Origin of the sequence: Peribacillus sp. NPDC096447, from assembly GCF_044762725.1 — a bacterium.
In the GTDB taxonomy this organism is placed as follows: Bacteria; Bacillota; Bacilli; order Bacillales; family DSM-1321; genus Peribacillus.
In genome coordinates, this window is record NZ_JBIWEV010000006.1 from 1 (window position 1) to 57671 (window position 57671).

Below are 57671 nucleotides of genomic sequence, written 5' to 3' on the forward strand. Positions count from 1 at the left end.
CCTGAAAGATGATCAGGTTGATAGGTCAGAGGTGGAAGCATGGTGACATGTGGAGCTGACTGATACTAATAGATCGAGGACTTAACCAACGCTTTTAAAAAAATGAAATACCTTCTTATTATCTAGTTTTGAAGGAACAACGTTCCTTATATGTTTGGTGGCGATAGCGAAGAGGTCACACCCGTTCCCATTCCGAACACGGCAGTTAAGCTCTTCAGCGCCGATGGTAGTTGGGGGTTTCCCCCTGTGAGAGTAGGACGCCGCCAAGCCATTTAAAAAGATCCGCCATCCGGCTGGTCTTTTTTGTATTGCAATCCTTTCGGCTTTCAGGGATGAGTGACGTAAATTAACATCTAATCGACCTGCAGCCTAACTTTTTCGACCTAAAATGAAATAAATCGACCTTCGTTAAATCCTCTCAAATTACAACAGCTGACTTATAAAATCGGTCATACTTGAATTGAAATAATTCGCGAGAGCAAGATACGAATATGGAGCAGGTTAATTTCATGAATAAGGCTATAGTAATTCAGAGAAGGGTAGGATATGGAAGAGGATGTATAATTTATGGGTATAGGTGCTTTTACGGAAGACAGGGATATCATAATCTTAGGCATTATGGAATTTCCATTATAATGTAATCATTTGTTTTGAAATGTATTCTTGTCTTTACTTGTTCTTTTCATTATACTAGAAAGAATTTATTAATGAGAATAATGCAAGTTAAATGCTAAGGAAGAAGACAGACAAAATAGAATTATGGAAGGAATAGGTATTGTGGGTAAAAAGAGTAAGGAAAAGTTTGAAGTTATCGAGGGAGAGACAATCGATGCATGTTTAGATCGAATTAAAGAGGCAGGGTATTTTCCTGTAAGGAGAACGGAAGAGCCTATATTTGCCGAGAGAATCGAGAATGGCAAGGTCCATTATGTGCCAGTTGATCGAAAAATTGTATTCGAAGCAAAATTAATTGAGTAAAACACGAACGATTAATTAATATCATGTAAAAATATTCGATTTTAACTTGACATTAAAATGGCCGGAAGGTAAGATGAAGTTACATTAATACATCTCATATAATCATGGGGATATGGCCCAAAAGTTTCTACCTGATGACCGTAAATCATCGGACTATGAGAAAAGCATCTGACTATTTCGGAAACTAGCCAAGTCTTTTTGTTTTTTCAAAAGGGCTTTCTTCTCCGGACAGGTTGCTTTCTCGATGAGGAAGCAACCTGTCCGGTTTTTTTATTTACATGTTATAGATAAATGATAAGCGTCCGTCTGCATACCCGGGACGCCATAATATGAGTGTTGGAGGGAAAGATGATATGAAACCGCAAGTTGGGGTTATTATGGGAAGTGTCTCGGATTGGGAAACGATGAAATACGCTTGTGAATCATTGGAACAGCTTGAGATTCCCTATGAAAAAAGAGTCGTTTCCGCCCACCGGACGCCGGATTTACTATTTGAATATGCAGAGAGTGCAAAAGATAGAGATATTAAAGTGATTATTGCCGGAGCAGGCGGGGCTGCACATCTTCCAGGTATGACCGCCGCTAAAACGATTGTCCCTGTGATAGGCGTGCCAATACAGTCGAAGGCATTAAATGGGATGGATTCGTTATTATCGATTGTTCAAATGCCTGGTGGCGTACCGGTTGCAACGGTTGCGATCGGAAAAGCGGGCGCAGTCAATGCCGGTTTGTTTGCGGCTCAAATATTAGCAGCTTTTGATTCTGACATTGCTGATAGGTTAGAGGCTTTACGAGACGAAACGAGAGAAAAGGTGTTACAGAGCAGTGAACAACTTAAATAATACAATCATTTTACCGGGACAGACCATTGGAATAATCGGCGGTGGACAATTGGGCAGGATGATGGCCTTATCGGCTAAGGCATCGGGCTTTAAGATAGCGGTCCTTGAGCCGACAGCAGAAGGTCCATGTGCTCAAGTGGCGGATATTGAAATCACTGGTGCTTATGATGATATCGAAGCATTGAAAAGGTTGGCTGAGGTCAGTGACGTCATAACATACGAGTTTGAAAATATCAGTTCAGAAGCACTGGATTGGTTAAAGCAACATGCATTTCTTCCACAGGGCTCAGAATTATTAAAACTGACACAGGATAGGCTTACGGAAAAAAAAGCCATATCCGATGCAGGAGCTTCCGTTGCTCCATATCAGGAAATACAGGATATTTCAGAAATTTACCTTCATATAGAGAAATTAGGGTACCCTAGTGTGTTAAAAACGACGCGGGGCGGTTATGATGGAAAAGGGCAGTTGGTCATTAAGGAAGAAGCCGACATCAAAAAGGCTGAATCCCTGCTCAAAACAGGTATATGTGTGCTGGAAGCCTGGATTCCTTTCGTAAAAGAAATATCCATTATCGTGACGCGCAAGGCAGATGGCGAGACAAGTCATTTTCCGATTGCAGAAAACATTCATGTTGAAAACATTCTTCATAAAAGCATTGTTCCCGCCCGTATTAGTCAACAAGCTGAACGGAAAGCTATTAATGAAGCTTTGCAGCTTGCAGAGAAACTTGATTTGGTGGGGACATTGGCGGTCGAGATGTTTTTAACCGCTCAGGATGATATCATCATTAATGAATTAGCTCCAAGACCTCATAACTCAGGCCATTATACAATGGAAGCATGTGAGACTTCACAGTTCGAACAGCATATAAGGGCTGTCTGCAATTGGCCGCTCGGAAATACGGAGTTATTGAAGCCTGTGGTAATGATAAACATCCTAGGTGAGCATGTTAGGCCCTTAATGGATGAAATTCCGACGCTTTCAAATTGGAAGGTTCACCTTTACGGTAAGAAAGAAGCCAAGCTTAAGCGGAAAATGGGTCATGTGAATATTTTACGTCCAACGATTGAGGAAGCTCTTTTGGAAAGTGATCGAAGCAAAATATGGAATCAACAGGTTGAAACGGAGGAAGTAAAATGATTGAACGTTATACCCGCCCAGAGATGGGAAACATTTGGACAGAAAAGAATCGCTTTAATGCGTGGTTGGAAGTTGAAATCTTAGCTTGTGAAGCATGGTCTGAGCTAGGTGTCATTCCTAAAGAAGATGTGAAGCTTCTTCGTGAAAATGCTACATTCGATGTAGACCGTATCAATGAAATCGAAAAAGATACACGTCACGATGTTGTTGCTTTTACACGTGCGGTTTCTGAAACGTTGGGTGAAGAACGGAAATGGGTCCATTACGGACTGACTTCAACTGATGTGGTGGATACAGCTCTTTCATATGTGATAAAGCAAGCGAATGAGATACTTGCCAAGGATTTAAATAACTTCGTGGAGATCCTGAAAAATAAAGCGAAAGAACATAAATACACGGTTCAAATGGGACGTACACATGGAGTTCATGCTGAACCGACCACTTTTGGGTTGAAACTGGCTCTTTGGTATCAAGAAATGAAACGCAATGTCGAACGTTTTGAAGAAGCTAGAAAGAACATAGAGGTTGGGAAAATCTCTGGAGCTGTCGGAACTTACGCAAACATCGACCCGTTCGTTGAAAAATTCGTTTGTGAAAAGCTTGGCCTTGAAGCAGCGCCGATTTCAACACAAACATTGCAGCGCGATCGCCACGCACATTATATGAGCACATTGGCTTTAATTGCGACATCAATTGAAAAATTCGCAGTGGAAATTCGCGGCTTGCAAAAAAGTGAAACACGCGAAGTGGAAGAATTCTTTGCAAAAGGACAAAAAGGATCTTCGGCAATGCCTCATAAACGGAATCCAATCGGTTCTGAAAATATGACGGGTATGGCTCGTGTAATCCGCGGTTACATGATGACAGCATATGAGAATGTGCCATTATGGCATGAACGTGACATTTCGCATTCTTCTGCTGAGCGCATCATCTTGCCGGATGCAACGATCGCATTAAACTACATGCTGAACCGTTTCAGCAACATAGTGAAGAACTTGACCGTTTATCCAGAAAATATGAAACGCAATATGGACCGTACGCTTGGATTGATTTTCTCACAACGTGTGCTGCTTTCCCTTATCGATAAAGGACTTGTCCGTGAAGAAGCTTATGATACGGTTCAGCCGAAAGCGATGGAAGCATGGGAGCTTCAGGTTCCATTCAGAAGCCTGATCGAAAAGGATGATAAAATCACAAGCTTGCTTACGAAAGAAGAACTTGATGATTGTTTCGATCCTACTCATCACCTGAAAAATGTTGATGTAATCTTTGATCGTTTAGGTTTATAAAAGTGAAGGCGGCAAACATGGCACCTCTAAACGGTGATATGTTTGCCAAGCCTGATCAATGGCAGGAAGATTCATAATATTCACAATGTGGGGGTCTGGACAGATGGAAAAACGAGAATTGTTGTATGAAGGAAAAGCGAAACAGATTTTTGCAACGGATAACAGTGAAATAGTTTGGGTGGAATACAAGGATTCGGCAACAGCGTTTAATGGTGAAAAGAAGTCAGAGATTGCCGGAAAAGGTAAGTTGAATAATCAAATTACTAGCTTACTATTTTCAAAGCTTGCCCAAGAGAATATCCCGTCCCATTTTATTGAAATGCTTTCCGACCGGGAGCAGCTAGTCAAGAGGGTATCCATCATTCCGCTTGAAGTCGTTGTCAGAAATACGGCTGCCGGCAGTTTTTCTAAAAGAACTGGCATTGAAGAAGGCCAGCCGCTCAAGAAAACGCTGATTGAGTTTTACTATAAAGATGACGAACTCGGCGATCCCCTGTTAACGGAAGACCATATTGAAGAATTGGAACTTGCAAGCAAGGAAGATGTAGCGATTTTAAAAGAAAAGGCACAAGAAATCAGTATCGTCTTAACTTCCTTCTTTAAAGAGTTAGACATTAAATTGATTGATTTTAAATTAGAGTTTGGTAAAACCTCGAATGGAGACATCCTGCTGGCAGATGAAATTTCACCTGATACCTGCCGGTTATGGGATATTAATACGAACGAAAAGTTAGACAAAGATGTATTCCGCCGCGATTTAGGAAGTTTAACAGATGCTTACGAAAAAATACTAACAAAGTTGGAGGGCACTCAACATGTATAAGGTTAAGGTATATATCACACTACGCGAAAGTGTACTAGATCCACAGGGAGCAGCAGTGCAACAATCACTTCATAGTTTGACTTATAACGAAGTTAGTGATGTTCGAGTGGGGAAATACATTGAACTTACAATTAAGGATACGGATCGTGATTTAGATCAACTTGTGAAGGAAATGTGTGAAAAGCTATTGGCCAATACGGTAATTGAAGCTTACCGTTATGATGTTGAGGAGGTTATCACCCAATGAAATTTGCTGTCATAGTTTTCCCTGGTTCCAATTGTGATGTCGATATGTACCATGCGATAAAGGATGCACTGGGGGAAGAAGTGGAGTATGTTTGGCACTCTACAGACAATCTAGATCAGTATGATGGGATTCTTCTTCCTGGAGGTTTCTCTTATGGAGACTATTTACGCTCTGGAGCAATTGCAAGATTTTCGAATGTAATGGCCGAAGTCGTAAAAGCGGCACAAGCAGGAAAGCCTGTATTGGGTGTCTGCAATGGTTTTCAGATTTTACTTGAAGCAGGACTCTTACCTGGTGCGATGCGCCGTAATGAAGGCTTGAAATTCATTTGCCGCAATGTAGGGCTGAAGGTTGAAAATAATCAATCGATGTTCACGACAGGATATGAATTAAATGAAACGATTACGATCCCTGTTGCCCATGGTGAAGGGAATTACTACTGCGATAATGAGACATTGGCTGAATTAAAACAAAATAACCGCATCTTGTTCACGTATGATGGTGAAAATCCAAACGGAAGCTTGGAGCAAATAGCGGGAATTACAAATGAACAAGGAAATGTCCTCGGAATGATGCCTCATCCCGAACGTGCTGTTGATTCGCTGCTTGGCAGTAAAGACGGCTTAAAGATTTTTCAATCCATCGTAAAAAACTGGAGGGAATCACATGTTATTACAGCTTGAACCAAGTCCGGAAAAAATTAAATCGGATCGATTGTACGCAACTATGGGACTATCCGATGATGAATTTGCAATGGTGGAGAAAATCTTAGGCAGACTGCCGAATTATACGGAAACTGGATTGTTTTCGGTTATGTGGTCAGAGCATTGTTCCTACAAAAATTCAAAACCCATCTTAAGGAAATTCCCGATTACAGGGGAGAAAGTGCTACAAGGTCCTGGTGAAGGAGCAGGTATCGTTGATATCGGTGACGATCAGGCTGTCGTTTTTAAAATTGAAAGTCATAACCACCCTTCGGCAATAGAGCCTTATCAAGGTGCCGCTACTGGTGTTGGCGGAATTATCCGTGATGTTTTCTCCATGGGTGCCCGTCCGATTGCGATGTTGAACTCGCTTCGCTTCGGTGAGCTAGACAATGATCGCGTGAAATATTTATTTAAAGAAGTGGTCGCAGGGATTGCAGGATACGGGAATTGTATCGGAATTCCAACTGTCGGCGGAGAAATTCAATTTGATCCATCGTATGAAGGAAATCCTCTGGTCAATGCAATGTGTGTCGGTTTGATCGATCATAAGGACATTAAAAAAGGCCAAGCGCATGGAGTGGGCAACACAGTGATGTATGTGGGTGCCAAAACTGGACGTGATGGTATTCATGGAGCAACATTTGCATCTGAAGAGCTATCAGAGTCTTCAGAAGAAAAACGGCCTGCCGTACAAGTAGGCGATCCATTCATGGAGAAACTGCTCTTGGAAGCATGCCTTGAATTGATTCAAAATGATGCACTTGTTGGCATTCAGGATATGGGAGCAGCAGGTCTTACAAGCTCATCTGCCGAGATGGCGAGTAAAGCTGGCTCAGGAATAAAAATGAACCTGGATTTGGTACCGCAGCGTGAAACGGGTATGACAGCATATGAAATGATGCTTTCTGAATCACAAGAGCGGATGCTGATCGTTGTCACTAAAGGACGCGAACAGGAAATCGTCGACTTGTTTACGAAATACGACCTAGAAGCGGTTGCTGTTGGTGAAGTAACGGATGATAAAAATCTAACACTTTCCCATCAAGGTGAAATCGTTGCTGAGGTTCCGGTTGATGCATTGGCTGAAGAAGCTCCGATTTATCATAAGCCATCTGCAGAGCCGCAATATTTCCGTGACTTCCAAAGCATGACGGCAGAAGTGCCAGTCATTGAAGATTATAAAGAAACATTGGTATCACTATTGAAGCAACCGACAATTTCGAGTAAAGAATGGGTCTACGACCAATATGACTACATGGTCCGCACGAATACAGTCGTTTCACCTGGATCGGATGCGGCGGTAGTGCGTGTACGTGGTACGAATAAAGCCCTTGCCATGACGACGGATTGCAACTCACGCTTTATTTATTTAGACCCTGAAACAGGCGGCAAAATCGCAGTGGCTGAAGCAGCCCGTAACATCATTTGCTCGGGTGCGGAACCTTTAGCGATTACGGATTGCTTGAATTTTGGGAATCCAGAAAAACCAGAAATATTTTGGCAACTGGAAAAAGCGGCAGACGGTATGAGTGAAGCTTGCAGAAGCTTAAGTACTCCTGTAATCGGCGGAAATGTTTCCCTTTATAATGAAACGAATGGTGAAGCGATTTATCCGACACCTGTAGTTGGTATGGTTGGTCTAGTCAGTGACCTTAAGCACATCACAACACAAACATTTAAAAATGAATCCGATTTGATTTATGTGGTCGGCGAAGCAAAAGTTGAATTTGGTGGCAGTGAATTACAGAAAATGCTCGAGGGTAAAATCTTTGGACGCGCTCCAGAACTTGATTTGGCCGTTGAACAAAAACGTCAGCAGCAAATTCTGACGGCAATCCAAAAAGGACTTGTTGCATCAGCCCATGACCTTTCGGAAGGCGGTTTGGCAGTGGCTTTAGCTGAATCTTTATTCGGGGCTAGCAAACTTGGGGCAAAAGTGGATATATCCGGCGAACCTGTATCCGAATTATTCAGTGAAACGCAATCACGATTCTTACTGTCCATCAATCCTGAAAACCAAGCGTCATTTGAAGCTCTTGTTGAAGATGCGATTTGCATAGGCTCAGTAACGGCTGATAATAAATTAGTCGTGGCAACAAGTGATAGCAAAGTATTGGAAGCGGACGTTGAAGATTTACAAACAGCTTGGAAGGGAGCCATACCATGCTTGCTGAAATAAGAAGCCTAAACGAAGAGTGTGGTGTTGTTGGAGTCTGGGGACATCCCGATGCTGCACAGCTTGCTTACTACGGTTTGCATAGCTTGCAACATCGTGGTCAAGAAGGAGCGGGCATCGTCGTGACGGATGGTGAGCAGATGTCCATCTCTAAGGGCGAAGGACTTGTCACAGAGATATTCACTGCGGAAAAAATGCAGGCACTTTCCGGTAGTGGTAAAGCGGCAATCGGCCATGTCCGTTATACAACGGCAGGCGGCGGCGGGTATCAAAATGTTCAGCCTTTCCTGTTCAATTCGCATACAGGAGGGCTGGCCCTTGCTCATAATGGGAATATCGTCAATGCCCATCAATTAAAAGCACAGCTTGAAGGACAAGGAAGCATTTTTCAAACGACATCTGATACGGAAGTTCTGGCACATCTTATTAAACGCTCCGGCTACTCGGATGTAAGAGATTCCGTGAAGAACAGTTTAAGCATGCTGAAGGGAGCCTATGCCTTTGTCATCATGACCGAAAACCAAATGATCATGGCAAGAGATCCGCATGGCTTCCGTCCACTTTCCTTGGGGAAAATAGGCGATGCATATTTCGCTGCATCCGAAACATGTGCACTTGATATTGTAGGTGCAGAATTCATCCGCGATATTGAGCCGGGTGAACTCGTTGTCATTAATGATGAGGGAATCACATCCGAATACTTTTCGCTTTCCAGCCAACAGGCAATGTGCACGATGGAGTACGTGTATTTTTCCCGTCCGGACAGCAACATTGATGGTATCAATGTCCATACGGCGCGAAAAAACCTTGGCAAACAAATGGCACTGGAAGCCAGAATTGAAGCAGATGTAGTAACAGGTGTACCTGATTCCAGCATTTCGGCAGCGATAGGATATGCTGAAGCTGCAGGCATTCCCTATGAAATGGGTTTAATAAAAAACCGGTATGTTGGACGGACTTTCATTCAGCCATCACAAAGTCTGCGTGAACAAGGCGTAAAGATGAAACTATCACCTGTAAGAGGGGTAGTGGAAGGCAAGCGGGTCATAATGGTTGATGATTCAATCGTCCGTGGGACAACGAGCAGAAGGATTGTCCGCATGTTAAAAGATGCCGGAGCGAAAGAAGTGCATGTAGTAATCAGCTCACCACCGATCAAGAATCCATGTTTTTATGGCATAGACACGTCTAAAAAGGAAGAACTGATTGCGAGCTCTAAATCGGTGGAGGAAATAAGGGAAATCATCGGTGCTGATTCCTTAACATTTTTAAGTGTCGAAGGTATGGTCGAAGCAATTGGACGACCGTTTCCTGGAGAAACGCGCGGTTCATGCCTAGCTTGTTTCACCGGAAATTATCCGACTGAAATTTTTGAATACGAACGAGAAAAAACAAAATGTTAATCAAGTCGGCAATGATGATTGATTTTCGGAGGAGGATTTCAAATGGCTAATGCATATAAACAGGCTGGTGTGGATATTGAGGCTGGTTATGAAGCGGTAAATCGAATGAAAAAACATGTAAAGCGCACATTTCGTCCAGAAGTAATGAATGGTCTGGGCGGTTTCGGCGGCATGTTTGATTTATCTTCCTTGAACCTTAAAGAACCTGTGCTCATTTCTGGTACGGATGGAGTGGGTACAAAACTTTTGTTGGCGTTCATGATGGATAAACACGATACAATTGGAGTGGATTGTGTAGCTATGTGCGTCAATGATGTTGTCGTTCAAGGTGCTGCACCTTTATACTTTTTAGATTATATTGCCTGCGGTAAAGCAGATCCTGAACGAATTGAAATGATCGTCAAAGGAATTGCAGATGGCTGTGAGCAGGCGGGCTGTGCTTTAATCGGCGGAGAAACGGCTGAAATGCCAGGCATGTATGAGACGGAAGAATACGATGTGGCAGGTTTTACTGTAGGTGCCGTTGAAAAATCACGTCTGATTACTGGTGAAGCAATCTCGGCGGGTGATGTCGTTATTGGACTCGCTTCAAGCGGCATCCACAGTAATGGGTATTCCCTTGTTCGTAAGATCCTTCTTGAAGACTCAGGTATGGGGCTTCATGACTTCGTACCGGAACTGGATTGCATGTTGGGAGAGGAATTATTAAAACCGACAAAAATCTATGTGAAGTCCGTTTTATCGACGTTGGAAAAATTTGAGGTTAATGGTCTTGCCCATATCACCGGCGGAGGATTCATCGAGAATATTCCGCGTATCCTTCCTGAAGGATGCGGTGTTGAAATCGAGCTTGGAAGCTGGGAAATTCCAACTATATTCTCATTCCTTGAAGAAAAAGGGAACCTTGTAAAAGAGGAAATGTTCAATATCTTCAATATGGGTATTGGGATGACGGCTGTCGTCAAAAAAGAAGTGGCATCGGATGTGCTAGCCCACCTAAAGTCTTGCGGTGAAGAAGCCTCAATTATTGGAACGATCGTGGATGGAAATGGAGTGTCGTTCAAATAATGAAACGCCTTGCTGTCTTTGCATCAGGTAACGGTAGTAATTTTCAATCAATTGCTGAAGCAATAAAAAGTGGAAAGTTGGAGGCGGAAATCTGTCTTGTCGTTTGCGATCGTGAAGACGCATATGTGCTTGAGAGAGCAAAGCTTGAGAATATTGACTCTTTCTCCTTTTCAGCAAAGAATTACTCAAACAAGACTGAATATGAATCGGAAATCCTGGAAAAACTTCGCCAGTATGAGATAGAATTCATCATTCTTGCTGGTTATATGCGTTTGATCGGTCCGACATTATTACAAAAGTATTCACAGAGGATTGTGAACATCCACCCTTCACTTCTGCCTAGTTTTCCAGGCAAGGATGCAATTGGCCAGGCTTTTGATGCCGGAGTGAAGGAAACGGGGGTAACCGTTCATTATGTTGATGATGGAATGGACACAGGACCGGTCATTGCCCAAAAAACAGTGCCAATTCTTGAAGGGGATACGAAAGACATCCTTCAGAAAAGGATTCAGGAAATGGAGCATGACTTGTATCCAGCAGTCTTGCAGGAGCTATGCCACAAGAAACTTACTTAATGGAGGGACCAACATAACATGAAGAAACGCGCATTAATTAGTGTATCGGATAAAACAGGTATCGTAGAATTTGCTCAAGGTTTAATTGAAGCAGGTTTTGAAATCATTTCTACAGGCGGTACTAAAAAAACGCTTCAGGAAAATGGTATTGAGGTTATTGGAATCAGTGACGTCACCGGTTTCCCGGAAATATTGGATGGACGTGTTAAAACGCTTCACCCGAATGTCCATGGAGCAGTGTTGGCAAAACATGATGACAAAAGTCACGTAGCACAGCTTGCTGAGCATAATATTGAACCCATACAACTTGTCTGTGTAAACCTATATCCATTCCAAGCGACTATTTCCAAACCGGAAGTCACTGTGGAAGATGCTATTGAAAACATCGATATCGGTGGACCGACAATGCTTCGTTCTTCTGCTAAAAACCACGAATATGTGACTGTTATCGTTGATTCCAATGATTATCCTACCGTATTGGCTGAGCTGAAACAAAACGGCGGGGTAGCAAAAACCACGAATCGCCGCCTGGCTGCAAAAGTTTTCCGTCATACGGCAGCATATGATGCAGTTATTTCAGAGTATATGACAGAGCTTGCCGATGAAGAAAATCCTGAATCATTGACTGTTACCTATGAATTGAAACAGTCGCTTCGTTATGGGGAAAATCCACATCAAAAAGCCGCATTCTATAAAAAGCCGCTTGGTTCCGTTTTCTCAATTGCAGAAGCGAAGCAATTACATGGAAAAGAACTATCATACAACAACATCAATGATGCTGATGCAGCACTTCAAATCGTTAAAGAATTCGATGAGCCTGCTGCAGTTGCAGTCAAACATATGAATCCTTGCGGCGTCGGTGTCGGTGCGACCATTTTGGAAGCATATGAAAAAGCTTATGAGGCAGATGCCACCTCCATTTTCGGTGGGATCATCGCTTTGAACCGTGAAGTCGATAAGGCGACTGCGGAAAAGCTTCATGAAATTTTCCTTGAAATCATCATTGCCCCTGGGTTTACACAAGAGGCAGCGGAAGTATTGACAAGCAAGAAAAACCTCCGTTTATTAACAATCGATTTCGACGCGGTTAAAAAGCCTGAACGTAAATTGACATCCATTGAAGGCGGATTACTTATTCAAGATCGGGATGCACATAGCTTAAAGGATGCAGAGGTAAAAGTGGCAACGAAACGTGAGCCTACCCCTGAAGAGTGGAAAGCCATGGAACTTGGCTGGAAAATCGTGAAACATGTCAAGTCGAATGCAATAGTGGTTTGTAACGATCAAATGACATTAGGTGTTGGCGCAGGTCAAATGAACCGTGTAGGAGCTGCAAAAATTGCTCTGGAACAAGCTGGGGAAAGAGCGACAGGAAGTGCATTGGCATCAGATGCTTTCTTCCCAATGGATGATACTGTAGAAGCGGCAGCAAAAGCGGGAGTCACGGCAATCATTCAGCCTGGTGGATCTGTTAAAGATGAGGATTCAATCAAGAAAGCTGATGAATATGGGATTACAATGGTGTTTACAGGAATTCGTCACTTTAAACATTAATCAAAAACGAGGTGCCATAATGAATGTACTAGTAATTGGCCGGGGCGGCAGGGAGCATGCCATAGCCCGCAAACTATTTGAAAGTAAACGGGTTGGGACTGTTTTTGCAGCACCGGGAAATCCAGGGATGACCGATGTGGCGACTCTTGTTCCAATTGATGAAAACAATCACGGGGAATTGGTTGCCTTTGCCAAAAAGAATGCAGTTTCATTAACGGTGATCGGGCCCGAAACACCCTTGTTGAATGGACTTGCCGATGATTTTGCGGAGGCAGGATTACAGGTATTTGGCCCTAATGGCCGTGCTGCAGTCATCGAGGGAAGTAAATCCTTTGCTAAAGATTTAATGAAGAACTACAGCATTCCGACAGCGGAATATGAAACATTCTCTGATTATGATTCAGCAAAGGCATATATCGAAAAAATGGGTGCACCCATCGTCATAAAAGCGGATGGTTTGGCTGCTGGAAAAGGTGTCGTAGTTGCTATGACGATGGAAGAGGCGTTAGACGCCATCCATGATATGCTTGTCGGGGCAAAGTTCGGGGAAGCATCTGCCAAAGTCGTTATTGAGGAATTCCTTGATGGCGAGGAATTTTCATTGATGGCATTCGTTAATGGGGAAAAAGTGTATCCGATGGTCATTGCTCAGGATCATAAGCGGGTTTTTGATGGAGATCAAGGTCCGAACACAGGTGGAATGGGTGCATACTCACCGGTGCCGCAAATTTCCGATGAAATGATTCAGACTGCAGTCGAAACGATTCTTAAGCCCACGGTAAATGCGATGATTTCTGAGAATCGGAGTTTTACAGGAATATTATATGCCGGGTTGATCGCTACTGAAAAAGGCACAAAAGTCATTGAGTTCAATGCACGTTTTGGCGATCCGGAAACGCAAGTTGTTTTACCGCGCCTAAAAACAGATTTCGTGGATACGCTTGAAGCGGTTCTTTCTGGAGAGGATTTGCAACTTGAATGGCATGAAGAAGCCGTGCTTGGAGTGGTCGTCGCAGCTGATGGATATCCAGGGGAATATAAAAAGGGATCTATCATTAAAGGCTTGGAAAAGATTGATGAGAAAGCCCATGTTTATCATGCTGGAACGGCTCTCAATAATGAAGGGAACTTCATCTCGAATGGCGGACGTGTACTTCTGGTTGCTGCAAAAGGGAAAGATTTGGCCTCTGCCCAAGCTGAAGTATATAAAGAGTTAGGGCATATTGAGAAAGCCGGCTTATTTTGGCGAACGGATATTGGCTACCGAGCAATAAAATACAATTTTTCATCATAATATAAAGAAGCTGACTCTAAGCGGAGTCAGCTTCTTCTTTAGAAAAAACTTAAAATGAATCAGATTGATTAGATTCATTTTCCTGTTTTGATTCACTTTTCATCAAGTTCTGCCCGTTTTCCATCGCATCGACGACAGGACAATAGCGGAGTATGCCTTCGCCTATTTTCATGGCAGAAAGCATCACCACGATTATGTAAGATTGGTTTTTCCATGGTTTTTTCACCATTTTAGCCATGGCCCATGTTAAAAATGTAAAACCACAGGTAATTCGCATTAATGCATTTATTATACTGATATTTTGTTTAAACTTCATTTAAAGTCCATCCCTTCACAAAAATTTAACAATATTCTGGATAACATTACTGTTCTAATGGGGCAAGTATGTTACTATGAAATAAAATTGGATTGAAAATGGTTTTTTCATACATCTGTTTCTAATAACTTATGGGGGAATGTTTATGCTTGAACAGCGCTATAGATGGAAAAATAAACATCTAAGAGAACATATAGATGTGCTGGATGGCAATAGGGCACCACACATTCTGCTTAAAAATACGACTTATTTAAATCAGGCATTACGAAAATGGGTAAAGGCAAATATATGGATATATGAGGATCGCATCATATATGTTGGCGATAAGCTTCCTGATAATATAGACCGCTGTGAAATGGTAGACTGTACAAACCAGTACTTGGTCCCGGGTTATATTGAGCCGCATTCACATCCTTCTCAATTATATAATCCCCTTTCTTTTTCACGTTATGCATCTCATTTTGGCACAACGACATTGATCAATGATAACTTGCCGTTTCTATTGCAGTTAGATAAAAAGAAAGCGTTTTCTCTTTTGAAAGAATTACGTAACATTCCTGTAACAATGTATTGGTGGAGCCGTTTTGACGGACAAACGGAATTGATCGATGAAGATACGGTCTTTTCCCATGGGGCCGTTAAATCATGGCTGGAGCATGATGCAGTATTACAGGGGGGGGAATTGACTGGATGGCCGAAGCTTCTCGATGGGGATGACATGATGCTGCACTGGATTCAGGAAGCCAAGCGAATGAGGAAGAAAATTGAAGGACACTTTCCAGGAGCTTCAGAGAAGACTTTAGCAAAAATGACCTTGTTCGGCGCCGATTGTGATCATGAGGCAATGACAGGCGATGAGGTCATGTCGCGCTTGCTGCAGGGCTATTATGTATCGTTAAGACATTCTTCGATCCGTCCGGATTTACCAAAGCTGATACGGGAAATCCATGAACTGGGCATCGATCATTATGACAAATTCTTTTATACGACAGATGGATCGCCGCCGTCCTTTTATGAAGGTGGTTTCATAGACTGCTTGATCAAAATAGCGATAGAGCATGGTGTTCCGGTCATCGATGCATACAATATGGCAACTATCAACATCGCACGGTATTATAACATTGAATACCTTCATGGCAATATTGCCACTGGAAGGGTAGCGAACATCAACTTCCTGACCGATGTAAAGGAACCCGCACCGGTTTCGGTAATGGCAAAAGGGAAATGGGTTAAAAGGGATGGTGAAATCATTCCGGATAAGCAGGAAATCGAATGGAGTGATTTCGATTTTAAACCGCTCGATCTTGATTGGGATCTTAGTTTAAAGGAAGATTTTGAATTTTCCATGCCGTTTGGGATTGAATTGGTCAATAATGTAATTACGAAACCGTACTCGCTTGCCAATGATGTTGGCCATGAAGAACTGAACTTTGAGGATGATGAATGCTTTTTCATGCTTATCGATCGGGAAGGGAAATGGCGCATCAATACGATATTAAAAGGGTTTGCGGACAAATTATGCGGCTTCGCAGGCTCTTATACAAATACAGGTGATATCATACTGATCGGTAAAAGGAAAAAGGATATGCATTTGGCATTTAACCGGCTGAAGGAAATCGGCGGCGGAATCATTTTAACGGAACAAGGCAAGGTGATCCATGAACTTCCTCTGAAATTAAAGGGAGTCATGTCCACCAAGGAGGTTCCTGAACTGATAGAAGAAGAAAATGAATTGAAACATTTGCTGCGTGAGAGAGGTTATCGCTTCGCCGATCCTGTGTACACCCTTTCATTCTTTTCGACAACCCATCTGCCATATATAAGGCTAACCCAGCGAGGAGTATATGATGTAATGAATAAAACTATACTCTTTCCTACTATAATGCGTTAAAATATAAGAGAAGAAATGGCTAATAAATCAGAGGAGTGGAAAGATGAACCTTAAGAGAGTTCTTTTCATCGTTATTGCTATTTTACTGCTGGCAGGATGTTCTACGAAAGAAGATTCTGCATCGGATGACAATAAGCCGAAAGACCAAGCTGTCATCAAAAATACAGATGTGAAAAATGAACCTTCCAATGAGTTTCCACTAACAGGTATAGCCACCGATGCAGGCAGTGAGCGCAGGGCTGCAGCAGTGATGATTAATAATCATCCGGAAGCACGCCCACAATCGGGCCTCTCAGAAGCCGATATCGTCTTTGAAATGCTCGCAGAAGGTGACATAACCAGATTTTTAGCTATCTTCCAAAGTGAAATGCCAAGCCAAATCGGTCCAATCCGGAGTGCAAGGGACTATTATATCGAATTGGCTAAAGGCCTTGATTGCATCTATGTCTGTCATGGGAACAGCCCCGAGGCAAAAACCATGCTGGACAAAGGGTATATTGATAACTTGAACGGATTATATTATGATGGTACTTTGTTTCAACGTTCGGCAGATCGAAAAGCACCGCATAATTCCTACACCTCCTTTGAGGATATCCAAAAAGGTGCGAAGGAAAAGGGATATGAGTTGAATGGTGCACCGGAGCCTTATGCTTTCCTTACCAAGGAAGAGGCAGCTGGACTTCAAGGGGAACCGGCATTGAAAACCGAGGTGTCCTACGGATCAGACGAGTATGATGTACAGTATGAATACGAAGCCACGGAAGAGAAATATAAACGTTATTCGAATGGAAAGCAAACAGTCGAGCATAAATCGAATAAACCTATTTTACTGGATAATATATTGATCATTGAGGCTGCTCATCAAGTGATCGACGATAAAGGGCGTCGTAAAATCGACTTGAAAAGTGGCGGAAATGGTTATTTACTTCAAAAAGGAAAAGCGAATGAAGTAGAATGGGTTAATAAGGATGGTCGGATTATACCAGTGAAAAACGATAAAGAAGTAGGGTTGATTCCAGGGAAAACTTGGATCAATATTATTCCTGATGAACCTGGTTTAGTAGGAGACGTCACATTTTGATACCCATGAAATTGAGGGGGAGTAACATGCAAATTGATAAGTTAAGAGGAAAAGAAACGGATCAGCTGTTTAAGTCGATCCTTTCCTTGCGTGATTTGGACGAATGCTATCGATTTTTTGATGATTTATGCACAGTTAATGAAATTTCATCACTGGCACAGCGTCTTGAAGTAGCCCGCATGCTCGAAGAAGGAAAAACCTATCATAAAATCGAAACGGAAACGGGTGCAAGCACGGCTACGATTTCCAGGGTCAAACGCTGCTTGAATTACGGAAATGATGCTTATTCCATGGCACTTAACCGTATTAAGGATAACGTTGAGGAAACAACAGAATCCTAATTCTTTTCGATCAAAATAAAAAGCCGGGGAATTCATTTCCCGGCTTTTTATTTTGAGTTCAGGACTCTCTTTGCCGGCTGTCTTTCAACCGTATCCGTGTTATATTGGATTTTAGATTCAGAGGTTCCATTTGGTAATAACATTTTATCGATACTTCTCTTTTTTAATGAAAAATCTTAATGCTATAATGGTGTAATGGGAAGTGTGAATGGAGGATTATAATGTACGATTTTCGCGAGTGGAAACATGTTTTCAAACTCGATCCAAATAAAGAAATAAGTGATGAGGCCCTAGAGAAAGTCTGTGAATCCGGTACTGATGCAATCATGGTCGGGGGAACGGATGGTATCACGCTAGAGAATGTGCTTCATTTAATGGCACGTGTCAGACGATATACCGTCCCATGTGTGATGGAAATTTCTTCTGTTGAAACGGTGACGCCAGGGTTTGATTTATATTTCATTCCGAGTGTCCTGAATAGCACTAACCCGGATTGGATGATGAAACTGCATCAGCAAGCAGTCAAGGAATACGGATACCTTTTGAATTGGGATGAAATTTTCGTTGAAGGGTACTGTATCCTGAATCCTGAGTGCAAGGCGGCCCAGTTGACGAAAGCCAATACCGATTTGGATATGGATGATGTGGGTGCATACGCGATGATGGCAGAAAAGATGTTCAACCTGCCAATTTTTTATTTGGAATACAGCGGTGATTATGGCGATGTCCAGATGGTGGAAGCGGCCAAAGAGAGTTTGGAGGATACCCTACTATTCTATGGCGGTGGGATAAAATCGGTTGAACAGGCCAAAGAGATGTCCAAGATTGCGGATGTCATCGTTGTCGGCAATGTGATTTATGAAGATTTGAAAGTGGCACTTGCAACAGTTTCGGCAGTTAAATGAAAACATGTAATAAATATAGTATACTAAAACAGAAACGAATGTTCGTATAGGTGGTGTGATAATGCAATATTTAGCGGAAAAATTACTAATAGGTTTGAATGAACAGCAACAAAAAGCAGTGAAAGCAACTGATGGCCCACTTTTAATCATGGCTGGGGCAGGAAGTGGAAAGACGCGTGTGCTGACTCACCGAATAGCTTACTTGATGGTCGAGAAGGAAATAGCGCCTTGGAACATCCTTGCAATCACGTTTACCAACAAAGCGGCACGTGAGATGAAGGAGAGGATCCGTGCCATACTTGGCGGTGCGTCCGAAGATATCTGGATTTCGACTTTCCACTCGATGTGTGTCCGTATTTTACGAAGAGATATCGACCGTATCGGATTTAATAGGAACTTCTCGATATTGGATACGACGGATCAGCAATCGGTCATAAAACAAATCATGAAAGACCGTAATATGGATACAAAGAAATATGATTATCGTGCCATTTTAGGTAGCATCAGTTCAGCGAAAAATGAATTGGTCGGGCCGGAAGAGTACGTGAAGACGGCGTCTGATTACTTCACTAAAGTAACTGCCGATGTATATACGGAATACCAAAAACGGCTGCGTAAAAATTCAGCGCTCGATTTCGATGATTTGATCATGATGACGATTCAATTGTTCCAGCTCGTACCTGAGGTGCTTGAATATTATCAGCGTAAATTTCAATACATTCATGTTGATGAGTATCAAGATACGAACAGGGCTCAATACATGCTAGTTAAACTGCTGGCTTCACGCTTCCGTAATCTCTGTGTTGTCGGGGATTCCGATCAATCGATCTATCGTTGGCGCGGTGCGGATATTGCGAATATCCTTTCATTTGAAAAGGATTATCCGAATGCCAACATGATTTTCCTTGAACAGAATTACCGCTCGACGAAAAAGATTCTTGCAGCGGCGAATAAGGTCATCGATAACAATCAAAACCGGAAGCCGAAAAATCTTTGGACCGAGAATGCAGATGGCAATAAGATATTCTATTACCGTGCAGACAATGAACAAGGGGAAGCGCAATTCGTAGCCGGAAAGATAAATGAGTTAGTCCAGGATGGCAGCCGGAAATATTCAGATATAGCAATACTTTACAGAACAAATGCACAATCACGTGTCATGGAGGAAGTTCTGCTTAAATCCAATATAAATTATGCAATAGTCGGGGGCACCAAGTTCTATGACCGTAAAGAGATTAAGGATTTACTTGCCTATCTTCGCCTTATTGCGAATCCTGATGATGACATCAGTCTTCGACGTGTAATCAATGTACCAAAACGCGGAATTGGTGCAACTTCAATGGACAAAGTGGCAGATTATGCAGATCAATATGATGTTTCAATTTATAAAGCACTGGAATCTGTGGAAATGGTAGGGATAAGCGGGAAGGCTACCAAAGCGGCAAGGGAATTCCATACGCTGATCACTAACTATACAAATCAGCAGGAGTACTTATCCGTGACGGAACTTGTGGAGGAAGTCATTAAGAAAACCGGTTACCGTGAGATGCTGCAGGCAGAAAAAACGATTGAATCACAAAGCCGCCTTGAAAATATAGATGAGTTTTTATCTGTTACGAAAGCATTCGAAGATAACAGCGAGGACAAATCATTGGTGGGCTTTTTGACTGACCTTGCGTTGGTTGCCGATATAGACCAACTTGACGAGAATACTGAAGAAGCTACAAATATGGTAACGTTGATGACGCTGCATTCAGCGAAGGGACTTGAATATCCGGTGGTCTTTCTATTGGGCCTTGAAGAAGGGGTATTCCCTCACAGCCGCTCGCTTATGGATGAAGAGGAGATGGAAGAAGAACGCCGTCTGGCTTATGTGGGAATTACAAGGGCTGAAAATGAACTATTCATAAGCAATGCCCAAATGCGGACATTGTATGGACGGACGAGCATGAATCCCGTTTCCCGTTTCATTAGTGAAATACCAGAGGAACTGCTTGAAGATCTAAAACCGAAACCGGCTCCTAGAGCTAGGCAAACACCTTTCAGTTCTTCGAGAACCGGATCTCCTTCAACTGCTTCAACAAGAAAAGTGCCTGCCTTCGGAAGAGCTGTTTCTGCGCCATCCGCAACGGGCGGTGAAGAGATCGGCTGGGCTGTCGGTGACCGTGCCTCCCATAAAAAATGGGGTATAGGAACCGTGGTGAGCGTAAAAGGGGAAGGCGAAGGGAAGGAATTGGATATAGCCTTTCCAAGTCCAATCGGCATCAAGCGCCTATTGGCGAAATTTGCACCAGTTGAAAAAGCTTAAGATTAATATGCCTCCACTGGTAAAGAATAGGGATATCTGACTTTAGACACCGCTCTTCTATAAGAAGTGCGGTGGAGTCTTCTTTAGAAAGGATTGAACGTATGGACTTACAAGCTGCAGAGAAGAAAGTTCTAGAACTGCAAACGTTGTTGAACCAATACAGCTATGAATATTATGTGATGGACCAGCCATCAGTACCTGATGCTGAATATGATCGTCTGCTCCGTGAACTTATTGAGTATGAGGAGAAATTTCCGGAACTGCAAACGGCGGACTCACCGACACAACGGGTCGGTGGCGCCATTTTGGATATGTTTGAAAAAGTGGAGCATACCACACCAATGCTTAGTTTAGGCAATGCCTTCAATGAAAGTGACTTACGGGATTTTGACAGAAAGGTCAGACAATCTGTAGGTGACGATTTTTCCTATGTATGTGAATTGAAAATTGATGGACTTGCCGTCACTCTTCAATATGAGAATGGATATTTCGTAAGAGGGGCAACCCGTGGAGATGGAACGATTGGTGAAGATATTACCGCTAATTTAAAAACGATCAAGTCGATTCCATTGAAGCTGCGGGAGCCGGTTGCCATAGAAGTGCGCGGTGAGGCCTTCATGCCAAAAAAATCATTCGAATCATTAAACAAGGTTAAGGAAGAACGCGGTGAGGAACCATTTGCAAACCCAAGAAATGCAGCTGCCGGCTCGTTAAGGCAGCTTGACCCAAAACTTGCTGCGAAACGGAACTTGGATATTTTCCTTTATGCGATTGCCGATTTGGGCGAGACAGGGGTCCGTTCCCACAGTGAGGGTCTGGATTTATTGGATCGACTCGGGTTTAAGACGAATCGGGAAAGAAAAAGATGCTCGAATATAGAGGAAGTGCTGGCCTATATAGTAGAATGGACGGAACAACGTCCAAACTTAGCCTATGATATTGATGGAATTGTCGTAAAGGTGGATTCCCTTGAACAGCAGGATGAATTAGGTTTTACTGCAAAAAGTCCGCGATGGGCGATTGCTTATAAATTCCCAGCTGAAGAAGTCATTACAACCCTAAGGGATATCGAGCTGAATGTTGGCCGTACGGGTGTATTGACCCCGACCGCCGTATTGGATCCCGTTCGGGTAGCAGGTACCACTGTACAGCGAGCTTCACTTCACAACGAAGACTTAATCCGTGAAAAGGACATCAGAATCGGAGATCAAGTGGTCGTGAAAAAAGCGGGTGATATCATTCCAGAGGTAGTCAATGTACTGGCAGAGCGCCGTACAGGGGAAGAAGTCGAGTTCCAGATGCCGACAGAGTGCCCGGAATGCAGCAGTGAACTTGTCCGGCTGGACGGGGAGGTTGCTTTACGCTGCATCAACCCGAAGTGTCCTGCACAAATACGGGAAGGCTTGATTCACTTTGTTTCCCGTACAGCAATGAATATAGACAGTCTTGGTGAAAAAGTGATTAGCTTGTTATTTAAAGAAGAACTCATACAAGATGTGGCTGATATTTATAAGCTTACATACGATCAACTGATTGCTTTGGAAAGGATGGGGGATAAATCCGTCAATAAACTTCTTCAAGCAATCGAAGCTTCGAAAACCAACTCGTTGGAAAAATTACTATTCGGGCTGGGCATTCGCCATGTTGGTTCAAAAGCTGCCAAGACGCTTGCGAGGGAATTCGGGACGATGGAAGCCTTAAGCAAGGCGAGCCGTGAAGAACTAACGGCCATTAATGAAATAGGCGATAAGATGGCTGATTCCATCGTAGCTTATTTTGAATTGGAAGAAGTCCATGCATTATTGAATGAGTTGGATGCAGCCGGTGTGAATCTTACTTTCAAAGGGCAAAGAGCTGTTGCTATAGAAGATAACGACTCCATTTTTGCCGGTAAAACAGTCGTTTTAACGGGGAAACTGCATCAGTTAACACGTAACGAAGCAAAAGAGAAATTAGAGGCGCTAGGAGCTAACGTTGCTGGAAGTGTCAGCAAGAAAACCGATTTGGTCGTAGCTGGCGAAGATGCCGGTTCCAAACTGGCAAAAGCGGAAAGCCTAGGCGTCATGGTATGGGATGAAGAGAGACTGATTGAGGAACTAAATAAATAAGAGGTGTAGCTATGAGGAAACACTCTATTTTGGGGATGATTCTTATACTGCTTCTTGCTGGATGTGCGCCTAGTTTTGAGGATAAGCAAGAGGTAGTTCAAGACTCCAAAGACAAAAAAGAAACGGCAATTATTCCGAAGTATAAAATTTCGGAAGAATATTATCAAACAATCCTACCGTTTGAACCATCAAAAGCACGCGGTTTGGTCGTATCCAATCTAAATACCCGATATGACATTGAAGAATTCGAAAATGGTTTGATGCGGTTGGCGCAAACCCAATTCGACCCGGAAGATTACCTGTTTCAAGAGGGGCAAGTACTGGATAGTTCCACGATATCTTCCTGGCTGAACAGAAAATATACCGATAGTCAGTTGAAAGAAAAGAAGAAGAAAGCCTCAGAGAACCTTGGCTTGAATCCGGTTGATCCAGGTAAAGGTGACATTGATAAGCGGAATGAAGAAAATCCGATCTATCTTGCCCATATTTTAGAACATAATTACTTGGTAAAAACAAAAGATAATTCAGTGAGCCTTGGCGGAGTTGTAATAGGTCTTGCGTTGAATTCAGTGCATTACTATCAAAAGGAGGAATTCGGTGCCACCTATGAAAATAAAATCGATAGTAAAAAGCTAAAGCAAGAAGGGGAGAAAATTGCTGCAGAAGTCTTAAAAAGGCTGCGTAAAATGGACAAGCTGAAAAATGTTCCGATTACGATTGCCTTATTCGAGCAAAATGAAAAATCTTCAGTAGTCCCTGGGAATTTCATTTCCTATACGAATATCGATAAAAACTCTGACAACATTGGAAAATGGACGAACTTGAACGAAGAGTATTTCCTATTTCCTTCTGCTGGTGCTGAAAAAAAATACCGTGATGACGTCAATACTTTCACGAACTTTAAAGAAGATGTCGAAGAATATTTCCCTAACTTTAACGGAGTCATCGGCAGGGCGTTCTATATGGATGATCAATTGCAAAGTCTGAACATCGATATCCCCATTCAATTTTATGGGAACTCCGAAGCGATCGGCTTTACCCAATATGTTGCTGGACTTGTAATGGAACGTTTTCCGAACTATATTGCCGTACAGGTATCCATCACCTCTGTAAATGGACCTGAAGCACTCATAGTCCGTGAAGCGAATCAGGACGAACCAACCGTTCATATATATGAATGAAAAAAGATGAAGCTTAGCGGCTTCATCTTTTTTGTGTCCCGCTTTTAAATGGGAATCTATCCAAAATAACCTTTAACCAGGGAGTGAACCCTTCCATTTCAGGGAGAAACTGATTTAAAAGGGTAATATTTGTCGAATTTTAAAGGACTTATTGTCATTTCCCCGGAAATTCCGGCAACTTCCCCATATTTCCCGGAAAATATCTCTTTTTCCTTATGAAATAATTGAATTTCGACATTGTAACTCTTGTTGCTTTACTGTGTAATAGTTTGATATGATTTAAACGATGATTATATGGAGAAAAGCGACGAAATTCAGTCGATTTGGATATTTTTTCGGAGGTGAAGAGAATGTCACGTATTTCTATGGAACAAGTTAAACACGTTGCCCATTTGGCTCGTTTGGCCATTACGGAAGAAGAAGCACAACAGTTTCAGCATCAGCTTGACCAAATGATTTCATTCGCGGAGCAGTTGAATGAGCTTGATACGGATCAAGTAAACCCGACTTCTCACGTTTTGGATATGAAGAATGTTATGCGCGAAGATGTCGCAAAACCGGGATTGCCAGTAGAAGAAGTAGTTAAAAATGCACCGGATAGCAAAGATGGATATATCCGTGTACCATCTATAATTGAATAAGGAGGGACAATGATGTCGTTGTTCGAACAAAAGGTTTCTGAGCTTCATGAACGCTTACATAAGAAAGAGATAAGTGTCACTGATCTTGTTAACGAATCGTATAAGCGAATCGGACAGGTAGAGGACAAGGTGAAGGCATTTTTGACACTTGATGAAGAAAACGCCCGCAATCAAGCAAAACGATTGGATGATCAATTGGTAAAAGGCGAGAACGAAGGCGCTTTATTTGGTATGCCGATCGGAGTGAAGGATAATATTGTCACTAAAAATTTGCGTACGACTTGTGCGAGCAAAATTTTGGAGAACTTTGATCCAATCTATGATGCAACCGTTGTTCAAAAGCTACAGAATGCAGAAACGGTTACGATCGGGAAATTGAATATGGATGAGTTTGCGATGGGTTCTTCCAATGAGAACTCCGCGTTTCAGGCAACACGCAACCCTTGGAACACGGAATATGTGCCAGGCGGTTCTTCAGGTGGTTCAGCTGCATCTGTCGCTTCCGGTGAAGTCCTATTCTCTTTAGGTTCCGATACGGGTGGATCGATCCGCCAACCAGCGGCATATTGTGGAGTTGTCGGCTTAAAACCTACTTATGGACGGGTTTCCCGATTCGGACTTGTAGCATTTGCATCTTCACTGGACCAAATCGGTCCGGTTACAAGAACTGTTGAAGACAACGCTTATTTGCTTGAAGCGATTTCAGGTGTGGATCCAATGGATTCGACCTCTGCTAATGTTGACGTGCCGAATTTTGTGAATTCATTAACAGGCGATGTTAGAGGATTGAAAATAGCTGTGCCTAAAGAATATCTTGGCGAAGGCGTTGGGGAAGAAGCACGTAATTCCGTACTTGAAGCGTTAAAAGTATTAGAGGGGCTTGGAGCTGAATGGGAAGAGGTATCCTTGCCGCATTCCAAATATGCTTTAGCTGCCTATTATCTGCTATCTTCATCGGAAGCTTCGGCTAACCTTTCACGTTTTGACGGTGTGCGGTACGGACACCGTACAGATAATGCAGAAACACTTATAGAAATGTATAAGCAAACCCGCGCAGAAGGATTCGGTGACGAAGTGAAACGCCGTATCATGCTTGGAACTTTCTCCTTAAGTTCAGGTTATTATGATGCTTATTATAAAAAGGCTCAAAAAGTACGTACGTTAATCAAAAAAGACTTTGAAGATGTCTTTGAAAAATACGATGTCATCGTTGGGCCGACTACACCTACGCCTGCATTTAAAATTGGTGAAAAAGTCGACGATCCATTAACGATGTATGCGAATGATATCTTGACGATTCCAGTCAATCTTGCTGGTGTACCGGGTATATCCGTGCCATGTGGATTCGCAGCGAATGGGCTTCCGCTTGGACTGCAAATGATTGGGAAGCATTTTGATGAAAGCACTATTTACCGCGCGGCTCACGCATTTGAGCAAGCAACAGATTTTCATAAACAATTTCCTAAGCTGTAAGGGGTGAAAAAAATGGACTTTGAAACGGTGATCGGTCTAGAAGTACACGTAGAATTAAAAACGGATTCTAAAATTTTCTCAGCGAGCCCAAATCATTTTGGTGCCGCTCCAAATAGTAACACGACTGTAATCGACCTAGGCTACCCAGGTGTATTGCCTGTCGTCAATAAAAAGGCTGTTGATTTTGCAATGAAGGCTGCAATTGCCCTGAATTGCGAAGTGGCGGAAATTACGAAATTCGACCGGAAAAACTATTTTTACCCGGACAATCCGAAAGCATACCAAATTTCACAGTTCGATCAGCCGATCGGTGAGCATGGTTGGATTGAGATTGAAGTGGGCGGCAAGAAAAAGAAAATTGGCATTACCCGCATTCATATGGAAGAGGATGCTGGAAAGCTGACACATAAAGGGAACTATTCACTTTGTGATTATAACCGCCAAGGTACGCCTCTAGTTGAAATCGTATCCGAGCCGGATATCACTTCCCCAGAAGAAGCTTATGCATATCTGGAAAAATTGAAATCCATCATTCAATACACCGGCGTTTCCGATTGTAAAATGGAAGAAGGCTCACTTCGCTGTGATGCCAACATTTCCTTGAAACCTGTCGGCCAAAAAGAATTCGGTACGAAAACCGAATTGAAAAACTTGAACTCATTCAACTTCGTCCGCAAAGGGTTGGAGCATGAAGAAATCCGCCAAGCGGAAATCTTGAATGAAGGCGGCATAATCGAACAGGAAACACGCCGGTTCGATGAAGCTACAGGCAGAACGGTACTAATGCGAATTAAGGAAGGCTCCGATGATTATCGTTACTTCCCGGAACCGGACTTATTGACAATCCATATCGATGAAGAATGGAAAGCGCGTATCGCTGCCGAGATTCCGGAACTTCCGGATGCCCGGAAAAAACGCTATGTCGAAGAATTTGGCTTACCGGAATATGATGCAGCCGTTTTAACGGTAACGAAAGAAAGTGCTGATTTCTTTGAAGCGACAGTCGCTTCAGGCGCGGATGCAAAACTGGCATCTAACTGGATCATGGGCGAGGTTTCCGCTTTCTTGAATGCAGAAGGTAAAGAGCTGCATGATGTCAAATTGACTGCTGAATCGTTGGCTGGAATGATCAAGCTGATTGAAGATGGCACGATTTCTTCTAAAATCGCTAAAAAAGTTTTCAAAGAATTGATTGAAAACGGCGGGGATGCTGAAACGATCGTCAAGGAGAAGGGACTAGTCCAAATTTCCGATGAAGGCGCATTGCGTACAGCCGTTGAAGAAGCATTGAATAATAACCCTCAATCAATTGAAGATTTTAAGGCCGGTAAACAAAAAGCAATCGGCTTCCTTGTCGGACAGATCATGAAAGCGACAAAAGGACAAGCCAATCCACAGCTTGTTAATAAAATTTTGGTGGAAGAAATCAATAAACGATAATATTGACCGTATCACTTTTTAAAGTGGTACGGTTTTCTCTTGATTAAGAAAAAAGTTTATTGTGAAAAAGCGGAAAAATATTTTTGATTTTTTTTGAGTTATCTGTAGGGGTAACTCCTTTTTGTGCGTCTATTACATGAATGATTAAAAGGAAAGGAGGAAGAGAAGTGACGGATGAGTTAGTTGAGAAGGTAAGGGCTGGGAATGATCATGCATTCCGAATGTTGATTGAAACATATAAACAGACGATTTATAGGACCGTCTATTCCGTCTTGCGGAATCAAAAGGATGCAGAAGATGTTACCCAGGAAGTCTTTATCAAAATCTACACCTCTCTTCCTCAATATAAGAACCAAGGTTTCAAAACCTGGATTACCCGAATTGCGGTCAATCATGCAATCGATCTAAAGAGAAAGAGGGAACGCCAAAAGGAAGAATTGCAGGACGAACGTTCATCGGAAGCTAATTTGAGCTTAACGGATGATGTCGAGGCCGTATTCTTTCGGAATGAAAGGCGAAAGCAAGTATTACGGAAGCTGAATGACCTTCCAGAGGGATATCGGGATGTTGTATATGGCTATTACATAAAGGAAAAGACATTCAAGCAAATTGCAGAGGAACAGCATATTCAAGTGAAATCTGTCGAGGTAAAGCTATATCGGGCAAGAAATTGGATGAGAAAACATTGGAAAGAGGAGGATTTTTCATGAATCATGTTCCTGAAGCAGAATGGGTTGCATATTTGGCAGATGAAATACCAGAGGCTCTAAAAATTGAATATGAAAATCATCTATACTCCTGTGACAAGTGTTTGTCGGCCTATATGGAAGCGATGGAAAAAGAAGAAACCAGTCTGGACATCGAAGGATTTGATATTGCAGGTCCGGTCATGGACTCGATTAGCCGATTGAAAGAAGGTTCTGGTGAAGAGGCTAAGCAACACCGAAAAGAAAAATCACTTCGGACGATTACAAGACATTACCTGATTGCGGCCGGGTTTACGATTTTATTGATGGCAGGCGGAGTATTTCAATCATTGACGGAATACGTGGATTCCGTGGAATCAAGCAGCGGAAAGGAAACGCAGTCCTTAACCGATGGACTTATTGATAAAACATTTAATTGGATGGACACAATCGAAAAGAAAAATAAGGAGGGGTTTAGAAATGAATAAAAGTCCGGTATTAGCTTTTTTATTATCGTTTCTGCCAGGTTTCGGACATTTTTACCTAGGAAGGAAATATAAAGGGTTATTTTATTTTCTTGCCACGGCTGGATTGGGGCTTGGAGGTCTATTTCTTTCGTTGATCAGTCAATCGGATGCGTTTCTGGCTTTTTCCGTTATTGGAATGGTGTTTTATTTCATCAGTATATTTGATTTGGTGGTCACCTCACTGAGGAATCCTAAAAGTGAAGAGAATGTAGGGGCCGATCAGCCGGAGGCGGAAAGATTTTATGTAATCATCCTTTCATTCGTTCCAGGATTAGGGCATTTTCAGCTGGGTCTCATGAATCGGGGACTCATTTTTCTCATCGGCTTTTTAGGCCTTGGCATCATGGTGGTATTCATCAGTGTGATGACTCAAATGGAAGGTCTGTTAATATTCATGGCATTATTGCCTGTTATCTGGATTTACAGCTTTTTTGATTCTGTTCAACAGCTGAATAAAAAGCAAAGAGGTGAGGAGCTTATCGATCGGACCGTTTTGGAAGATTTCGAGGAGAGAAGGGAATCCGGGAAGAAGAGTAAATCGGTCGCGACTTTACTCGCCATTTTTCCTGGTGCAGGTCACTTATATTTGGGGCTGCAAAAACGTGGGATTCAATTGATGGCAGGCTTTTTATTCGCCATTTACATACTGGATTTACTCCGGTTAGGTTTCTTCTTTTTCCTTATTCCGATTATCTGGTTTTATAGTTTTTTTGATGGATTGCAAAAAGCCTCGAAAATGGAAGAGGGTCCAGTAGAAGATACGCCCATCATTTCGGGTATGGTCAATCACCAAAAATGGCTAGGAGTGGGGTTGGTGGTAATTGGAATCTACTTCTTGGCCAGTAATATAATCGTCCCGGCCATTGCCCCTCATTTAGATGAATGGATTGGAAGCAACTTGGAGTATTGGTTTAGAGATTATTTTCAAAAAGGACTTGTATGCATCCTTCTCATAGGCGGGGGAATCAAATTGCTGACGGGAAGTAAAAAAGGGAGAGTCGAGGAGGAGACGAAATGAGAACATGGAGGGTCGGAACGATTTCAATGGGGATATCCCTGGTTGGTTTGGGTTTGGTTTTACTCGTTTCTCAAATTGCGGATATGAATTTGACGACGATTCTGCTATCGTGGTGGCCGTTGCTGTTCATTATCTTGGGTGCAGAGATTCTCTTTTATATTCATTTTTCAAGAAAAGAAAGTTCTTTTGTAAAGTATGATATTCTTAGCATTCTTTTCGTTGGATTGCTTGGAACGACGGGAATAGTTTTAATTCTGCTTACATCCAGCGGATTGATGGATCAAGTTAGGGCTGCCGTGAATAGTGAAGAGAAAACGGTCAATTTGCCTGGTTTCAATCAAAAGGCAGGGAAGGGCATACAGAGAGTTGTCCTGGACACTGGCTCATACCCATTGACAATTGAAAGTGGTAAGGACGAGGAAGTTTCCGTTTTTGGAACATATGGTGAGCGGGTACTGGAAGATGCTGATTCGTTGTTGAAAAAGGCGGAAGATTATTTACTTGTTGAGAGAAATGGGGATACTCTTTATATAAGCTTCAAGGATTTGCCGATTCAAAATGGATTTTTGGACAATGGTACAAGAAATCTTAAGGCAACTCTTATAATCCCTGCTGAGTTGGCAGTGGAGATAGACGGACAAAGTACCGATCTTGTCTTGAAGCCTAGAAAGCTCTTGAATGACTGGAGTGTGAAGGACAGCGGAAGTCTAAGTGTATTCCTTGAGGATAATAGTGATATCAAGATAGATGCTAGAGGGGTCGAGGAACTTGAAGGCCCTGAGAGTGGCTGGAAAATGACTGAAGTGAAAGAAGGAACAAGTGAAGAAGGCATTGTAAAAAAGAACGGGATATTCAATACTGGTGAAGGGAAACATACTTTAACGGTTACCGATACATTTAACGTGAACGTTCAATATCCATGATTGAAATCATTTACTAGAATAAAATTGTAAAAAGCATTATAATTTCCCTGATACGATTTCTAGTAAAATGCATATAAAGATATGGACCGAAATACGGTCCTCTTTTTTTCGAATATTGCTTTTCATGTAACGAAGGATTAAGATGTAAATTATGGAATCAATATGTATAAGGATGATGGGAAAATGAAAAGAGCAAGGTTGATTTACAACCCGACTTCGGGCCGGGAAGCCATTAAGAAGAGCCTGCCAGGTGTGCTAGCAAAACTTGAAGAAGCTGGTTATGAAGCTTCTGCACATGCGACGACCGGTGCCGGGGATGCGACGAAAGCGGCTAAGATAGCGATTGAACGCGGCTATGATGTAGTTATTGCAGCAGGGGGCGACGGTACGATTTATGAGGTTGTTAATGGACTGGCCACTGCAGAGAAACGTCCGAAACTAGGAATCATTCCGACGGGAACGACCAATGATTTCGCCCGGGCGCTGCATTTACCGAAGTCGATCGAAGGGGCGGCCGAAATTATTGCCGGTGGGCATACGATGCCGGTCGATATCGGGAAAATGAACGATAAGTATTTCATCAATATTGCTGGCGGGGGCAGATTGACCGAATTGACCTACGACGTGCCGATCAAGCTGAAAACCATGCTTGGTCAGCTAGCGTACTATATTAAAGGAATTGAAATGCTTCCTTCAATTAAGCCGACGGAAGTTTCTATTGAATATGATGGAAAGCTTTTTGAAGGAGAGATCATGCTTTTCTTGGTGGCTAACACGAATTCAGTCGGCGGCTTCGAGAAACTGGCCCCTGACGCCTCTTTGAATGATGGGATGTTCACGTTGCTTATTTTGAAAAAGGCAAACCTTGCTGATATTGTCCGTGTCGCAACATTGGCAATGCGCGGTGAACATATCCATGATAAAAACGTCATTTATGAAAAAGCCAATCGAATTAAAGTACATGCCAAAAAGGACATGATGCTTAACTTGGATGGGGAATTTGGCGGGATGGCCCCAGCTGAATTCGTAAATCAGTACCGCCATTTTGATGTATTCATCCCGCAAGGAATACTGCCGGACGATCCGGCAAATAAATAGGTTGAAGAGGCCACTGAATCTGGTGGCCTTTTCAGTTTAATGAAGCAAGGAGAATTACAAACATGTATATCAGGAAAGCGACACCGGAGGATGCGGAAAAGGCAGCCGTATTGACCCGGTTAGCGATTAAGGAAATTGCAGAGGTTTTGACAGGTGAAACGGAAGAAGAAAGGATACTTTCCGTTCTTGCCGATTTGTTCAGGAAAAGTGGGAATCGGGTCAGCTATGAAAATACGCTTGTCAGTGAACATGATGGACAAATATCTGGATTGATCATTGCTTACCATGGCAAGGATGCCGAAAGCTTGGATGAACCGATAGTGAAACAATTAAGGATGAAGATGAAAGACCCAAGCGTTACGCTCGATAAGGAAGCGGAAATGAGAGACTTTTATTTGGATACAGTATCCGTCGACCCGGATTTTCAAGGGAAAGGTATTGGCAGTGCACTGATTCAATATGTTGAGGGATACGCTAAACATAAGGGATATCCAAGGGTTTCTTTAGTCGTTGAAAAGGAAAATGAAGCGGCGAATCGTCTCTATAGCAGATTAGGGTATATGGAAATTAAAACCATTCCGATTAGCGGCCATGAATTTTGCTATATGGTAAAGGAAATAGAAGAACCTCCTGTTTAACAGGGGGTCCTTTTTTCTCATTTGAAATTTGGCACTGTATGCGATTACATTTGCTGTCCATTCATGGCGGCCCAATCAGCGTAAGCGCCGGTGCCATTACAGCCGGGACAGTCGTGTATATCGGAAAAATGATATTCCGTAGGTACGAAGGAGCTGTATCCACGTCCGTAACAATCCGGACAGAGGCCTTTTTCCTCCATACTTGCACGATGTTTTTCTAACCTTGTAGCATTCCAGGCCGATATAGAGTTAAATAAACCCATTTCCTCACCTCATCTGTTTTTCCTTATTTTTCTTTTTTTAGTGAACTTTTATTCATGGAACTATGAAAAATCCGTAATTCCTTCCACTATATTTTTATGAAAACCAAGGTAAATTGGTGAGTGGTTTTGTGACAAGGCCTCTATTGTGGTAAAATACAGGCTAGCATAAAAAAGAAAAGAGAAGATGATATGAAAAAAACAGCACCAGTTGCTAAAAATGATATTATAGAGGTTTTATTTGAAGATTTAACACATGAAGGGGCTGGCGTCGCTAAAGTCGATGGCTACCCGATCTTTGTTCAGAGCGCCCTTCCAGGTGAAAAAGCAAAAATTAAAGTGATGAAAGCTAATAAGGGTTATGGCTTCGGCCGCTTGATGGAGATTATCGAAAACAGTCCATACCGTGTTGAGGTCACGACCGAAGATTACACTAAATACGGTGGTTGTCAGCTGCAGCATATGAGCTATGAAGGACAGTTGGAGTTCAAGGAAAAGCAAGTGCGTGAAGTGATGACACGCATAGGGAAACTTGAGGATGTGAAGGTTCACCCAATTATCGGGATGGAGAATCCAACCCATTATCGCAATAAAGCGCAAGTGCCTGTTGGTGAAAAGGATGGCAAGCTAATAGCAGGGTTCTTCAAACCGCGGACACATGAAATTGTTGAAACGAAAGAAAGCATTATCCAAAATGAAGTGATCAATGAAGCCGTTCAAGTTGTTAAAGAGATTTTCAGTAAACTAGGTATCCCTGCTTATAATGAAGAGGCACATAAAGGTGTTTTGCGGCACATCATGGCCCGTTATGGCAAGCAAACAGGCGAATTAATGATTGTTCTTGTTACAAGAACGAAAAGTATCCCTTTCATCGAAACCATCGTGAAGGAAATCGTTGAACGTCTTCCACAAGTGAAATCCATTGTACAAAACGTGAATTCCAAGAAAACGAATGTTATCTTGGGCGATAAAATGACTGTACTATGGGGCGACGAAGTGATCCATGATATGATCGGTGATGTGAAATTTGCAATTTCGGCTAAGTCCTTCTACCAAATCAATCCAGACCAAACGAAAGTCCTATATGATAAAGCTCTTGAATATGCAGGGCTGACGGGTGAAGAAACGGTGATAGATGCTTATTGCGGCATTGGAACCATCTCTTTATTTTTAGCTAAAAAAGCGAAAAAAGTAATCGGTGTCGAAGTGGTCGAAGATGCGATAGAAGACGCACGCCGCAACGCTGAATTGAATGAAATCTCAAATGCAGAATTCATGGTCGGCGACGCAGGTAACGTTATTGCTGAATGGTATCAAAAGGGCAACACTGCGGATGTCATCGTTGTGGATCCTCCTCGCAAAGGTTGTGAAGAATCCCTTCTGAATACGATCATCGAGATGAAACCTAACAAAGTCGTATACGTATCATGCAACCCAGGCACTTTAGCGCGTGATCTTCATATATTGGAAGAAGGCGGATATAAAGCAGTTGATATCCAGCCTGTCGATATGTTTCCAATGACGACACATGTTGAAAATGTAGTGTTATTAGAGTTGAAATGATTGAGTGTGGGCCCGGTCTAATTGACTGGGCCTACAGTTTTTTTATGGCTTGTACAATTTGGACGTTGATTTCCGTTCAAGGCACTCGCTTTCCGCGGGTCTCCCTAGACGCGCTTTTCCCCTTTTGTTTACAAACTGTGGTCCCGGTCTAAATGACCGGGACCTTTTTGCCGTAATTAGTTTGAAGGGAAGGGAGGGAGATTTTTTTTTTGCATGTTTATTCTTGACGCTTTGACTTGGACATATAGTAAGAAATATATGAATTGGGAGGCAAGGTGATTTTATTAATTTTCAAAAAGCGGTGGCTGTAATCGTTGGTAGCTTTTTGGTGGGCATCGGAATCAATGGTTTTTTAGTTCCCCATCATTTAATAGATGGCGGCGTTATTGGGATTGCACTTATCCTTCATTATTTCTTTGGTTTTCAAACGGGGCTATCCATGTTGATCCTTAGTATTCCTATATTTTTATATGCCTGGTACTATGAACGGCCTTTTTTCTATAGCAGCGTTCACGGATTGCTTTTGACATCCCTTTTTATGGATTGGCTTAATCCATTGAAAAAGGTCTTTTCCATTTCGATTCTAACAAGCTCTTTGATCGGCGGTGCCATCATAGGGATGGGCATAGGACTCATGCTTCGATATGAGACAAGCAGCGGGGGAACGGATATGTTAGCTAAAATCATCTCAAAATCTACCTCCATGGATATTGCTTTGGCGATTATCGTCATAGATACACTAATCATTTCAGCTGCAGCATTCACCTTAGGTATCGAAATATTTCTTTTTTCATGTGTGACGATCGTCATCATTGGACTGATCACATCGCTTATGAAAGTGAGGAAATGAAAAATATAATCAGTTCCTTAAGATATGGGCTACGTCATCTATTGCCCTTTGCAGCTTTTCGCTATTTTTGCTAAACATCTCTTTAGCTTCCTTTGATTCAGTTCCAAGGGCAAACAACTCTAAGTCCGCTTGGCATTTTTTCAAGGTCGCGAGCAAAAGAGGTTTTTCTTGAGGGGAAGGAACTTTAAGCTTATCATCATAAAGGTCCACAGTTAATTCTCCGTTAGAATTAGCTTGACCAAGAAACACATTTTCAAGGAGAACACCCAACTTATCCAGTTCAGTATGAAGCCAATTTCGGTTCAGACCAATCGTGGAAAGCGGTTCATCAAGTATGCTGCCGTCCATAATGATGGTTTGTGGCTCCTTTACTGCAGCTACAGACAAGTTAAGGTCCTTAGCTGTTACAGGTTGATTTTGCTTCTTTAACATTACGGAAAAATCCCCGTTGGCTTCCAATAAGGCAAACTCAACTTCAGAAATATCGAAGACATCCTTCTTCCGGAGCAATCCTAACAATTCATCGATGGTATATTTCTCTTTTTTTAAATTATCTTCCATGACTTTCCCATCTTTGATGAATACCGTTGCTTTTCCTTCAATAAGGTCACGAAAAGTTTTACTTTTTAAGGATATTAATCCTGCAATGAAGGGTGCTATGGCAAAAACGAGAATGGACAGTACGCCATGTATAATATTGCCCTCCACTTTTGTAGCTAATTCTGCCCCAACATTACCAATGGTTATGCCCGTTACATATTCAAAAAAGGAGAGCTGGGACAATTGTTTTTTTCCTAACACTTTAGTGATCAAAAAAAGAACAATTAAAAAGAATAATGAACGTAAAACAATTTCTATCCAATCCGACATTACCAAACACCCCCTGCTTGATCATGGTTATTAAAAACCTTTATATTGCGGTTCTTCCCTTTCTAACTCGCCTACGCGCTTCTGTACATCCTTCATAACTTCATTCACCACCAGCATCGTTTCATGCAAGATGCGTTTAGATTCATCATCTTGAGTCCGGAGTGCTAAGCTGGATAAACCTGCTTCAACTCCTTTTAGGCTAGAGACACATTGTTTGACATTGGAAGCTATCGTCATGCAGCATCCTCCTAATCTTTAGGTCTATGGGTCGAACACTCCAGGCTGTTATCCAGGTACTGGTTACTTCAAACATGCGAGCGACAACAACCGAACAATCCATTCTTTTCCGCATCCGTAACGCTTCCGAAACAATCTCCGCACACAAGAATGTTCATCCAGTATGAGCAGGCGTGTGTTTGAATACTTCAAACCTTAAGTAAAGCATGGTAGTGGATTCACTCGAATTCAATCGATACGGCATGGGCAATGCATGGGATCGTCTCACTTTGTTGAAAGGAAAGGGGAGATAACAGAGCACCTGTAGCCACGACGAGCATTCGTTTTATTTCTCCCTTTTTCATGCGATTTAATAAGTGACCATAAACGACGGTTGCGGAACATCCTGGGCCGCTTGCCCCGGACAGGACCGGTTGACCATCCCTGTATATCATTAAACCGCAATCTTTATATTGCGCTTCTTTAATCGGCGTACCATGTTTTTTAAATAATGCCAGAGAAACTTCATGTCCAATCTTTCCTAAATCCCCGGTCACTATTAAATCATAATAGGATGGGTCGAGGTTTCTTTCTCTTAAGTGGGCTTCAATCGTATCCACGGCGGCCGGGGCCATGGCACCACCCATATTGAAAGGATCAGTCAAGCCCATGTCGATGACACGGCCTATCGTTGCTGAAGTGACCCTTGGACCTTCCCCGCCACTGCTTAATAAAGCCACTCCGGCCCCAGTAACGGTCCATTGGGCTGTTGGAGGTTTTTGCCCTCCGTATTCAGTTGGGTAGCGAAATTGCTTTTCTACTGCGGCGTTATGACTTGATGCTCCTGTCAATAAGTACTCTGCCCCTTTGGTATTGACAAGGTATGCACCAAGAGCCAGTCCCTCCATGGAGGTGGAGCAGGCGCCAAATAAGCCGAGATATGGTGTTCCCAGTGTTCGGCAGGCAAAACTCGTAGGGGTTATTTGATTGATAAGGTCGCCTCCAAGGAAAAATTGAATCTGTTCCTTCTGAAGACCCGCCTTTTCGATTGCTTTTGTACTCGCTTCTTCCAATAAGACTTTATGTGCCTTTTCATAGGTATCTTGATTGATCCATAAATCGGAATGGAGAAGATCGAAATCATCCGAAAGCATACCGTCTGCTTCAAATGGACCGCCGACGGTTCCTGTGGAGATGATGACAGGCTTTTGATCAAACACCCATGTCCGATGCCCCGTAAGCATTATAAACCACCCCATTGTAAGAGTATTGTCAGTGCAAAGATAAAATTTTGGAATAACATAAATCCTTCAGCCGATTTGAATATATTACAGCCATCACCTAAAACGAAACCTCGCCCGGTGTTCAATTGCTGCGGATATAGCGGCATTACCGAAACCTTTAAGTGAAACAAGCAGCAGATTGGGTCATACACCTTAAATCCGGTGAGGAACATAGCAATGAATATTAATATTCCTGCCATTGGGTTTACGGCTGTCTGGTCCGTTAAGTCAAAATGAATATGAAAATTCGGGATGACTTGTCCAATCATGTAAATTGTACCGCCGGTCATAACTGACCTTTTAACTACCAATTTCCTGTCAATCAAATTACGATTTTTAAGCGTATGCAATTCACAGCTTTTACATCCGCGACTCGTACTGATTCATTAGTTTGATTGTCTGCAGTTCGGTCAATTCAGGTATGTAAATTCAAGCCCAGTCCCTTATTAATAGCTGGCTTGGGATTAGCTCAAAGCTCCTGTTCTACATAAAAACGGAAATTGGTATAGAAAAAGGAATGAAAATTTTATTCTCCTTATGGAATGAAAGATATAAAAAAGGCTGGTTGCTTTAACCAACCTTTTTTATATGAATGATTATTGTTTATATTGAGGTTCCTCGTTTTGAATCTCTTCAATGCGAGGAGAGATGCTGTCCACAATCGTTTGTGTTTGTTGGGCAGCTTGCTGGTACAGTTGTTTGGCTTGCTCATTATCTGTTGAAAGGGCGAAGGTTTCAAAGCTCGCTTGAGCGCTTTTTAGCCCCGCTATAGTTGTTTTTACATCGTTTATTACTGTCATATATGAACCCTCCCTAGTTTGTAACTGCCTTATTAGAGTAAGGAAAAAATGATTATCTATACCTTCCAAATTTATCTAGGGATTGTATCGAGTGACTAGCTCTTCCATTAATCAAACGTTTGATTAATGAAGGACAACAGACAAGAAGTGTGGTTAAGATCATTCATTACGCAAAGTGGTTTTTACTGTTTAATTATTGACTGAATTCAGAATTATTAATATAATGATAAAACATAACGTGACTACGTGAGGTGATATGACATTTATATTCGTGATGAATTATATAGTAGAGTTGTTTTTGAAATTTCATCTGAAGAAGTTGTAAAAGGACTGCTATTCCATAAAAGCAAACAAGAGTCGGAAATTGAATCGATCAAAAGTAAAATTCATAAATATGAGCAAAAACGAAGAGCTGAGGAAGCTTGGTATCAATCCCTATCACCATTTAAACGTTTTTTTACAGGGCGTGCTCCAAGTCATCACCAGGCCGTTGAGCATTTGGTGAATGTTAAAGATAGATATAAACAAATCGAGAAAATAAAACAGAAGGTCGCTTTTTTAAATGAGATGATCGGTTTACTTGAAGCTGAACCGGAAAAACGGGAAATGAATTTACCATCAGACATCATTAAAGAAATAATGGCCTGGCAAAAAGCGGAGGGAACGCCAAGATGACTTTAGAAACGTTAAACGCTGGCTTGGATACGATTTGGGTGGTTCTGACAGCAGCCATGATTCTATTGATGGAGGGCGGATTTGCTTTATTGGAGGCAGGGTTCGTCCGTACGAAGAATAATGTGAACATCATCATGAAGGTTTTTGCCGATATTACGATTGGAACGCTTTGCTATTTCGTCGTTGGTTTTGGCTTAATGTATGGAGCGGATGTATTTGGAATTATTGGAGCAAGCGGCTTTCTGCTGAAAGGTGATTTGTCGCATATAGACCTTACGATTTCCATCGACGCATTTTGGTTATTTCAAGGGGCATTCGTCATCGCCGTCATTTCCATCGTTTCGGGAGCCGTTGCAGAAAGGATCAATTTTCGGGCGTATCTTATTTTTGTCGTAATGATGACGGCATTCATCTATCCGATTGCCGGTCACTGGGTATGGGGTGGTGGCTGGTTAAGCGGGTTGGGCATGCAGGACTTCGCAGGGTCTGCGGTCATTCATGCACTAGGCGGTTTTTCTGCACTTGCGGCTGCCATTGTAATTGGGCCGAGAGCAGGAAAATTCACTTCACGGGGGACTAGCTCCATTTCACTGCCGAGCAATCTCCCACTGGCATCTGTTGGGGCATTTCTTTTATGGTTTGGCTGGTTTGGGTTTAATGCTGGAAGCACCTTGCAAGCTACTGATGGACGCATTGGCCATATTGCCATTGTCACGATGCTCTCAGCAGCATCAGGGGGAGCGGCGACCTTGCTTTATACACTTTTTAGATATGGACGCTCGGATGCACCTTCCGTCATCAATGGCTCACTTGCAGGTCTTGTCGGGATTACGGCTGGCTGTGCATTCGTTAGTGATCTGGCGGCATTATTGATTGGAGCAGTTTCTGGAATGTTGATGTTAGCTGCTACGAATTGGCTGGAAGCCCGAAAAATCGATGATCCGGTTGGCGCCTTTCCTGTTCATGCGGCATCAGGGATGTGGGGTACGATAGCGGTAGGGCTTTTCTCCACTGAAAACGGATTGTTCGCCGGTGGGGGATGGCATTTGCTAGGAGTTCAAATATTAGGATTAGCGGTGTTATGCATCTGGGGCTTTACATTGACATGGCTCGTTTTTAAAATTATAAATGTTTGGCTGCCTATTAGATCCACTGAAGAAGAAGAAGAACTCGGATTGGATATCAGTTATCATGGCATCATGGCCACACATACCTCGCCGGAGTTCATCAAGGTAGAAGACTACTATAAGCAGGATGAAGAATTGACAAGGTAATGACTATAATACTAGATAGAATCAAGATAAGTAAGAGGTGAATTTTAAATGGGTGCATGCAATCTTAATCATTCGCAGCAAGATGTCAGGCTGAAATTTGAGAGTCAAAAGACATTTTTACCAAGCGAAATAAGTCAAACATTAGATCGATATCTGGAAAAAGGGAATTCGCAGGAAACGTTGAATGAACTTTTTCATCTATTGAAGAAGTATGACTTGTCTACCCAGGAGGAACAGGAATCAAGAAACGAAAAGTTGAAACGGATAATGTTGTAAACGGGGAAAAACGGGAGTGCAAGGATGACTTCCGTTCTTTTTTTGTTTTTTTCTTATTTCAGTAATTGGAACTGCTTTTTTAGAGAAGATAGCAGGAATCATTTAAGGCAGCGAAAACATGACTGTAAACAAAAAAGGTGTTCTTTTAAAGTTTAAGTAACGAGGACAAGGGTTTAGCGGACCTTTTAAAGATTTAATCAACCGTTTGATTAAATTTCATGAACTGACTACCAAGCCTTCAATAAAAGCATGGAAAAATAAAAAAGCGGGAGCCCATAATGAGCTCCTGGTTTCTTTAAAAACCATCATCTGTTGCGGTGAAGGGGATGTTTAGGTTTCTTTCTACTGCCCGAAGTCTTTGATTCAGCCTGTTTAACCTATTCGTATGTCGCTGGTCTACTTGACTTAGCCGGGAGATTTCCTGGTTAATGCGGTTCACTTCCCGGTTTATCCGCGTGATTTCTTGGTTTTGCCGATTGAGTTCCCTCGTTTGACGCTCGTTTTGACGTTCAAGTTCCCGGACTCTTCTTTCAAGTTGTTGAGGCTGCCTTTCAATATCGAATTGGTCAGGCACCTGGCTATATGGATTTTCTTGTACCTGCTGAAGGTTCCAATCTTGCTGCGGCATATAATCAAATCGTTCAGGCTGTTGGAAATATGGGTTAAAATTAGACTGAAAGTACTGGTGATTTCCATTTTGTTGTGGAAAAGGATAAAATCCGTATGAATTCATGGTCAACTCTCCTTTTTAAATCAGGATGGATACGTTATAACTTATGTAAGTTCCGGTGAAGTGACTAGGCGTTAGCCCATATTAGCGGGAAGAAGGGGTAATTTTCAGAAAAAATTTCAATAAATTTGCAGAAACCATCCGGTTCCTATATCGTTTAGGGTAGGAGAAATTCTTTTATCCAACTTGAAACCAATTCCAAGGATAATCCGTATATAAAGAAAAGAGTGTAAGTCAGGAGTGTAATGATTATGAATCGATTTCTTGCTGATTTTGTTCCGATATTGATTGCATTTCCAATGGTTTTGCCGGTTTGGATAATTAGCTATTTTGTATTGAATCAACCGTTTGCCCTGTCCGTTGTGATATCTTTAGCAGGAGGGGTGCTTGCATACTGGCTAAGTTCCGTATATTTTTCATCAAGATACCTCAAAAAACATGAATTGACGAGAAAAGAATATCAATATATAAAGAAAAATTTAACTGAAGCAAAACCGAAGATATGGCGGGTGCAAAAAGCACTAATCTCTGTCAGGCATATCTCTTCTTTCAAACAGAGGAAAGATATGATTAAAATGATCAGGAAAATATATAGTCTGACGAAAAAAGAACCGAAGCGGTTTTACCATGCGGAACAATTTTATTACTCTCATCTGGATTCCGCCATGGAGCTTGCGGAGAAATATGTTTTTTTAGCACAGCAGCCAAAAAAGAATAGGGAACTCGAACTCTCCTTAACAGAGACTCGTAAAACCTTAAAGGAACTGACTAATACGATAGAAAAGGATTTATATAAAGTGATTGCGGATGATATCGATAACCTTAACTTCGAATTGGATGTTGCTAAGCAATCCATTAAAACGAGAAAAGAGTCACAAGTAATTGATGAAAGCAGGAGGTTGAAATGACTAACAATGATCCAAACCTGTTGAATAAAACGAACAATGCCAGTTTGATCGATGATCTTTTAGCCAATCCATTTGATGGGGTGCAGGAGCTGGAGAAAGCATCTTCCCAGGAAGCGAAACCGGTTAAACTGATTGATGTCATTCCTGAAGAGAACAGGGCAAAGGCTTATCAGCTTGCCGAACAAATCGACCCAACGAATCATCAGGCGATGATTTCCTATGGTACACCCGCCCAATCAAAGCTCCTGACCTTTTCTAATTCGATGCTTGAGCATGTCCAAAAAAAAGATGTGGGTGAAGTGGGCAACATTATCAGTGATTTAATGAAAAAGTTAAACGAGCTGAGCCCGGATGAGTTAAAACCGGATAAGCCCTCATTTTTTGCACGTATGTTCGGGAAGCTCTCGGGATCTGTACAGGAGGTGCTATCCAAGTATCAAAAAACAGGGGCCCAAATTGATCGTATCAGTGTGAAACTCGATCGGAGCAAGAATATCCTGTTATCGGATATCGTAATCCTTGAAAAGCTATATGAAACGAATAAGGATTACTTCCAGGCATTGAATGTCTATATTGCAGCAGGGGAAATCAAACTCGAAGAAATTCATGAGAAAACGATTCCGGAGCTAAGGAAGTCCGCTGAATCAAGCAATGATCAAATGAAGTTTCAAGAAGTCAATGATATGCTGCAATTTGCTGAACGGTTGGATAAAAGGCTTCATGATTTGAAATTGAGTCGTGAAATCACAATTCAAAGCGCACCGCAAATCAGGCTGATCCAAAACACGAATCAGGCACTAGTCGAGAAAATCCAATCTTCGATCATGACAGCCATTCCGCTTTGGAAAAATCAGGTTGCGATTGCATTGACCCTAATCAGGCAAAGGCATGCTGTAGAAGCACAAAAACAGGTTTCCAAGACTACGAATGACTTGTTATTGAAGAACTCCGAGATGCTGAAAACCAATACCATTGAAACGGCTAAAGAAAACGAGCGCGGACTTGTCGATATCGAAACATTAAAGAAAACTCAAGCTAACTTGATTTCCACGCTTGAGGAAACAATGCGGATTCAAGAAGAAGGCAGGCATAAACGCCGGCAAGCCGAACAGGAATTGGCATCAATGGAAAATGAACTGAAACAGAAACTATTAGAGATAAAGGGATAAGGGGAGATAACATGGAAACTATCGAAGCTATAAAAACGAGAAGAAGCATTGGAATCGTTAAGCAAGATCCGGTACCTAGGGAAATGATCGAGCAAATCATTGAAGCTGGAACGTATGCACCCAATCATCATCGAACGGAGCCTTGGCGTTTTTTTGTATTGACTGGAGAAGGAAGAAATAAACTTGGCCAGGTATTCGAAGAAATCACAAGAATTGAAAATGCTGATGATACCCCTGAAATTTTAATCAGCAAGCTCGAACGGCAAAAAAAGAATCCATTAAGGGCTCCAGTCATCATCGCAGTGGGCATAGAGCCTAGTGATAAGAATAATGTCTTTGTGGCAGAAGAATATGCGGCAGTGAACAGTGCCATCCAAAATATGCTTCTTGCAGCACATTCTCTAGGTCTGGGAGCAGTATGGAGAACGGGGAAAATAACGTATCATGAAAAGGTACGTGATTTTTTCAATTTATCCTCTAAGGGAGAGGTATTGGCTTTCATATACTTGGGTTATCCTGACATGGAGCCGAAACCTGCCAAGAGAACACCGATTGATGAATTGACCACATGGATCGGATGAAAGATTGAGAGGGCTGCATCAGTTTATAGACACTGATGCAGCTTTTTTATTGCCTTCAATAAGGCTTCCTTAAATCTGCATTTAATGAAAGGGATTTGGCTTTGTCAGGCTTCGTTTCAAGTGACGATTGATGAATTAGGTTGTACAATACATAGGGAGAATAAATTTTGATGAATTAGGATGTGTCTATAGATGAGAACGATTGATCCATTTGAGATACTCGATGGAAAAGCGATAAAATATTTGGATGTATTTGGCGTTGAGGATGGCATTGCTTTAAAGAGTAAGTACGAAGATAAATCGTATTGGATATATGATTATTATTGCATGCATGAGACTTGTGATTGCCAGGAAGTATACCTTGAATTCTTTGAGGAGCTTAAAGGCAATAAACAGGCGGGACAGCATTTTGGAGTGAGGGTTTCTTTCGGAGATAATCAATTTGTCCTGGAGGATTATAATATTTCCAAGCAAAAGGCAATGGATATCGCGGAAGATACGCTGAAGTACAGTAAAGATGTAATGGAGTTATTTAAACAGCGGTATCAGCAAATGAAGGAAAAAGGCACGCAAATTATCATGGAAAGTGCAAAGGCAGCTAAAATGCCGCATGTTCATACAGAACCGGTCATTGGCAGAAATGAACCTTGTCCGTGCGGAAGCGGGAAAAAATACAAAAAATGCTGCGGTGCAGCTTAACATTGTGGAAGCTGACTCGATTCGGAGTCGCTTCTTTTTTAATTGGAAAAGCGCATGCTTGGAAAAAATTGAATAATGAATAAAAAAATGTGGCATTAAACGAACGTTTGTTCTATAATTAGAGTACCAGATAATAACACAAAAAGAAATAAAAAGTAGTCATTTAGACGGAATTTTCCAAAAACTTCTTTTTTATTTTCATAAATCTGGTATATATAAGAGAGAAGAGTTTTTTGATCTCATCTCTTTCAACGGTAGACGGCAACCAGACGGGATGAAAATCCCCACACTGATGGCAGTTTAACTTTGAACGAAGGAAGGGGTAATCAAATGACAAGAGAAAAAAGATTAATACCTTACAAAGTTCTTGAAGTAATGGAAACGGTGAAAGAGAAGATTCCTGAGGGTGTCGAGCTTGTGAAAGCACCGGCGATTTGGGAAAAAAGCAATTATGGTGAGGGCGTGGTAGTTGCCGTCATCGATACAGGCATTGACAAGGGACATCCAGACCTCAAGGAAAGAATCATTGGCGGGAAGGATTTTACCAATACTGGGGATTATCAAGATGATAACGGACATGGGACACATGTCAGCGGTACGGTTGTGGCTGCCATTAATAATGCTGGTGTAGTGGGAGTGGCTCCGAAAGCAAGCATATTAGCGTTAAAGGCCCTAAATGGTCAAGGACAAGGCGATATAGATTGGATTAATGGGGCTCTAGAGTATGCAATCAATTGGCGGGGACCTAATGAAGAAAAGGTTTCGGTTATTTCACTTTCACTTGGCGGACCTCCGGATGAGACTGAACACAAACTCATTCAAAAGGCCCTTCAGAACGATATCCTTGTTGTTTGTGCAGCCGGAAATAGCGGTGATGGGCGTCATGAAACGGATGAATTGGATTATCCAGGAGCATATCCCGAGGTAGTGGAAGTCGGAGCTGTGGATTTAAGCAGAAATTTAGCGGATTTTTCAAATACGAATGATGAAATTGACTTGGTTGCGCCAGGGGTTGATATTCTCTCTACGTATCCAGGAAATAAATATGCCAGGTTGAGCGGAACGTCAATGGCTACGCCTCATGTAAGCGGTGCAGCAGCTCTCTTGAAAGTGATTGCTGAAAAGGAATTTGAGCGCAATTTAACTGAAGCGGAATTATATGCACAGCTAGTGAAAAGTACGGAAGATTTGGGAATAAGCAAAAAAGCACAGGGAAATGGATTGCTTAACTTAACGATAGCGGACCAAAGAGCCGAAAAATCGATTAAGATTACCATAGAATCAGAAAACCTTAAGTTACCGAGTAAATCGGTGGTCATGGAATATTAGAAGAGACAAAAGGTGCCTCAAGAAATTGGGGCACCCTTCCATAATGATTATTTTTTAGTTTTCCTTACAGCTGCTAAAAGCGCTACAATGGAAAGAATTAGTGATATGACAGCCAGGGTGATGATCAGCGTTTGGTTGCTATCACCTTCTGTTGTTGCTGACTCCTTTGAATTGTCAGTTGTCGTGGAGTCATTAGTGTCTGCTTCATCTTTGTGACCATGGTCCGCAGGTTCTGCATCAGCCTTGGGCGCAACCGTAACTTCCGTTACAGAATGCGGTAGATCTGAGCCTTCATCACCGCTCCATTCAACAATTTCACCATCTTCGTAATATTGAAATGCATCCCAGGCAACTTTCGTTTCTTCTTTAGGATTTTGTGCTACGAAAGAGAATTGCTGGAATTGTCCAGCTGCTATTCCTTCGTCAGTGGCTGCCCAAGTTACCGTTTTTACATGCCCATCTTTGTCACCTTCTGTCGTTACTTTCCATCCCGGTACAGGCTGATAGCTTTCAAAAGTAACCCCTTCAGGAACTTTTAAAGTCACCTTTGTAGTGGCAGTTTCTTTTTCGACGGGTACTTTGAGTGTATAAGTTTCCCACGCCTCAGGGGCAGATGAACTAGGCTTGACTGTAACGTGAGCATACGCTGAACCGGAAAAAATGAATAGTGCAGCAAATGTAAAAATAAGAAGCTTTGAAATGTTTTTCATTAGTATTAATCCCTCCTGTTATGAATTTCCTATGAAAATTATAAAATCGGCATTGATTGAATCCAGGCTTTCAGTTAATCCGTGAACATGGATACTCCACTTTCCTGGCATGGTTAATATAGACTTTGATGTAAATGTACCTGTGTTTTTCTCCTTCATCTGCAGCTTCATTTCACCATTTGGCGTATCCAATGGCTGCATTGTGATTGTAAGCTGCTCGATTTCAGCAATTGGCTTGCCTTCATTAGAAAGGTTTACTTGAATCAGATTATCCCCGACTTCATTGGGGGTTACCATTAATGTAACCTCATTATTTTCTTCAGTCAGTAACGTCTTTTCAATGGGCCCGGGAGAAGACATGGCAGTTTGGACATTTGTCAGCAGAGCTGCAACGAGAAGTATGACGACCCCTAAACCAAACTCCATCCCCACACTATAACCAAGTTTTTTCGTTTGCTTTTTCCCTCGGAGAAAATGAAAGCCTCCTAAAACGATCATGGCTAACATGAGACCGATTTTCGCTAGTAACAATTGGCCATATGTTGTGTTAAACAATGAATGGATAGTCGGTACATGCTGTAAACTGCTATATATCCCGCTGACAATCAGTATGATTACAAACAGAAATGTCCATTTGGAAAACCTTGAAATGATCGACCAGTAAAACGTTCTCTTATCTTCTTGGACTGCCTGCCGATCGGCTAGCCCAGGCAGAATCACCAATAAGGCCATAAGGCCGCCGAGCCATAAAGCCATGGACAATAAATGAAGGAAATCCATCAAAACGGCCAGAACCTGATTAGGAACGGCTGCTGTATGTCCAGTTAAAGCCTTACAAATCATCAAGCAGGCAATTATGATGAAAGAAAGGTAAGGCAGTGATTTATTCAGGGAGTTCTCGAGCATGAAATAAATCACTAAAAATAGAAGCAGCAATATTAGAATTTCAATGATCCAGACCGATCCAAAGTTTGTAGCATTCAATACTTCTTTTATATAACTAACTTTAAATGCATCAGTCCAACCTACGCCAGCATCAATCGTAACTTTTAAAGGCAGACTGCAGAAGATGGAAAATGCTAAACCTGCATATGAAAGCCAAAGGTATAGACGAGTTCTTCTGCTAGCTTCAAAAAGTCGAGAATCCTTCATTAACGATAATCTAAAAAAAAGGATTCCGGTTAGGGCAGCGAAGCATATGTATTGAAGACTTTGCAGGATTACATTGATGGAATTCGGAAAGCTTGCATTCACTTCGGAATTTTCTTGGTCTGAAAGACCAGCTGAATCTCCGAATTGAAAGGGTATTGTTCCTTCAATGGGATGGCCATCACTCGAAACCACTCTCCATTTAATGTAGTAAATCCCTTCATCGATAGTGCCCTTCCACTTAGCTTCCAGTACTTTTTCACTTTGTTCCGAGATTGCACTGTCTTGGATTTGAATTTTGTCCCCATCTTGGCTGAATACCTCAAGCGAATGGAAAGCTGGTTGTATATTCTCACTGAATTGAATGCTGATTTTTTCAGGAAGAGTATCCATTGCTTCATTCGGGCTAGGATTAGAGCTTATTATAGTAGCATGACCAAAAGCCATTGCCGGGTTTAAAAGCAAAACGAACAGGCTGACTATCAGCCAAAAATATTTTTTCATCTTGGTGTGCCATCATCCTTTCATCAGATTATGTAAGCTTATTATAAAAGGAAAATGTGAAAAAACAGTGAAAATAAATTAGTTATCTAAAGGCAGATTAAGAGGTTCGCTAGAAAAGTGATAACAATAAGGTTAGATGACCTGCATCCCTCCCTCCATTATAACCATAGTATTGGTTGGGGATTCCGCTTTGCACCAAAGCATCAATAGGTATCCTCCGAAAAAATCCATTAAGAAATAATTAAGGTTCCTTTGATAACCTAGCCCTATCATGTTTGCAGGAATTATAGGAGGGATAGGCTTTGCTAAAGAATGGATTAAAAGAAAAAAGCGTTAAGGTGATCTTGGTTGGTTCTCTTGTGGGGATGGGGACATCCGCTTATATGCCCGAGGCATGGGCGGCGGAAGGCACGTCTGTCATTCAGGAAGAGGCACAAACGGTAAATAGTCTTTCAAAGCTAGAAATAGAAGGGATAGAACTGGATCAAAAATTTTCAGAAGATGTACACGATTATAGTTCGGCAGTGGGGAATGATGTGGAAAAGATCACATTGCTTGCAGCAAGTCCTAACGAGAATGCAGCCATATACGTGAATGGTGTCAAAATGACAGATGATAAAGTGAAGGATTTAACTCTTCAAACTGGTATGAATACGTTTGAAATCACCGTCAGCGATGGGGAAAATGAAACGGTTGCCTATACTCTCAAGGTCGAAAAACTTGAAAGTGATGATAACCTTTTAACATCGATTGGATTATCAAAAGGCTCATTAACATTCGATTCTAAAGTGACAGCTTATAATGCTTCAGTTGAAAATGAAGTCCAGTCCGTTACGGTAACTCCGACATTGAGTGACAGTACCGCAATTGTAAAGGTGAATGGAAAGGATGCTACCAGTGCCGGTGTAAAGGTTACCCTTCCAGTCGGTAAGACAACGGTGAAGATTGTCGTTACAGCAGAAAATGGAGACGAAAAAACCTATACGCTTACGATTACACGGGCTGCAGCCAAGGAAACCGAATCGAAAGATGCTCCTAAAGAGAGTGAAGTTCAAAAAGAGCCATCAACAGAAACAAGTAAAGCTCAACCTTCCTCGGATAAGGGGAATAAATCATCTTTAACATCAGCAGAATCCTCCAATAATCTAAAACCAAGCAGTGGTGTCAGCCAAGTGCCGAAAGCACAGCAACTTGAAAGTAATTCAACACAAAAACTGAAAACCGATTCTATAGAGAAGGTAGCGTCAGCAGATTCTTTAGGTGAGGAAGGTAATAATGCACCAGTGTTGAGCAATCTGACTGTATCAACCGGAGTATGGAACAAATCTTTTGAATCTAATGAGCATACCTATCATATCGATGTCGATAATGATATTTCTTCAGTCGAAATGGATGCAGCGACAAATGCCGGCGGAGCAACGATTGAATATGACGGTGAGAGCAGTAAACAAGTGAAGATCAAGGATAAAGCGAAGACGGCCATTTCCGTTACCGTTTCAAAGGATGGGGAGCGCCGTACTTACGTCCTTGTTTTCGAAAAGGATATGGATGTGGAGATGGATGAGGAAGAAACCGTGGATGATGTCAAAACAAAAGAGGCGGAAGTTGAGGCTACACAAATGAGTACGGCTGGCAAGAAAGTGAGCGATACATCCAAAGATACAGAAGGTCAGGTTAATGAACAGCCTGTCGAGACTGTGTCATTCTTTGGGAATATAAAGGATTTCTTCACCTCCCTGTTTAAATAGGATCGTTCTGAATCCTGCAAAAAAGGACAAGGTTTAGGCTTGTCCTCGGATTCAAAATTTTATGGGCAAAATGATTTGGACCTCGGTTCCATGGTTTAGTTCGCTGTTAAAGCGGACCTTTCCCCGATGCGCCTCGATGATTCGGCAACTGACTGTCAGTCCTAATCCGGTTCCTTTTTCTTTCGAAGAATAGAAAGGTTCTCCAAGATGCTTTATCCGGTTTTTTTCAATTCCGCTTCCATTATCTTTGATGGTGATGGAAAGGTTATTGTCCATGCGTTCAAAATCAATCCAAATGTGATCGGCGGATGCCTCCATTGAATTTTTGAGCATGTTTATGAAAACTTGTTTTAATTGGTTTCCCTCACATAATAGAAGCGGTATTTCGTTTTTAACAGATATTGATATTTGGGTGGGGTACGAGTCCGCCTCTGGTTTCAACAAGGTTTTGACATCATTCATCAGGTCGATGATTTGATGTTTGCTGAATGGAAGTTCCTGTGGTTTTGCCAGAACGAGTAACTCGCTTACAATAAGATTGATCCGGTCCAACTCACTTAACATGATTGTGTAGTATTGTTCAAAGGGATGGTCGCTCTTTTTAAGCAGCTGGACAAAACCTTTTAAAGAAGTCAGCGGGTTTCGTACCTCGTGGGCTACACTTGCGGCAAGTTCGCCGACTATCGATAATTTTTCGGTTCTTCTTAAGCGTGCTTCGGTTTCCCGGATTTGAGTGACCTCTTTAGCATAAGTAATGATTCCGACTAAATCCTCGCCAACCATCATCGGGACAAACGTACAAGAAAGTAAGATGGACTTCCCGTACTTCGTCAGGAATTCTATATCTTTCCCTTTTTTGATCCCCTTATGGTTTTCCATGACATATTGGCAAGATGTACGGATCAATTCCGCGTCTTCTGCTGAAAAGTTCAAATTAATGAATGAGGCTCCATGTATTTCTTCCTGTTGAAAACCTGTTACCGTTTCAAATCTAGGATTCACGGTCGTGATCATTCCGTTTAAATCAAGCATCAGCATCGGATATGGGTTGTGTTCAAACAATGATTTATAGCGTTGTTCACTTTCGAATAATTGATTCTCCGCGACAACCCTTTCAGAAATATCCCTGCCAATGACGACTAAGCCTTTTCGTGAACCATCCTCATTGAACAGGGGAACTTTGATCGTATCAAAGGTCTTGTGATTGCCATCGGGAAGAGGGATGATTTCCTCACACCGTGTGATTTCCCCTTTTACCCACGTTTCTTCATCGGAAACTTCACAGTAGATCAACGACTCTTTATAAAATTCGGAGTATTCGGCGAGCTCACTGTCTCTTTTTCCCTTATAATCTACATGCTCCAATTGAAATAATTGCAGCCCGAAGGTATTGGATTCAAGCCATCGGCCATCACCATCCTTGAAGTTAACGAAATCAACCATTGAATTGATGAGTGTACGCCGACGTTGTTCCGCTTCTTTTAATTGTTTGAATTCTTCCCTTTTAGCTAAATAAAGATATAAGACCAAGCCTATTGATAAAAGGAAAACAAAGCCTTCCACTCTTTGCAGTTGAACGAAGACTTCCTTGTTATGGATATTTGTAGTTAAAAAATAGTCGAATACGACTAATGTAAGAATCCCGGATAGGATATATATTGCTAAGATGGAGCGTTTGGACATGGAGATTCTCCCTGATTTTAAGACATTACAAAGGTAAAATTACATACACATTTTAACAAACTATCGGAAAAAAATATATGCAGAATCCTAAATAAAAAAACAGGGCCAATGTGGTCACCTGTTTTTTCTGAAGAAGGTAAGTTTCTTTTTCTTTTTTGCACGCTTATAGATAATGAAAAATAGTAAGAAGAGGAGTGCGAGTGCAGCTAGCGTATATTGGTTCATTTCAACAGATAGCAGTCCATAGGGAATCAGCGATAGGAAGAAAAAGTATATAAGGTTGCCAAGCGCCGTCGCTAATAAAAAATCCTTGAACGTGACAGTGCTGACTCCAGCTGCCAAGTTAATTAAGCTTGTTGGGATAAGCGGGAAAATCCTGCCTGTAAAAACGTACATGAAGCCATGCTCCACAACGGTTTCTTGCCATTTTTGGCCAATTTTCTTTAAGAGAAGCTCCTGAAACCAGTTTCTTGCTGCATAAAAAATGAATCCTGAGGCAACAACACTTGTAAACCAACTCCATAGATAGCCATATATGAATCCGAATATCGTGACATTGATAGTCAGGAGCAAAATTAAGGGGATGATTGTAAAAGAATTTTGTACAAACATCAATACGAATGTCACAATAAATGTAAGCAGAAGGTTTTCCTTCAATATACCAATAACAGAATCCAGGTCACTTTTCCAAACCAAAGTGAACAGCTCTGCATTAGAGTATATAAATATTGCGATTACAAGTAGACCGATTATGGTCAGGACTTTTTTCAAAGGGCCACCACCATTCTTACTAATAGTTTATCATTTTCGAGTTCATTGGTGAAAAAAAAGAGCTGCCGCATCATGCAGACAGCTCTTTTCCATTATAGTGGCTTAACGGAGCGAAGATTCCTTTTAAATCCATTTTTCAAACTGAATTCTTTTGTTCATTCCATAAATGATTGGCGCTCCAATCAGGAGGACGACGAACTCACCGACAGCTGTAGTCATCCAGCTTAGCCAGAATGGCAAGCCAAAGGCAAGGTTCAGTTCAATTGCAATTAAAAACATTGTGAACGTGAAAAAGATAATCGTGGCGATCATCCGTCCTTTAATGCCTTTTATGAAACGAGAAACATAAATGACAAGCAATAAGGCGAGCAGGGATTGCCCCACCCCAAAAATCAAATCATATGGCACCATCGGCGAAAAGAGCAGATTCGATATGAAGACCCCGCCAACGATACCGTAGATATACTTTTTATTGAATACAATCAGATGATTCAACATTTCCGGTACACGGAATTGGAACATCTCAAAAGCTATTGGTTTAAACACCAATGAGACCGCCACATACAAGGCAGCCAATAACCCGTTTATCACGAGTGTACGAACATTCATTTTACTCTCTCCCTAGTTTTTTATCGTGGGATGGTTACGAACCACGTGTAGGCGTTTACCCGATTATTAATGGTATCCCATGTAAGCTTGTTTCGTCAATTTGTAAAGAATGGTTTAAATTTATTAGTTTCCAAGCAGTAGAAGTAGCACAATAGGATTTTGATTTATTGCAATGAAGGATGATATTATTTCAATATGTACGTCAAAGGAGTGAATATAAAATGTCGATCGAGAGTGTCAAAAGCCATTTTAAACAATGGAATCGGGAAGGCGACGTAAAAGAGTTCGAAACATCGAGTGCCACGGTGATTGAGGCAGCGGAAACCATTGGTGTTATCCCAGCGCGGATTGCTAAGACTCTTTCCTTTAAAGGGGAAGGTGAACACGCGATTTTGGTAGTTGCCGCAGGGGACGCCAAAGTGGATAATAAGAAATTTCGTCAGTCATTCGGTTTCAAGGCACGAATGCTTTCGCCTGAAGAAGTGCTCGCACAGACTGGCCATGCAATCGGAGGCGTTTGCCCGTTTGGTCTGGCAAACGATTTAGCTGTTTTTCTTGATGTATCGATGAAGCGCTTCGATTCATTGTTCCCGGCTTGCGGCAGTGCGAACTCTGCAATAGAACTTACACTCGCTGAATTGTTTGAATATTCAGGTGCGAAGGATTGGGTAGATGTTTGTAAGGGTTGGGAAGAAAAGGAGAATGAGGAAACGGCGGTAGGCAATGCAGTTGATGGCATTTGATTAATGTATCAAAAAATTAGATTCACATGATTGGGATTGAGTCCACTGCAGTGGACTTTATTTGTAGGGGCCGCATGCATTTCTATGATTAAAGCGGAAAACGGGCAGAAAGTGTTCCTGAGCGGAGGTTGAAAGATGTTAAATGGAAGCGAAAGAAAAAGCAATAGCAGCTATCTTAGTCTTAAAACTCTTTATGAAGAAAATATAACGGTTAAGAGCATTGCCCAGGAGCTTGAGTTTTGCCATAAAAATGATCTGGCGCTGGATATTCAGAAAGCATTGGAAAAAAAGAATTTCGATATATTGGCAGTCCAAGATCAAGGGGAAATCATCGGGTATATCGAAAGGGAAGAACTAGGTGAAGGAAGCATTTTTGAATATATGAGAAACTTTTCACCAAGGGAAATGGTTTCGGATTCAACCCCTTTGATCCAGCTTCTCCATATTTTCAAGAATAAAACAAGGGTGTTCGTATTGGAGAATAATTCAATTAAAATGTTGATTACCCATGCCGACCTTCAAAAACCTCCGATCAGGATGCTGATATTCGGATATATTACCTTATTGGAAATGAGGATGAGCGATATCATCCTGGATAGATTCGGCGATGGCAGCTGGTATCCAATGATCAGCGAAGACCGTTTAGAAAAGGCAACCGAATTATATAGAAGGAGAATTGATAAAAATGAGGATATCAATATAATAGAGTGCCTGCAAATCAGTGATAAGTTCGATATCATACATAAAGATAAAGAATTGAGGTGCTTCTTCCAAATCCCTTCGAAAAGTAAAGGGAAGAAGGATGCGAACGCCATCCGGAAATTACGGGATAAGATTTCCCATGCTAATGAACTGGGTCTGGACATGTCATGGATGGAAATCATCGAGGTTGTCGAGTCCTGCGGCCGACTGCTCGAAATCTCTGAATCCTATCCTTACGAAAAATAAGATCCGGCTAATCATGCTGGTTCTTTTTTAGCTCATCCAGACAGAAAAAAACTGCCCATACCAGGCAGTCTCCCCGAAAATTCAAAACTCCGGCAGTTGATCCAGGTTATTTTCCTTTATCCCATCGGGCTCACTCCGCAATATGTCACGTCCATATTTATGAAAGACGTCAACATTGGCCAGGTTGCCCGCCTTTGCTTCCGAAAGGGCTGTGGGGTAGTCGAGTTCGCGGCCGGAGTTCGTCTTGATGGCGATAATATTGTCTTCTTCATTTTTCCTTACGGCGATGATTTCTTCTTTTCCTGCTGAATCAGGTTGGTTTGCTTGCGGTGTTCCCTGCTGTTTATATGATTCATAGGCTTTTTCAAATTGGTCCATGTTTTAGACACCTCCTATTTATAGGGTGAGCCATTTTTTCTGCAATATACAAACCGGATTTCGTCCAACTTTAGCCGTTAATTCGTCCAAATGGGCCGATTTTTCGGCACTTTTTTTTGTGATTGCTGTCTTCTTGGCCTTTTTGCAGTGGCATGGCACTTGCATCTATTTTAAGTAGTAGCAAAAAATAATATCCACTGGATTAAGGGAGGAAAATGAATCATGAATGTAAAACAAGGGGCAAGCACTGTAAATGCAAAACAACAGGTCAAGACAATGAAAGCGGCGGTCGTCAATGAATTTAACCAAAAACTTGAGATTAAAGAAGTACCCATCCCGGAATTGGAATATGGTGAGATATTAGTGAAAATTAAAGCCTGTGGCGTGTGTCATACCGATCTACATGCGGTACATGGTGATTGGCCGGTAAAACCCAAGCTTCCGCTTATCCCCGGACATGAGGGTGTGGGCATTATAGAAAAGGTGGCAGAGGGCGTAACTTCCTTGAAAGTGGGTGACCGTGTTGGGATCCCTTGGCTTTATTCAGCCTGTGGCGATTGTGAATATTGTCTGACTGGAAGGGAAACGCTTTGCTTGGATCAATTGAATGCAGGCTATTCCGTGGACGGCGGGTATGCGGAATATTGTAAAGCACCTGCCAAATATGTGGTGAAGGTTCCTGAAGGGCTTGACTTTGCGGAGGTATCACCGATTTTCTGTGCAGGTGTAACGACTTATAAGGCGCTTAAGGTATCAGAAGCAAAACCTGGTGATTGGGTAGCGATTTATGGAATTGGCGGATTGGGACATGTTGCCCTGCAATACGCAAAAGCGATGGGCTTTAATGTCATTGCTGTCGATATTCAAGATGATAAGCTTGATTTGGCAACGGAACTGGGGGCGGATTACACGGTTAATGGGCTTAAGGCCGATCCTGTACAGGCCATAAAGGATAAGGTTGGCGGTGTGCAGGCATCCATTTCTGTAGCGGTTACGAAAAAAGCATTCGAACAGGCTTACAGTTCAGTCAAGCGGGGCGGCACACTTGTCGTAGTCGGATTGCCGAATGATGAACTTCCAATCCCGATTTTTGATACAGTGTTAAATGGGGTAACTGTAAAAGGGTCCATCGTCGGGACGAGAAAAGATTTACAGGAAGCTGTTCAATTTGCGGCTGAGGGTAAAGTCAGAACGAATATTGAAACAAGAAAGCTTGATGAAATCAATGACGTGTTTTCAATGATGGAAAAGGGAGAAATCAACGGCCGCATCGTATTGACGCTAGAATAGGAAGAGAGGAGGAAGCCCTGGAACGGGGCATCCTCCTTTTTATTATGTCTGGCTCTTCTCATTTAATATATAGCGCAATTTCCTTATGGATATCTGCAAGCGTTTGGCAGCTTCATTCCGGTTGCCGTAGGTTTTTTGCAGTGCCTGCATGACGAGCTCCTTTCCAATTGTCGATTGAAGCTGTTTGATTTCCGTAAGGATTTCTTCAAGCATCAGTTCATCCTTCTCATTAAAATCAGCCACCAGCCTTTTTCGCCACTCTTCAAGAAGGTTTTCAGTTGACTGAATCTCATTAGGTGACACATTTTTGTCAGGAGTGATCTGGCTGTTGGATAGTGAGATATCATTGGCGGTTATTACCGACTTATTGTCTGCAAGAGTTAGCGTGCGCATGACCACATTAGAAAGTTCGCGTATGTTACCTTGCCAGTTGTATTGCTGTAATTTTTCAATGGCTTCATTGGAAAAAGAAATATCTCCATGACCATTTCTCTCAACCAAGTGACGGACAAGCAACGGAATATCCTCTTTTCGGTTCCTTAATGGCGGGATATCCAGAGTCACGACGTTCAGTCGGTAAAATAGGTCTTCCCGAAATTTATTCTTGTCCACTGCCTGCTGCAGGTTTTCATTGGAGGCCGCAACTAACCGGGCGTTCGTCCGTAATGTCCCGCTGCTGCCAACCCGCATGAATTCCCGTGTTTCCAAGACCCGAAGCAATTTGACTTGAATGGCGGGACTCGCATCCGCAATTTCATCAAGGAAAAGCGTCCCGTTCCCTGCAATTTCGAAAAAACCCTTTCGCAGCTGGGTCGCTCCTGTGAAAGCTCCCTTTTCATGACCGAATAATTCGCTTTCCAGTAGCGATTCAGAGATCGCTCCGCAATTGATGCCGATAAAAGGTTCATGGTTCCGGGGGCTGGCAATGTGGATGAAGCGGGAAAGCACTTCTTTACCGCTTCCGGTTTCTCCTTCAATTA

General features: G+C 42.1%; 56 protein-coding genes, 2 rRNA genes, 1 pseudogene and 2 riboswitches (1 of these 61 running past the window's edge). Of the genes and pseudogenes, 45 read left to right on the forward strand and 14 right to left on the reverse strand.

Translation table 11 applies throughout. The features are described from left to right. The 15 genes from ACIQZD_RS19650 to purD form a co-directional block, all read left to right on the forward strand. Window positions 1–89, forward strand: a 23S ribosomal RNA gene (locus ACIQZD_RS19650); the annotation flags it as partial. A gap of 64 nt (window positions 90–153) precedes the next feature. Continuing rightward, window positions 154–269: ribosomal RNA gene (gene rrf, locus ACIQZD_RS19655) — 5S ribosomal RNA — on the forward strand. A 508-nt stretch (window positions 270–777) separates the two neighbouring features. Beyond that, window positions 778–978 carry an NETI motif-containing protein gene (locus ACIQZD_RS19660; protein ID WP_402905659.1) on the forward strand — a complete coding sequence of 67 codons (201 nt, stop codon included), beginning with the start codon at window positions 778–780 and terminating at the stop codon, window positions 976–978. A 74-nt stretch (window positions 979–1052) separates the two neighbouring features. Continuing rightward, a riboswitch (purine riboswitch) is annotated at window positions 1053–1154 on the forward strand. Window positions 1155–1331: 177 nt separating this feature from the next. Then, window positions 1332–1820 (forward strand): 5-(carboxyamino)imidazole ribonucleotide mutase, encoded by a 489-nt coding sequence (gene purE / locus ACIQZD_RS19665; RefSeq protein ID WP_101225050.1) that lies wholly within the window; start codon window positions 1332–1334, stop codon window positions 1818–1820. Next, entirely contained in the window at window positions 1804–2964 is a 1161-nt protein-coding gene (gene purK / locus ACIQZD_RS19670; protein ID WP_402905661.1) for a 5-(carboxyamino)imidazole ribonucleotide synthase, read from the forward strand. Before purE ends, purK begins: the two co-directional genes overlap by 17 nt. Continuing rightward, on the forward strand, window positions 2961–4253 hold the full coding sequence (purB, locus tag ACIQZD_RS19675; RefSeq protein ID WP_034306123.1) for an adenylosuccinate lyase: 1293 nt from the start codon (window positions 2961–2963) through the stop codon (window positions 4251–4253). Before purK ends, purB begins: the two co-directional genes overlap by 4 nt. 103 nt (window positions 4254–4356) lie before the next feature. Continuing rightward, on the forward strand, window positions 4357–5076 hold the full coding sequence (gene purC / locus ACIQZD_RS19680) for a phosphoribosylaminoimidazolesuccinocarboxamide synthase (RefSeq protein ID WP_402905663.1): 720 nt from the start codon (window positions 4357–4359) through the stop codon (window positions 5074–5076). After that, complete coding sequence (gene purS, locus ACIQZD_RS19685) at window positions 5069–5323, forward strand: phosphoribosylformylglycinamidine synthase subunit PurS (RefSeq protein WP_034306118.1); 255 nt, start codon at window positions 5069–5071, stop codon at window positions 5321–5323. Before purC ends, purS begins: the two co-directional genes overlap by 8 nt. Then, the gene (gene purQ / locus ACIQZD_RS19690; RefSeq protein ID WP_137018223.1) at window positions 5320–6006 is read left to right on the forward strand and encodes a phosphoribosylformylglycinamidine synthase subunit PurQ; all 687 of its coding nucleotides are present in this window, start codon (window positions 5320–5322) and stop codon (window positions 6004–6006) included. Before purS ends, purQ begins: the two co-directional genes overlap by 4 nt. Then, window positions 5990–8209: a phosphoribosylformylglycinamidine synthase subunit PurL gene (gene purL / locus ACIQZD_RS19695; protein WP_402905666.1), complete on the forward strand. Its 2220-nt coding sequence runs from the start codon at window positions 5990–5992 to the stop codon at window positions 8207–8209. Before purQ ends, purL begins: the two co-directional genes overlap by 17 nt. After that, window positions 8194–9609: an amidophosphoribosyltransferase gene (gene purF, locus ACIQZD_RS19700; RefSeq protein WP_241590149.1), complete on the forward strand. Its 1416-nt coding sequence runs from the start codon at window positions 8194–8196 to the stop codon at window positions 9607–9609. The genes purL and purF overlap by 16 nt, the downstream gene beginning before the upstream one ends. 42 nt (window positions 9610–9651) lie before the next feature. After that, a complete protein-coding gene (purM, locus tag ACIQZD_RS19705; protein WP_402905668.1) occupies window positions 9652–10677 on the forward strand; it encodes a phosphoribosylformylglycinamidine cyclo-ligase in 1026 nt (341 codons plus the stop codon). After that, window positions 10677–11252 carry a phosphoribosylglycinamide formyltransferase gene (purN, locus tag ACIQZD_RS19710; protein ID WP_402905669.1) on the forward strand — a complete coding sequence of 192 codons (576 nt, stop codon included), beginning with the start codon at window positions 10677–10679 and terminating at the stop codon, window positions 11250–11252. Before purM ends, purN begins: the two co-directional genes overlap by 1 nt. Before the next feature lie 18 nt (window positions 11253–11270). Next, window positions 11271–12806 carry a bifunctional phosphoribosylaminoimidazolecarboxamide formyltransferase/IMP cyclohydrolase gene (purH, locus tag ACIQZD_RS19715; protein ID WP_402905672.1) on the forward strand — a complete coding sequence of 512 codons (1536 nt, stop codon included), beginning with the start codon at window positions 11271–11273 and terminating at the stop codon, window positions 12804–12806. A gap of 19 nt (window positions 12807–12825) precedes the next feature. After that, a complete protein-coding gene (gene purD / locus ACIQZD_RS19720; protein ID WP_402905674.1) occupies window positions 12826–14100 on the forward strand; it encodes a phosphoribosylamine--glycine ligase in 1275 nt (424 codons plus the stop codon). A gap of 49 nt (window positions 14101–14149) precedes the next feature. Here purD and ACIQZD_RS19725 read toward each other — a convergent pair whose 3' ends face one another. Further along, on the reverse strand, window positions 14150–14416 hold the full coding sequence (locus ACIQZD_RS19725; RefSeq protein WP_402905676.1) for a YgaP-like transmembrane domain: 267 nt from the start codon (window positions 14414–14416) through the stop codon (window positions 14150–14152). A gap of 145 nt (window positions 14417–14561) precedes the next feature. On the opposite strand from ACIQZD_RS19725, the gene ACIQZD_RS19730 reads away from it, so the two are divergent. The 18 genes from ACIQZD_RS19730 (at window position 14562) to ACIQZD_RS19815 (ending at window position 35348) form a co-directional block, all read left to right on the forward strand. Beyond that, a complete protein-coding gene (locus ACIQZD_RS19730) occupies window positions 14562–16307 on the forward strand; it encodes an adenine deaminase C-terminal domain-containing protein (protein WP_402905678.1) in 1746 nt (581 codons plus the stop codon). A gap of 43 nt (window positions 16308–16350) precedes the next feature. Continuing rightward, entirely contained in the window at window positions 16351–17388 is a 1038-nt protein-coding gene (locus ACIQZD_RS19735; RefSeq protein WP_402905680.1) for a DUF3048 domain-containing protein, read from the forward strand. Window positions 17389–17414: 26 nt separating this feature from the next. Continuing rightward, window positions 17415–17729, forward strand: coding sequence for a YerC/YecD family TrpR-related protein (locus ACIQZD_RS19740; RefSeq protein WP_034306094.1), 315 nt, complete (start codon window positions 17415–17417; stop codon window positions 17727–17729). Between the two features lie 221 nt (window positions 17730–17950). Beyond that, window positions 17951–18634 (forward strand): heptaprenylglyceryl phosphate synthase, encoded by a 684-nt coding sequence (pcrB, locus tag ACIQZD_RS19745; RefSeq protein WP_402905683.1) that lies wholly within the window; start codon window positions 17951–17953, stop codon window positions 18632–18634. 61 nt (window positions 18635–18695) lie between these two features. Beyond that, window positions 18696–20942: a DNA helicase PcrA gene (gene pcrA / locus ACIQZD_RS19750; RefSeq protein ID WP_402905685.1), complete on the forward strand. Its 2247-nt coding sequence runs from the start codon at window positions 18696–18698 to the stop codon at window positions 20940–20942. A gap of 101 nt (window positions 20943–21043) precedes the next feature. After that, entirely contained in the window at window positions 21044–23050 is a 2007-nt protein-coding gene (ligA, locus tag ACIQZD_RS19755; protein WP_402905687.1) for an NAD-dependent DNA ligase LigA, read from the forward strand. Between the two features lie 11 nt (window positions 23051–23061). Then, on the forward strand, window positions 23062–24231 hold the full coding sequence (locus tag ACIQZD_RS19760; protein WP_402905689.1) for a CamS family sex pheromone protein: 1170 nt from the start codon (window positions 23062–23064) through the stop codon (window positions 24229–24231). A 350-nt stretch (window positions 24232–24581) separates the two neighbouring features. Further along, on the forward strand, window positions 24582–24872 hold the full coding sequence (gatC, locus tag ACIQZD_RS19765) for an Asp-tRNA(Asn)/Glu-tRNA(Gln) amidotransferase subunit GatC (protein WP_137018236.1): 291 nt from the start codon (window positions 24582–24584) through the stop codon (window positions 24870–24872). A 12-nt stretch (window positions 24873–24884) separates the two neighbouring features. Beyond that, a complete protein-coding gene (gene gatA, locus ACIQZD_RS19770) occupies window positions 24885–26345 on the forward strand; it encodes an Asp-tRNA(Asn)/Glu-tRNA(Gln) amidotransferase subunit GatA (protein WP_241590138.1) in 1461 nt (486 codons plus the stop codon). Between the two features lie 12 nt (window positions 26346–26357). Beyond that, the gene (gatB, locus tag ACIQZD_RS19775) at window positions 26358–27785 is read left to right on the forward strand and encodes an Asp-tRNA(Asn)/Glu-tRNA(Gln) amidotransferase subunit GatB (RefSeq protein ID WP_076372752.1); all 1428 of its coding nucleotides are present in this window, start codon (window positions 26358–26360) and stop codon (window positions 27783–27785) included. Between the two features lie 167 nt (window positions 27786–27952). Further along, the gene (locus ACIQZD_RS19780) at window positions 27953–28495 is read left to right on the forward strand and encodes a sigma-70 family RNA polymerase sigma factor (protein WP_402905691.1); all 543 of its coding nucleotides are present in this window, start codon (window positions 27953–27955) and stop codon (window positions 28493–28495) included. Continuing rightward, entirely contained in the window at window positions 28492–28959 is a 468-nt protein-coding gene (locus ACIQZD_RS19785; protein WP_402905693.1) for a hypothetical protein, read from the forward strand. The genes ACIQZD_RS19780 and ACIQZD_RS19785 overlap by 4 nt, the downstream gene beginning before the upstream one ends. After that, window positions 28952–30016 (forward strand): hypothetical protein, encoded by a 1065-nt coding sequence (locus ACIQZD_RS19790; RefSeq protein WP_402905695.1) that lies wholly within the window; start codon window positions 28952–28954, stop codon window positions 30014–30016. The genes ACIQZD_RS19785 and ACIQZD_RS19790 overlap by 8 nt, the downstream gene beginning before the upstream one ends. Beyond that, on the forward strand, window positions 30013–30939 hold the full coding sequence (locus ACIQZD_RS19795) for a LiaF transmembrane domain-containing protein (protein ID WP_402905697.1): 927 nt from the start codon (window positions 30013–30015) through the stop codon (window positions 30937–30939). Before ACIQZD_RS19790 ends, ACIQZD_RS19795 begins: the two co-directional genes overlap by 4 nt. A gap of 183 nt (window positions 30940–31122) precedes the next feature. Further along, window positions 31123–32037, forward strand: a complete 915-nt coding sequence (locus ACIQZD_RS19800) for a diacylglycerol kinase (RefSeq protein WP_101225006.1) — start codon at window positions 31123–31125, stop codon at window positions 32035–32037. A gap of 62 nt (window positions 32038–32099) precedes the next feature. After that, window positions 32100–32675, forward strand: a complete 576-nt coding sequence (locus tag ACIQZD_RS19805) for a GNAT family N-acetyltransferase (protein ID WP_402905700.1) — start codon at window positions 32100–32102, stop codon at window positions 32673–32675. A gap of 452 nt (window positions 32676–33127) precedes the next feature. Then, window positions 33128–34498: a 23S rRNA (uracil(1939)-C(5))-methyltransferase RlmD gene (rlmD, locus tag ACIQZD_RS19810; RefSeq protein ID WP_402905702.1), complete on the forward strand. Its 1371-nt coding sequence runs from the start codon at window positions 33128–33130 to the stop codon at window positions 34496–34498. A gap of 328 nt (window positions 34499–34826) precedes the next feature. Further along, window positions 34827–35348 (forward strand): YitT family protein, encoded by a 522-nt coding sequence (locus ACIQZD_RS19815; RefSeq protein ID WP_241663348.1) that lies wholly within the window; start codon window positions 34827–34829, stop codon window positions 35346–35348. A gap of 9 nt (window positions 35349–35357) precedes the next feature. On the opposite strand, the gene ACIQZD_RS19820 is transcribed toward ACIQZD_RS19815, so the two are convergent. The 5 genes from ACIQZD_RS19820 to ACIQZD_RS19840 all read right to left on the reverse strand — a co-directional run bounded on the left by ACIQZD_RS19820 (window position 35358) and on the right by ACIQZD_RS19840 (window position 38517). Then, window positions 35358–36218 carry a DUF421 domain-containing protein gene (locus ACIQZD_RS19820; protein ID WP_402905705.1) on the reverse strand — a complete coding sequence of 287 codons (861 nt, stop codon included), beginning with the start codon at window positions 36216–36218 and terminating at the stop codon, window positions 35358–35360. 30 nt (window positions 36219–36248) lie between these two features. Further along, window positions 36249–36455 carry a DUF1657 domain-containing protein gene (locus ACIQZD_RS19825; protein ID WP_076372773.1) on the reverse strand — a complete coding sequence of 69 codons (207 nt, stop codon included), beginning with the start codon at window positions 36453–36455 and terminating at the stop codon, window positions 36249–36251. A 218-nt stretch (window positions 36456–36673) separates the two neighbouring features. After that, on the reverse strand, window positions 36674–37678 hold the full coding sequence (spoVAD, locus tag ACIQZD_RS19830) for a stage V sporulation protein AD (protein ID WP_402905707.1): 1005 nt from the start codon (window positions 37676–37678) through the stop codon (window positions 36674–36676). After that, window positions 37678–38007 (reverse strand): SpoVA/SpoVAEb family sporulation membrane protein, encoded by a 330-nt coding sequence (locus ACIQZD_RS19835; RefSeq protein ID WP_402905709.1) that lies wholly within the window; start codon window positions 38005–38007, stop codon window positions 37678–37680. Before ACIQZD_RS19835 ends, spoVAD begins: the two co-directional genes overlap by 1 nt. Window positions 38008–38313: 306 nt before the next feature. Further along, the gene (locus ACIQZD_RS19840) at window positions 38314–38517 is read right to left on the reverse strand and encodes a DUF1657 domain-containing protein (protein WP_402905711.1); all 204 of its coding nucleotides are present in this window, start codon (window positions 38515–38517) and stop codon (window positions 38314–38316) included. A gap of 498 nt (window positions 38518–39015) precedes the next feature. Between ACIQZD_RS19840 and ACIQZD_RS19845 the strand changes: the two genes are divergently transcribed. Genes ACIQZD_RS19845 through ACIQZD_RS19855 form a run of 3 tightly spaced genes read left to right on the forward strand, consistent with a single transcriptional unit; the run spans window position 39016 to window position 40742 of the window. Next, window positions 39016–39192, forward strand: coding sequence for a hypothetical protein (locus ACIQZD_RS19845; RefSeq protein ID WP_241663407.1), 177 nt, complete (start codon window positions 39016–39018; stop codon window positions 39190–39192). Beyond that, window positions 39189–40466 (forward strand): ammonium transporter, encoded by a 1278-nt coding sequence (locus ACIQZD_RS19850; protein ID WP_402905713.1) that lies wholly within the window; start codon window positions 39189–39191, stop codon window positions 40464–40466. The genes ACIQZD_RS19845 and ACIQZD_RS19850 overlap by 4 nt, the downstream gene beginning before the upstream one ends. Before the next feature lie 48 nt (window positions 40467–40514). Beyond that, window positions 40515–40742, forward strand: coding sequence for a hypothetical protein (locus ACIQZD_RS19855; protein ID WP_402905715.1), 228 nt, complete (start codon window positions 40515–40517; stop codon window positions 40740–40742). A 295-nt stretch (window positions 40743–41037) separates the two neighbouring features. Here the strand turns inward: ACIQZD_RS19855 and ACIQZD_RS19860 are convergent, their stop codons facing one another. Further along, window positions 41038–41370, reverse strand: coding sequence for a hypothetical protein (locus ACIQZD_RS19860; protein WP_402906243.1), 333 nt, complete (start codon window positions 41368–41370; stop codon window positions 41038–41040). 353 nt (window positions 41371–41723) lie between these two features. On the opposite strand from ACIQZD_RS19860, the gene ACIQZD_RS19865 reads away from it, so the two are divergent. The 5 genes and pseudogenes from ACIQZD_RS19865 to ACIQZD_RS19885 all read left to right on the forward strand — a co-directional run bounded on the left by ACIQZD_RS19865 (window position 41724) and on the right by ACIQZD_RS19885 (window position 46158). Next, a complete protein-coding gene (locus ACIQZD_RS19865; protein WP_402905717.1) occupies window positions 41724–42380 on the forward strand; it encodes a 5-bromo-4-chloroindolyl phosphate hydrolysis family protein in 657 nt (218 codons plus the stop codon). Further along, entirely contained in the window at window positions 42377–43549 is a 1173-nt protein-coding gene (locus tag ACIQZD_RS19870) for a toxic anion resistance protein (RefSeq protein WP_137018253.1), read from the forward strand. The genes ACIQZD_RS19865 and ACIQZD_RS19870 overlap by 4 nt, the downstream gene beginning before the upstream one ends. Before the next feature lie 11 nt (window positions 43550–43560). Then, complete coding sequence (locus ACIQZD_RS19875; protein WP_402905720.1) at window positions 43561–44130, forward strand: nitroreductase family protein; 570 nt, start codon at window positions 43561–43563, stop codon at window positions 44128–44130. Window positions 44131–44751: 621 nt separating this feature from the next. Further along, window positions 44752–44829: pseudogene (locus ACIQZD_RS26220) on the forward strand (SEC-C metal-binding domain-containing protein); the annotation flags it as partial. 330 nt (window positions 44830–45159) lie between these two features. After that, on the forward strand, window positions 45160–46158 hold the full coding sequence (locus tag ACIQZD_RS19885; protein WP_402905724.1) for a S8 family peptidase: 999 nt from the start codon (window positions 45160–45162) through the stop codon (window positions 46156–46158). A gap of 47 nt (window positions 46159–46205) precedes the next feature. Here the strand turns inward: ACIQZD_RS19885 and ACIQZD_RS19890 are convergent, their stop codons facing one another. Both ACIQZD_RS19890 and ACIQZD_RS19895 read right to left on the reverse strand, forming a co-directional pair. Then, window positions 46206–46868, reverse strand: coding sequence for a YcnI family copper-binding membrane protein (locus tag ACIQZD_RS19890; protein ID WP_402905726.1), 663 nt, complete (start codon window positions 46866–46868; stop codon window positions 46206–46208). Between the two features lie 18 nt (window positions 46869–46886). Beyond that, window positions 46887–48521 (reverse strand): copper resistance CopC/CopD family protein, encoded by a 1635-nt coding sequence (locus ACIQZD_RS19895; protein WP_402905728.1) that lies wholly within the window; start codon window positions 48519–48521, stop codon window positions 46887–46889. A 302-nt stretch (window positions 48522–48823) separates the two neighbouring features. Between ACIQZD_RS19895 and ACIQZD_RS19900 the strand changes: the two genes are divergently transcribed. After that, window positions 48824–50269 carry a cadherin-like beta sandwich domain-containing protein gene (locus tag ACIQZD_RS19900; protein WP_402905730.1) on the forward strand — a complete coding sequence of 482 codons (1446 nt, stop codon included), beginning with the start codon at window positions 48824–48826 and terminating at the stop codon, window positions 50267–50269. A 51-nt stretch (window positions 50270–50320) separates the two neighbouring features. Here the strand turns inward: ACIQZD_RS19900 and ACIQZD_RS19905 are convergent, their stop codons facing one another. The 3 genes from ACIQZD_RS19905 to ACIQZD_RS19915 form a co-directional block, all read right to left on the reverse strand. Continuing rightward, window positions 50321–51952, reverse strand: coding sequence for a PAS domain S-box protein (locus ACIQZD_RS19905; protein WP_402905732.1), 1632 nt, complete (start codon window positions 51950–51952; stop codon window positions 50321–50323). 114 nt (window positions 51953–52066) lie between these two features. Next, window positions 52067–52723: a TVP38/TMEM64 family protein gene (locus ACIQZD_RS19910; protein ID WP_402905734.1), complete on the reverse strand. Its 657-nt coding sequence runs from the start codon at window positions 52721–52723 to the stop codon at window positions 52067–52069. A 123-nt stretch (window positions 52724–52846) separates the two neighbouring features. Continuing rightward, a complete protein-coding gene (locus ACIQZD_RS19915) occupies window positions 52847–53332 on the reverse strand; it encodes a QueT transporter family protein (protein ID WP_402905736.1) in 486 nt (161 codons plus the stop codon). Window positions 53333–53338: 6 nt separating this feature from the next. Continuing rightward, window positions 53339–53383: riboswitch (PreQ1 riboswitch) on the reverse strand. 170 nt (window positions 53384–53553) lie between these two features. Here ACIQZD_RS19915 and ACIQZD_RS19920 point away from each other — a divergent pair. Both ACIQZD_RS19920 and ACIQZD_RS19925 read left to right on the forward strand, forming a co-directional pair. Continuing rightward, entirely contained in the window at window positions 53554–54075 is a 522-nt protein-coding gene (locus tag ACIQZD_RS19920; RefSeq protein ID WP_402905738.1) for a YbaK/EbsC family protein, read from the forward strand. Between the two features lie 135 nt (window positions 54076–54210). Then, the gene (locus tag ACIQZD_RS19925; RefSeq protein ID WP_402905740.1) at window positions 54211–55023 is read left to right on the forward strand and encodes a hypothetical protein; all 813 of its coding nucleotides are present in this window, start codon (window positions 54211–54213) and stop codon (window positions 55021–55023) included. An 81-nt stretch (window positions 55024–55104) separates the two neighbouring features. Here the strand turns inward: ACIQZD_RS19925 and ACIQZD_RS19930 are convergent, their stop codons facing one another. Next, window positions 55105–55401, reverse strand: a complete 297-nt coding sequence (locus ACIQZD_RS19930; protein ID WP_214745573.1) for a DUF3892 domain-containing protein — start codon at window positions 55399–55401, stop codon at window positions 55105–55107. Between the two features lie 276 nt (window positions 55402–55677). Here ACIQZD_RS19930 and adhP point away from each other — a divergent pair, with 276 nt between their 5' ends. After that, complete coding sequence (gene adhP / locus ACIQZD_RS19935; RefSeq protein WP_402906245.1) at window positions 55678–56691, forward strand: alcohol dehydrogenase AdhP; 1014 nt, start codon at window positions 55678–55680, stop codon at window positions 56689–56691. Between the two features lie 42 nt (window positions 56692–56733). On the opposite strand, the gene ACIQZD_RS19940 is transcribed toward adhP, so the two are convergent. Beyond that, window positions 56734–57671 carry the 3' portion of a sigma-54-dependent transcriptional regulator gene (locus ACIQZD_RS19940; protein WP_402905743.1) on the reverse strand. Its footprint extends 493 nt past the window's final position, so the window shows 938 of its 1431 coding nt (coding positions 494–1431); its start codon lies off the right edge, out of view; the stop codon is at window positions 56734–56736.

Coding starts and splice junctions, on each gene's coding strand:
- purS (WP_034306118.1), top strand. CDS start 5,069: ATGTATAAGGTTAAGGTATATATCACACTACGCGAAAGTGTACTAGAT.
- purD (WP_402905674.1), top strand. CDS start 12,826: ATGAATGTACTAGTAATTGGCCGGGGCGGCAGGGAGCATGCCATAGCC.
- ACIQZD_RS19800 (WP_101225006.1), top strand. CDS start 31,123: ATGAAAAGAGCAAGGTTGATTTACAACCCGACTTCGGGCCGGGAAGCC.
- purB (WP_034306123.1), top strand. CDS start 2,961: ATGATTGAACGTTATACCCGCCCAGAGATGGGAAACATTTGGACAGAA.
- ACIQZD_RS19790 (WP_402905695.1), top strand. CDS start 28,952: ATGAATAAAAGTCCGGTATTAGCTTTTTTATTATCGTTTCTGCCAGGT.
- ACIQZD_RS19920 (WP_402905738.1), top strand. CDS start 53,554: ATGTCGATCGAGAGTGTCAAAAGCCATTTTAAACAATGGAATCGGGAA.
- purE (WP_101225050.1), top strand. CDS start 1,332: ATGAAACCGCAAGTTGGGGTTATTATGGGAAGTGTCTCGGATTGGGAA.
- ACIQZD_RS19785 (WP_402905693.1), top strand. CDS start 28,492: ATGAATCATGTTCCTGAAGCAGAATGGGTTGCATATTTGGCAGATGAA.
- ACIQZD_RS19740 (WP_034306094.1), top strand. CDS start 17,415: ATGCAAATTGATAAGTTAAGAGGAAAAGAAACGGATCAGCTGTTTAAG.
- ACIQZD_RS19725 (WP_402905676.1), bottom strand. CDS start 14,416: ATGAAGTTTAAACAAAATATCAGTATAATAAATGCATTAATGCGAATT.
- ACIQZD_RS19915 (WP_402905736.1), bottom strand. CDS start 53,332: ATGAATGTTCGTACACTCGTGATAAACGGGTTATTGGCTGCCTTGTAT.
- ACIQZD_RS19925 (WP_402905740.1), top strand. CDS start 54,211: ATGTTAAATGGAAGCGAAAGAAAAAGCAATAGCAGCTATCTTAGTCTT.
- ACIQZD_RS19890 (WP_402905726.1), bottom strand. CDS start 46,868: ATGAAAAACATTTCAAAGCTTCTTATTTTTACATTTGCTGCACTATTC.
- purC (WP_402905663.1), top strand. CDS start 4,357: ATGGAAAAACGAGAATTGTTGTATGAAGGAAAAGCGAAACAGATTTTT.
- ACIQZD_RS19730 (WP_402905678.1), top strand. CDS start 14,562: ATGCTTGAACAGCGCTATAGATGGAAAAATAAACATCTAAGAGAACAT.
- ACIQZD_RS19820 (WP_402905705.1), bottom strand. CDS start 36,218: ATGTCGGATTGGATAGAAATTGTTTTACGTTCATTATTCTTTTTAATT.
- ACIQZD_RS19885 (WP_402905724.1), top strand. CDS start 45,160: ATGACAAGAGAAAAAAGATTAATACCTTACAAAGTTCTTGAAGTAATG.
- purF (WP_241590149.1), top strand. CDS start 8,194: ATGCTTGCTGAAATAAGAAGCCTAAACGAAGAGTGTGGTGTTGTTGGA.
- spoVAD (WP_402905707.1), bottom strand. CDS start 37,678: ATGCTTACGGGGCATCGGACATGGGTGTTTGATCAAAAGCCTGTCATC.
- purL (WP_402905666.1), top strand. CDS start 5,990: ATGTTATTACAGCTTGAACCAAGTCCGGAAAAAATTAAATCGGATCGA.
- ACIQZD_RS19930 (WP_214745573.1), bottom strand. CDS start 55,401: ATGGACCAATTTGAAAAAGCCTATGAATCATATAAACAGCAGGGAACA.
- purQ (WP_137018223.1), top strand. CDS start 5,320: ATGAAATTTGCTGTCATAGTTTTCCCTGGTTCCAATTGTGATGTCGAT.
- purN (WP_402905669.1), top strand. CDS start 10,677: ATGAAACGCCTTGCTGTCTTTGCATCAGGTAACGGTAGTAATTTTCAA.
- ACIQZD_RS19855 (WP_402905715.1), top strand. CDS start 40,515: ATGGGTGCATGCAATCTTAATCATTCGCAGCAAGATGTCAGGCTGAAA.
- ligA (WP_402905687.1), top strand. CDS start 21,044: ATGGACTTACAAGCTGCAGAGAAGAAAGTTCTAGAACTGCAAACGTTG.
- purM (WP_402905668.1), top strand. CDS start 9,652: ATGGCTAATGCATATAAACAGGCTGGTGTGGATATTGAGGCTGGTTAT.
- ACIQZD_RS19860 (WP_402906243.1), bottom strand. CDS start 41,370: ATGCCGCAGCAAGATTGGAACCTTCAGCAGGTACAAGAAAATCCATAT.
- ACIQZD_RS19870 (WP_137018253.1), top strand. CDS start 42,377: ATGACTAACAATGATCCAAACCTGTTGAATAAAACGAACAATGCCAGT.
- pcrB (WP_402905683.1), top strand. CDS start 17,951: ATGTACGATTTTCGCGAGTGGAAACATGTTTTCAAACTCGATCCAAAT.
- ACIQZD_RS19875 (WP_402905720.1), top strand. CDS start 43,561: ATGGAAACTATCGAAGCTATAAAAACGAGAAGAAGCATTGGAATCGTT.
- ACIQZD_RS19865 (WP_402905717.1), top strand. CDS start 41,724: ATGAATCGATTTCTTGCTGATTTTGTTCCGATATTGATTGCATTTCCA.
- ACIQZD_RS19835 (WP_402905709.1), bottom strand. CDS start 38,007: ATGACCGGCGGTACAATTTACATGATTGGACAAGTCATCCCGAATTTT.
- ACIQZD_RS19735 (WP_402905680.1), top strand. CDS start 16,351: ATGAACCTTAAGAGAGTTCTTTTCATCGTTATTGCTATTTTACTGCTG.
- ACIQZD_RS19795 (WP_402905697.1), top strand. CDS start 30,013: ATGAGAACATGGAGGGTCGGAACGATTTCAATGGGGATATCCCTGGTT.
- rlmD (WP_402905702.1), top strand. CDS start 33,128: ATGAAAAAAACAGCACCAGTTGCTAAAAATGATATTATAGAGGTTTTA.
- ACIQZD_RS19895 (WP_402905728.1), bottom strand. CDS start 48,521: ATGAAAAAATATTTTTGGCTGATAGTCAGCCTGTTCGTTTTGCTTTTA.
- ACIQZD_RS19805 (WP_402905700.1), top strand. CDS start 32,100: ATGTATATCAGGAAAGCGACACCGGAGGATGCGGAAAAGGCAGCCGTA.
- ACIQZD_RS19905 (WP_402905732.1), bottom strand. CDS start 51,952: ATGTCCAAACGCTCCATCTTAGCAATATATATCCTATCCGGGATTCTT.
- ACIQZD_RS19825 (WP_076372773.1), bottom strand. CDS start 36,455: ATGACGATAGCTTCCAATGTCAAACAATGTGTCTCTAGCCTAAAAGGA.
- gatA (WP_241590138.1), top strand. CDS start 24,885: ATGTCGTTGTTCGAACAAAAGGTTTCTGAGCTTCATGAACGCTTACAT.
- gatB (WP_076372752.1), top strand. CDS start 26,358: ATGGACTTTGAAACGGTGATCGGTCTAGAAGTACACGTAGAATTAAAA.
- ACIQZD_RS19850 (WP_402905713.1), top strand. CDS start 39,189: ATGACTTTAGAAACGTTAAACGCTGGCTTGGATACGATTTGGGTGGTT.
- gatC (WP_137018236.1), top strand. CDS start 24,582: ATGTCACGTATTTCTATGGAACAAGTTAAACACGTTGCCCATTTGGCT.
- ACIQZD_RS19760 (WP_402905689.1), top strand. CDS start 23,062: ATGAGGAAACACTCTATTTTGGGGATGATTCTTATACTGCTTCTTGCT.
- adhP (WP_402906245.1), top strand. CDS start 55,678: ATGAAAGCGGCGGTCGTCAATGAATTTAACCAAAAACTTGAGATTAAA.
- purH (WP_402905672.1), top strand. CDS start 11,271: ATGAAGAAACGCGCATTAATTAGTGTATCGGATAAAACAGGTATCGTA.
- ACIQZD_RS19840 (WP_402905711.1), bottom strand. CDS start 38,517: ATGACAGTAATAAACGATGTAAAAACAACTATAGCGGGGCTAAAAAGC.
- pcrA (WP_402905685.1), top strand. CDS start 18,696: ATGCAATATTTAGCGGAAAAATTACTAATAGGTTTGAATGAACAGCAA.